The 56,829-nt window shown below is 65.7% G+C and carries 52 protein-coding genes and 1 tRNA gene (2 of these 53 cut by a window edge); 31 read left to right on the forward strand and 22 right to left on the reverse strand.

Annotated features, from left to right (window positions below; all coding sequences use genetic code 11):
- Positions 1-34 carry the 3' end of a DUF805 domain-containing protein gene (locus I6F17_RS31750; RefSeq protein ID WP_225129575.1) on the forward strand. The gene continues 326 nt to the left of window position 1, outside the view, so 34 of the gene's 360 nt are visible here — the last part of the coding sequence; its start codon lies beyond the left edge, outside the window; it ends in the stop codon at positions 32-34.
- A 58-nt stretch (positions 35-92) separates the two neighbouring features.
- Here I6F17_RS31750 and moeB read toward each other — a convergent pair whose 3' ends face one another.
- Both moeB and I6F17_RS31760 read right to left on the reverse strand, forming a co-directional pair.
- Positions 93-896 (reverse strand): molybdopterin-synthase adenylyltransferase MoeB, encoded by an 804-nt coding sequence (moeB, locus tag I6F17_RS31755; protein WP_225129573.1) that lies wholly within the window; start codon positions 894-896, stop codon positions 93-95.
- A 159-nt stretch (positions 897-1,055) separates the two neighbouring features.
- Positions 1,056-1,319 carry a hypothetical protein gene (locus I6F17_RS31760; RefSeq protein WP_225129621.1) on the reverse strand — a complete coding sequence of 88 codons (264 nt, stop codon included), beginning with the start codon at positions 1,317-1,319 and terminating at the stop codon, positions 1,056-1,058.
- On the opposite strand from I6F17_RS31760, the gene I6F17_RS31765 reads away from it, so the two are divergent.
- On the forward strand, positions 1,219-2,517 hold the full coding sequence (locus I6F17_RS31765; RefSeq protein ID WP_225129617.1) for a serine protease: 1,299 nt from the start codon (positions 1,219-1,221) through the stop codon (positions 2,515-2,517). The two genes, I6F17_RS31760 and I6F17_RS31765, sit on opposite strands and share 101 nt — an antisense overlap.
- Positions 2,518-2,882: 365 nt before the next feature.
- On the forward strand, positions 2,883-3,626 hold the full coding sequence (locus tag I6F17_RS31770) for a ParA family protein (RefSeq protein ID WP_225129571.1): 744 nt from the start codon (positions 2,883-2,885) through the stop codon (positions 3,624-3,626).
- A gap of 267 nt (positions 3,627-3,893) precedes the next feature.
- Here I6F17_RS31770 and mutM read toward each other — a convergent pair whose 3' ends face one another.
- A complete protein-coding gene (gene mutM, locus I6F17_RS31775; RefSeq protein ID WP_225129569.1) occupies positions 3,894-4,775 on the reverse strand; it encodes a bifunctional DNA-formamidopyrimidine glycosylase/DNA-(apurinic or apyrimidinic site) lyase in 882 nt (293 codons plus the stop codon).
- Between the two features lie 81 nt (positions 4,776-4,856).
- Between mutM and ubiE the strand changes: the two genes are divergently transcribed.
- From ubiE to I6F17_RS31835, 12 genes are all read left to right on the forward strand, one after another.
- The gene (gene ubiE / locus I6F17_RS31780; RefSeq protein ID WP_036009053.1) at positions 4,857-5,618 is read left to right on the forward strand and encodes a bifunctional demethylmenaquinone methyltransferase/2-methoxy-6-polyprenyl-1,4-benzoquinol methylase UbiE; all 762 of its coding nucleotides are present in this window, start codon (positions 4,857-4,859) and stop codon (positions 5,616-5,618) included.
- Positions 5,615-7,189: a 2-polyprenylphenol 6-hydroxylase gene (gene ubiB / locus I6F17_RS31785; protein ID WP_036040927.1), complete on the forward strand. Its 1,575-nt coding sequence runs from the start codon at positions 5,615-5,617 to the stop codon at positions 7,187-7,189. The genes ubiE and ubiB overlap by 4 nt, the downstream gene beginning before the upstream one ends.
- 56 nt (positions 7,190-7,245) lie before the next feature.
- Complete coding sequence (coaBC, locus tag I6F17_RS31790) at positions 7,246-8,688, forward strand: bifunctional phosphopantothenoylcysteine decarboxylase/phosphopantothenate--cysteine ligase CoaBC (protein ID WP_225129567.1); 1,443 nt, start codon at positions 7,246-7,248, stop codon at positions 8,686-8,688.
- Positions 8,685-9,143: a dUTP diphosphatase gene (gene dut / locus I6F17_RS31795; protein ID WP_225129564.1), complete on the forward strand. Its 459-nt coding sequence runs from the start codon at positions 8,685-8,687 to the stop codon at positions 9,141-9,143. The genes coaBC and dut overlap by 4 nt, the downstream gene beginning before the upstream one ends.
- A gap of 207 nt (positions 9,144-9,350) precedes the next feature.
- Positions 9,351-11,855, forward strand: a complete 2,505-nt coding sequence (locus I6F17_RS31800) for a PAS domain-containing sensor histidine kinase (RefSeq protein WP_225129562.1) — start codon at positions 9,351-9,353, stop codon at positions 11,853-11,855.
- Positions 11,852-13,369, forward strand: a complete 1,518-nt coding sequence (tsaE, locus tag I6F17_RS31805) for a tRNA (adenosine(37)-N6)-threonylcarbamoyltransferase complex ATPase subunit type 1 TsaE (RefSeq protein ID WP_225129560.1) — start codon at positions 11,852-11,854, stop codon at positions 13,367-13,369. Before I6F17_RS31800 ends, tsaE begins: the two co-directional genes overlap by 4 nt.
- Positions 13,370-13,456: 87 nt before the next feature.
- Positions 13,457-13,774, forward strand: coding sequence for a PilZ domain-containing protein (locus I6F17_RS31810; RefSeq protein ID WP_225129558.1), 318 nt, complete (start codon positions 13,457-13,459; stop codon positions 13,772-13,774).
- Between the two features lie 118 nt (positions 13,775-13,892).
- A complete protein-coding gene (locus tag I6F17_RS31815) occupies positions 13,893-14,615 on the forward strand; it encodes a nucleotidyltransferase family protein (RefSeq protein WP_225129555.1) in 723 nt (240 codons plus the stop codon).
- 198 nt (positions 14,616-14,813) lie between these two features.
- Positions 14,814-17,957, forward strand: a complete 3,144-nt coding sequence (addB, locus tag I6F17_RS31820) for a double-strand break repair protein AddB (RefSeq protein ID WP_225129553.1) — start codon at positions 14,814-14,816, stop codon at positions 17,955-17,957.
- Positions 17,951-21,460, forward strand: coding sequence for a double-strand break repair helicase AddA (gene addA, locus I6F17_RS31825; protein WP_225129551.1), 3,510 nt, complete (start codon positions 17,951-17,953; stop codon positions 21,458-21,460). The genes addB and addA overlap by 7 nt, the downstream gene beginning before the upstream one ends.
- A 68-nt stretch (positions 21,461-21,528) precedes the next feature.
- Positions 21,529-21,849 (forward strand): thioredoxin, encoded by a 321-nt coding sequence (trxA, locus tag I6F17_RS31830; protein ID WP_008540017.1) that lies wholly within the window; start codon positions 21,529-21,531, stop codon positions 21,847-21,849.
- Positions 21,850-21,993: 144 nt separating this feature from the next.
- Positions 21,994-23,001: an ATP-dependent DNA ligase gene (locus I6F17_RS31835; protein ID WP_225129615.1), complete on the forward strand. Its 1,008-nt coding sequence runs from the start codon at positions 21,994-21,996 to the stop codon at positions 22,999-23,001.
- A gap of 99 nt (positions 23,002-23,100) precedes the next feature.
- Here the strand turns inward: I6F17_RS31835 and I6F17_RS31840 are convergent, their stop codons facing one another.
- From I6F17_RS31840 to aroA, 12 genes are all read right to left on the reverse strand, one after another.
- On the reverse strand, positions 23,101-23,841 hold the full coding sequence (locus I6F17_RS31840; RefSeq protein ID WP_225129549.1) for a metallophosphoesterase family protein: 741 nt from the start codon (positions 23,839-23,841) through the stop codon (positions 23,101-23,103).
- 104 nt (positions 23,842-23,945) lie between these two features.
- Entirely contained in the window at positions 23,946-25,289 is a 1,344-nt protein-coding gene (locus I6F17_RS31845) for a folylpolyglutamate synthase/dihydrofolate synthase family protein (RefSeq protein WP_225129547.1), read from the reverse strand.
- On the reverse strand, positions 25,286-26,227 hold the full coding sequence (gene accD, locus I6F17_RS31850; protein ID WP_036009106.1) for an acetyl-CoA carboxylase, carboxyltransferase subunit beta: 942 nt from the start codon (positions 26,225-26,227) through the stop codon (positions 25,286-25,288). The genes I6F17_RS31845 and accD overlap by 4 nt, the downstream gene beginning before the upstream one ends.
- A gap of 171 nt (positions 26,228-26,398) precedes the next feature.
- The gene (trpA, locus tag I6F17_RS31855) at positions 26,399-27,235 is read right to left on the reverse strand and encodes a tryptophan synthase subunit alpha (protein WP_225129545.1); all 837 of its coding nucleotides are present in this window, start codon (positions 27,233-27,235) and stop codon (positions 26,399-26,401) included.
- Positions 27,232-28,446, reverse strand: a complete 1,215-nt coding sequence (gene trpB / locus I6F17_RS31860) for a tryptophan synthase subunit beta (RefSeq protein ID WP_057027852.1) — start codon at positions 28,444-28,446, stop codon at positions 27,232-27,234. Before trpB ends, trpA begins: the two co-directional genes overlap by 4 nt.
- A complete protein-coding gene (locus I6F17_RS31865; protein ID WP_225129543.1) occupies positions 28,443-29,114 on the reverse strand; it encodes a phosphoribosylanthranilate isomerase in 672 nt (223 codons plus the stop codon). The genes trpB and I6F17_RS31865 overlap by 4 nt, the downstream gene beginning before the upstream one ends.
- A 67-nt stretch (positions 29,115-29,181) precedes the next feature.
- Positions 29,182-29,574 carry a lipopolysaccharide assembly protein LapA domain-containing protein gene (locus I6F17_RS31870; protein ID WP_225129541.1) on the reverse strand — a complete coding sequence of 131 codons (393 nt, stop codon included), beginning with the start codon at positions 29,572-29,574 and terminating at the stop codon, positions 29,182-29,184.
- Between the two features lie 82 nt (positions 29,575-29,656).
- Complete coding sequence (locus I6F17_RS31875; RefSeq protein WP_025032949.1) at positions 29,657-29,962, reverse strand: integration host factor subunit beta; 306 nt, start codon at positions 29,960-29,962, stop codon at positions 29,657-29,659.
- 172 nt (positions 29,963-30,134) lie between these two features.
- Positions 30,135-31,115: a signal peptide peptidase SppA gene (gene sppA / locus I6F17_RS31880; RefSeq protein WP_036040963.1), complete on the reverse strand. Its 981-nt coding sequence runs from the start codon at positions 31,113-31,115 to the stop codon at positions 30,135-30,137.
- A 377-nt stretch (positions 31,116-31,492) separates the two neighbouring features.
- Positions 31,493-33,199, reverse strand: a complete 1,707-nt coding sequence (rpsA, locus tag I6F17_RS31885; RefSeq protein WP_036009120.1) for a 30S ribosomal protein S1 — start codon at positions 33,197-33,199, stop codon at positions 31,493-31,495.
- A gap of 265 nt (positions 33,200-33,464) precedes the next feature.
- A complete protein-coding gene (cmk, locus tag I6F17_RS31890; protein ID WP_036024437.1) occupies positions 33,465-34,103 on the reverse strand; it encodes a (d)CMP kinase in 639 nt (212 codons plus the stop codon).
- Positions 34,100-35,437: a 3-phosphoshikimate 1-carboxyvinyltransferase gene (gene aroA / locus I6F17_RS31895; protein ID WP_225129539.1), complete on the reverse strand. Its 1,338-nt coding sequence runs from the start codon at positions 35,435-35,437 to the stop codon at positions 34,100-34,102. The genes cmk and aroA overlap by 4 nt, the downstream gene beginning before the upstream one ends.
- A 158-nt stretch (positions 35,438-35,595) precedes the next feature.
- Here aroA and I6F17_RS31900 point away from each other — a divergent pair, with 158 nt between their 5' ends.
- The 3 genes from I6F17_RS31900 (at position 35,596) to I6F17_RS31910 (ending at position 36,555) form a co-directional block, all read left to right on the forward strand.
- Positions 35,596-36,003 carry a TIGR02300 family protein gene (locus tag I6F17_RS31900; protein WP_036009126.1) on the forward strand — a complete coding sequence of 136 codons (408 nt, stop codon included), beginning with the start codon at positions 35,596-35,598 and terminating at the stop codon, positions 36,001-36,003.
- Between the two features lie 97 nt (positions 36,004-36,100).
- Positions 36,101-36,176: transfer RNA gene (locus I6F17_RS31905), tRNA-Ala, on the forward strand.
- A 136-nt stretch (positions 36,177-36,312) separates the two neighbouring features.
- Complete coding sequence (locus I6F17_RS31910) at positions 36,313-36,555, forward strand: GIY-YIG nuclease family protein (protein WP_225129536.1); 243 nt, start codon at positions 36,313-36,315, stop codon at positions 36,553-36,555.
- A gap of 5 nt (positions 36,556-36,560) precedes the next feature.
- Here the strand turns inward: I6F17_RS31910 and I6F17_RS31915 are convergent, their stop codons facing one another.
- Positions 36,561-37,019: a MarR family transcriptional regulator gene (locus tag I6F17_RS31915; RefSeq protein ID WP_197962487.1), complete on the reverse strand. Its 459-nt coding sequence runs from the start codon at positions 37,017-37,019 to the stop codon at positions 36,561-36,563.
- A gap of 155 nt (positions 37,020-37,174) precedes the next feature.
- Between I6F17_RS31915 and I6F17_RS31920 the strand changes: the two genes are divergently transcribed.
- The 11 genes from I6F17_RS31920 to I6F17_RS31970 all read left to right on the forward strand — a co-directional run bounded on the left by I6F17_RS31920 (position 37,175) and on the right by I6F17_RS31970 (position 49,252).
- Entirely contained in the window at positions 37,175-37,600 is a 426-nt protein-coding gene (locus I6F17_RS31920) for an organic hydroperoxide resistance protein (protein WP_036009140.1), read from the forward strand.
- 180 nt (positions 37,601-37,780) lie between these two features.
- Positions 37,781-38,983, forward strand: coding sequence for a CaiB/BaiF CoA-transferase family protein (locus I6F17_RS31925; RefSeq protein WP_225129533.1), 1,203 nt, complete (start codon positions 37,781-37,783; stop codon positions 38,981-38,983).
- A gap of 283 nt (positions 38,984-39,266) precedes the next feature.
- Positions 39,267-40,583 carry a sn-glycerol-3-phosphate ABC transporter substrate-binding protein UgpB gene (ugpB, locus tag I6F17_RS31930; RefSeq protein ID WP_036009146.1) on the forward strand — a complete coding sequence of 439 codons (1,317 nt, stop codon included), beginning with the start codon at positions 39,267-39,269 and terminating at the stop codon, positions 40,581-40,583.
- A gap of 47 nt (positions 40,584-40,630) precedes the next feature.
- Complete coding sequence (gene ugpA, locus I6F17_RS31935) at positions 40,631-41,512, forward strand: sn-glycerol-3-phosphate ABC transporter permease UgpA (protein ID WP_036009149.1); 882 nt, start codon at positions 40,631-40,633, stop codon at positions 41,510-41,512.
- On the forward strand, positions 41,512-42,360 hold the full coding sequence (gene ugpE / locus I6F17_RS31940) for a sn-glycerol-3-phosphate ABC transporter permease UgpE (RefSeq protein ID WP_225129531.1): 849 nt from the start codon (positions 41,512-41,514) through the stop codon (positions 42,358-42,360). Before ugpA ends, ugpE begins: the two co-directional genes overlap by 1 nt.
- Positions 42,361-42,366: 6 nt before the next feature.
- On the forward strand, positions 42,367-43,455 hold the full coding sequence (locus tag I6F17_RS31945) for a sn-glycerol-3-phosphate import ATP-binding protein UgpC (protein ID WP_225129529.1): 1,089 nt from the start codon (positions 42,367-42,369) through the stop codon (positions 43,453-43,455).
- Positions 43,456-43,829: 374 nt separating this feature from the next.
- A complete protein-coding gene (locus tag I6F17_RS31950) occupies positions 43,830-44,255 on the forward strand; it encodes an Hsp20 family protein (protein ID WP_024338612.1) in 426 nt (141 codons plus the stop codon).
- Positions 44,256-44,305: 50 nt separating this feature from the next.
- Positions 44,306-44,578, forward strand: a complete 273-nt coding sequence (locus I6F17_RS31955; protein ID WP_011083553.1) for a DUF1150 domain-containing protein — start codon at positions 44,306-44,308, stop codon at positions 44,576-44,578.
- Positions 44,579-45,009: 431 nt separating this feature from the next.
- The gene (locus tag I6F17_RS31960) at positions 45,010-45,651 is read left to right on the forward strand and encodes a TetR/AcrR family transcriptional regulator (RefSeq protein ID WP_225129527.1); all 642 of its coding nucleotides are present in this window, start codon (positions 45,010-45,012) and stop codon (positions 45,649-45,651) included.
- Positions 45,648-48,335, forward strand: coding sequence for a molybdopterin-dependent oxidoreductase (locus tag I6F17_RS31965; RefSeq protein WP_225129525.1), 2,688 nt, complete (start codon positions 45,648-45,650; stop codon positions 48,333-48,335). Before I6F17_RS31960 ends, I6F17_RS31965 begins: the two co-directional genes overlap by 4 nt.
- Entirely contained in the window at positions 48,332-49,252 is a 921-nt protein-coding gene (locus I6F17_RS31970; protein WP_225129523.1) for an FAD binding domain-containing protein, read from the forward strand. Before I6F17_RS31965 ends, I6F17_RS31970 begins: the two co-directional genes overlap by 4 nt.
- Here I6F17_RS31970 and I6F17_RS31975 read toward each other — a convergent pair whose 3' ends face one another.
- The 3 genes from I6F17_RS31975 to I6F17_RS31985 are packed head-to-tail and all read right to left on the reverse strand — an operon-like array spanning position 49,253 to position 52,821.
- Positions 49,253-50,791: a long-chain fatty acid--CoA ligase gene (locus I6F17_RS31975; RefSeq protein WP_225129521.1), complete on the reverse strand. Its 1,539-nt coding sequence runs from the start codon at positions 50,789-50,791 to the stop codon at positions 49,253-49,255.
- Positions 50,792-50,848: 57 nt separating this feature from the next.
- Positions 50,849-51,979, reverse strand: a complete 1,131-nt coding sequence (locus I6F17_RS31980; protein WP_225129518.1) for a DUF5938 domain-containing protein — start codon at positions 51,977-51,979, stop codon at positions 50,849-50,851.
- Positions 51,980-52,017: 38 nt separating this feature from the next.
- Positions 52,018-52,821 carry an SDR family oxidoreductase gene (locus I6F17_RS31985; protein ID WP_225129516.1) on the reverse strand — a complete coding sequence of 268 codons (804 nt, stop codon included), beginning with the start codon at positions 52,819-52,821 and terminating at the stop codon, positions 52,018-52,020.
- A gap of 317 nt (positions 52,822-53,138) precedes the next feature.
- Between I6F17_RS31985 and I6F17_RS31990 the strand changes: the two genes are divergently transcribed.
- Positions 53,139-53,774 carry a TetR/AcrR family transcriptional regulator gene (locus I6F17_RS31990; RefSeq protein ID WP_225129514.1) on the forward strand — a complete coding sequence of 212 codons (636 nt, stop codon included), beginning with the start codon at positions 53,139-53,141 and terminating at the stop codon, positions 53,772-53,774.
- A 96-nt stretch (positions 53,775-53,870) separates the two neighbouring features.
- Positions 53,871-54,497, forward strand: coding sequence for a GNAT family N-acetyltransferase (locus I6F17_RS31995; protein ID WP_225129512.1), 627 nt, complete (start codon positions 53,871-53,873; stop codon positions 54,495-54,497).
- 36 nt (positions 54,498-54,533) lie between these two features.
- Here I6F17_RS31995 and I6F17_RS32000 read toward each other — a convergent pair whose 3' ends face one another.
- From I6F17_RS32000 to I6F17_RS32010, 3 genes are all read right to left on the reverse strand, one after another.
- Positions 54,534-55,373: an outer membrane beta-barrel protein gene (locus I6F17_RS32000; protein WP_063888417.1), complete on the reverse strand. Its 840-nt coding sequence runs from the start codon at positions 55,371-55,373 to the stop codon at positions 54,534-54,536.
- Between the two features lie 231 nt (positions 55,374-55,604).
- Positions 55,605-56,624 (reverse strand): cellulase family glycosylhydrolase, encoded by a 1,020-nt coding sequence (locus tag I6F17_RS32005; RefSeq protein WP_225129510.1) that lies wholly within the window; start codon positions 56,622-56,624, stop codon positions 55,605-55,607.
- A 13-nt stretch (positions 56,625-56,637) separates the two neighbouring features.
- Positions 56,638-56,829 carry the end of an O-antigen ligase family protein gene (locus I6F17_RS32010; protein WP_225129508.1) on the reverse strand. Its footprint extends 1,092 nt past the window's final position, so the window shows 192 of its 1,284 coding nt (coding positions 1,093-1,284); its start codon lies beyond the right edge, outside the window; it ends in the stop codon at positions 56,638-56,640.

The following is a 56,829-nucleotide window of genomic DNA, read 5'->3' on the forward strand; positions in this document are numbered from 1 at the left end:
CGGCCCTCCCCCGCTTTCGTTGAACTCGTTCTAAATCGTCTCTTTGTGAACCCAAGGCCGACATTCAGTCATGTCAGTTGTACACGCGCCGCTCACTCGCGGTGCACGCTCAGATCCTCGAACACGGGCCCGTCGCCGTTGAGCGGATTGGCGGGATCGCGTGAATAGCGCAGCGTCTCGAAGCGCATCGCGCGCGCATCGATCATCAGGAGGCGGCCGACGAGGCCGTCGCCGAAGCCGACGATCTCGCGGATCGCCTCCAGCGCCATCATCGAGCCGAGCACGCCCGCCAATGCGCCCATGACGCCGGCTTCCGCACAAGCCGGCACGGTGCCGGGCGGCGGCGCTTCCGGAAACAGGCAGCGATAGGTCGGGTTGAACTCGCCCTGCTCGTTCGTCTCATGCGCGCGGATGGTGGTGAGCGAGCCGTCGAAGGTGCCGAGCGCCGCCGTGATCAGCGGCCGCTTGGCGAAGAAGCAGGCGTCGGAGACGAGATAACGCGTCGAGAAATTGTCGGAGCCGTCGAGCACGAGGTCGTAATCGCCGATCAGGCTGAGCGCGTTATCCGCGTTGAGCCAGGTGGCGTGGCCGACGAAGCGGACATGCGGATTGAGCGCCGCGATCCGCTCGGCCGCGCTCTCGACCTTGTGCCGGCCGATATCGGGCGTCGTATGGATCACCTGGCGCTGCAGGTTCGACAGCGACACCACGTCGTCGTCGACCACGCCGAGCGTGCCGATGCCGGCAGCGGCCAGATACATCAGCGCGGGCGCGCCGAGCCCGCCGGCGCCGATCACCAGCACCGAGGCCCGCTTCAGCGCCGCCTGGCCGGGGCCGCCGACGTCGCGCAACACGATATGGCGGGCGTAGCGTTCGAGTTCGTCCGGGCTCAGCATCGTCGTACGCCTCTCCTACCAACCCGCCGCTCTCAACCCTCATGGTGAGGAGGCGCAAAGCGCCGTCTCGAACCATGCAGGCCCCGATTTCGCCGCGGCCATCCTTCGAGACGCGGCCTTGAGGCCGCTCCTCAGGATGAGGATCTCAGTTCGCGGCCTCTACGGCACCTGAACCACCGCTACGTTGTTCGCGACCAACGAGATGTGCTTGAATGGCACGCTTTTCAATGTTTTGGCGTTCAATGGGCTGGCTGGATTTGTCATGAGATCGATGCTTGCGGCAACCTTGATGTTTGCGGCCGCCACGGGCGCAAACGCCCAGATGACCACATCGCCAGTCGCCGGCGCCACCCCGAAAACGGTCCAGACCGTTCCGGTCAAGCCACCTGCGATGCAGACGCCGTCCGCGACGGCCGATGGCATGGCCAAAGCCGAGCGGCTGGCGCTCCAGTCCGACCTCGCCTGGGTCGGACAATATAACGGCGCCATCACCGGCGACGTCAGCGAGCGCATGGTCAACGCCATCAAGGAGTACCAGAAGGCCAAGGGCAGCAAGCCGACCGGCGTGCTCAATCCGCAGGAGCGCACCGCGCTCACTGAGGCGGCACGCAAGAAGCAGGAGAGCGTCGGCTGGAAGATCGTGACGGAGCCGACCAGCGGCGCCCGGCTCGGCATTCCCGGCAAGCTGGTGCCGCAGCAGGCAAGCGACGCCAACGGCTCGAAATGGACCTCGCCGACAGGGACGGTGCAGGTGGTTCTTAGCCGCCGCAAGGAAGTGAGCCCGACCTCGGCCAAGCTCGCCGATCTCGAGAAGGAGCCGTCCGGCCGCAAGGTCGATTACACCGTGGTGAAGCCGGATTTCTTCGTGCTGTCGGGCTTGCAGGGCCAGAAGAAGTTCTACGTCCGCGGCACCTTCAAGGGTGACGAGGTCCGCACCATGACGATCCTCTACGACCAGGCGACAGAGAATACGGTCGAGCCGGTCGTGATCGCGATGTCGAGCGCGTTCAACGCGTTTCCGTCGGGACCGCTGGCCGGGCCGCCGCTGCGCCGGAACGTTGAATACGGCACCGGCATCGTCGTCAGCGAGGACGGCGCGATCGTCACCGACCGCCTCGTCACCGACGGCTGCCTTGCGATCACGATCGCCGGCCATGGCAGCGCCGACCGTCTCGCCGAGGACAAGGAGCACGATCTCGCGCTGCTGCGCATCTACGGCGCGCGCGACCTGAGGCCGCTCAGCCTCGCCGGCGGGGCCGCGAAGACCAATGTCGATGTCGTCGGCATCGCCGATCCGCAAAGCCAGGGCGGCGCGGCCGGCGTGTCGAGCCTCAAGGCCGCGCTGGCGCCGGCGACGAGCGGCAATTCCGCGCTCTCGCCGCCGCCGGCGGTCGGTTTCTCCGGCAGCCCGGCCGTCGACGGCGACGGCAAGTTCGCCGGCATCGCGCTGCTGAAGCCGGCGGTGGTCGCGGGACCCGCGACGTCGGTGCCGGCATCACAGGCGATGATGGTCTCTGCCGAGGCGGTGCGCGGGTTTCTCAAGGCGAAGGGCATCAGCCCGAATGGCACGTCGACGGACGCCAAAGCCGCCGTCGTGCGCGTGATCTGCGTGCGGAAATAAGGCGCTGCCGGCGTCTCAATCCTCGTGTCCCGGACGCGGTGCGGCGTGAAATGCCGCTCCGCTGAGCCGGGACCCATATCTCAACAGTCGCGCTTGTGGCTTCTGGGCCCCGGCTCTGCAGCGCACCGCTATCGCGTTGCGCTTTGTCCGGGGCACGGACCGCCTCACGTACGACTACGGAGCCGGTAATGGTACGGATTCGCTGGCATTCGCGATTCCGCCATCATCGTTGCCGTTGATTCGGACCTCCGCGATCCCCTTTGGATCGGGCCGGCACGTCCTGAGCGAGAAGCGCTCAGCATCCAGAAGCGATGCACGTTCGCGTGGCGTATCCCTGACCCAGCACTCCAAAGGATTGACCTTCAATGCACACGATCGTACTGGCCACCCAAAAGGGCGGCAGCGGCAAGAGCACGCTCGCCATCGGCCTCGCCTTGGCCGCCAAGCAGGCCGGCTTCACCGTCCGCCTGATCGAGACCGACCCGCAGGGCACCCTCTCCAACTGGCAGCGCCGCCGCTCTACCGACGATCTCGTCGTCGAGCCGATCTATCACGCCGCCGATATCGCGCCGCGTCTCAAGATGCTCGCCGATAGCGGCCTCCAGCTCGCGATCGTCGACACCGCGGCCGGCCTCAGTGCCGCCACCACCGCCGCGATCCGCCATTCCGACCTCTGCCTGATCCCGGCCCGTCCCAGCGTCGCCGACATCGAGGCGACCGTCTCGACGCTCAGCGTCGCCCGCGCCTGGAAGCGGCCTTATAGCTTCGTGCTCAACCAGACGCCGATCCGCGGTCAGCGCATCGACAACGCCGCGACCGCGCTCGCCGAGGAAGCCGCGCTCGATCTTGCCGAGGTGCTCGCGCGTCCGCTGATCGTGATGCGCAACGATCACCAGGACGCGCTTGCGAGCGGCCTTGCCGTGAGTGAATTCGCGCCGAACGGCAAATCGGCGGACGAGATCCGCGGCCTCTGGCGCTGGATCGAGACCCGGCTCGAGCTCGAAGCCACCACCAATATCCTGATCGACCAGGTCATCTCGGCTGCGCACGGCATGCTGCAGATCGCAGCGGAACATGCGGCGGACGAGACCACGACACTGGCGTCCTGAGCGGGGCGATCGCTCGGACGACAGTCGGGCTCTTCGCCATTCGGTGAACGGGCCCAAGCGACGAAGCAGTCCGGCCACCAGCCCGGCCGGATTGCTTCGCCTCGCGTTCTGGCATGGTTCTATCCTCCCGTCATTGCGAGCGCAGCGAAGCAATCCAGAGTCTTTCCGCGGAGGGATTCTGGATTGCTTCGCTGCGCTCGCAATGACGGCAGGGTGAGATCGTCGCCCTCGCCGAGACTCACGGCCTCTCTGCGGCAATCCCGATGGTCACTTCTGACATTTCGGGCACCAGAACGTCGACCGGCCGTTCTGCGTGAAGCGCTTCACCGTGCCGCCGCAGCGCGGCGTCGTGCATTTTTCGCCTTCGCGGTCATAGACCCTGAACGAATGCTGGAAATAGCCGAGCTCGCCTGTGGTCTGGCGATGGTCGCGCAGGCTGGAGCCGCCGGCCTTGATCGCATCGTTCAGCACGGTGTGGATCGCGCCGACCAAGCGCTTGGCATGATCCGTCGGCTCGCCCTTCCTGGTGGATAGCGTCGCAGCAATGCGCCGCGGCGACAGATGCGAGCGGTGCAGCGCCTCGCAGACATAGATGTTGCCGAGCCCGGCCACCACGCGCTGGTCGAGCAGCGCGGCCTTCAGGCTCGTGGTCTTGCCTTGGCAGGAGCGCGCCAGCATCGCGGCATCGAATTCGTTGCCGAGCGGCTCGGGGCCGAGCCCGCGCAGCAGCGGCTCGTCTTCAAGCGCGCCACGCGCAATCACTTTCATGTATCCGAAGCGGCGCGGATCGTTGAAGACGATGTCGGCGCCCGAGGACATCCGAAACAACACGTGGTCGTGGGCGGAATCCTTGGCCTTCGGATAGTGAAACTCGCCGGGCTGAGCCTCGTTGTCCGGCTTGATGACGCGGAACGAGCCCGACATGCCCAGATGCATCAAGAGCACGTCGCCGGAGGCGAGATCGGCCATGAGATATTTTGCACGGCGCCCGAGGCCCGTGACGACTTGCCCCTTGAGCCGGGCCACGAAGTCGGGCTGGAACGGAAAGCGCAAATCCGGCCGGCGGGCCTCAGCGTCGAGGATTTTCGCGCCCTCCATCACGGGCTGAAGACCGCGGCGGACGGTCTCGACTTCGGGCAATTCAGGCATGGTCGGGCATTCACCTTATGAAAGCGGTGTGATAGCGCCATTGCGGCGGGCGGGCTATGGTCCGCCGAGTGGAGTAGAGTAATGGATCGGCCGGGCGAAACCACGCATTTTGGCTTCAGGGACGTTCCCCTCGGGGACAAGCAGACGCTGGTGAACGATGTGTTTCGCAGCGTGGCGTCGCGCTATGACCTGATGAACGACCTGATGTCCGGTGGCCTGCACCGGGTCTGGAAGGACATCATGATAACCGCGCTGGATCCGCCCAGGGGCGACCGGCCGTTCGCGCTGCTTGACGTCGCCGGCGGCACCGGCGACATCTCGTTCCGTGCCGCCAAGGCCGCCGGCCCCGGCTTCCACGCCACGGTGTGCGACATCAATGCGGACATGCTGGCCGTGGGGCGCGAACGCGCCGCCAAGCGTCATCTGGACACCCAGGTCGATTTCGTCGAAGGCAATGCCGAATCGCTCGGCTTCGCCGATCGCAGCTTCGATGCCTACACGATCGCTTTCGGCATCCGCAACGTGCCCCGGATCGACCTTGCGCTGCGCGAGGCCTATCGCGTGCTGAGGCCCGGCAGCCGCTTCCTGTGTTTGGAATTCTCCACCGTCGAGATGCCCGGCCTCGACAAGCTCTATGATCTGTTCTCGTTCAAGGTGATCCCGCCGCTCGGGCGCATGGTCACGGGCGACGCCGAATCGTACCAATATCTCGTCGAGTCCATTCGCAAATTTCCAAAGCCGGCCGCCTTCGCCGACATGATCCGCGAGGCCGGCTTTGCCCGCGTCAGCTGGCAGACACTCTCCGGCGGCATCGTCGCACTGCATTCGGGCTGGCGTTTGTGATCTCTGCCGTCACCCACCTTGCGCGCCTGATCCGCGCCGCGTTCGTCTTTGCGCACGAAGGCGTGTTCGGCGCGGTCGATCCGAGCCTGGTGCCGCCGCCGGGACAGCTCGCGCTGAAGCTGGCGCGCATCATCGAGCGCCGTGGCGCCAAGCAGGGACCGCGGATCTCGCGCGCGCTGACGCGGATGGGCCCGGCCTATCTCAAGCTCGGCCAGTTTCTGGCCACGCGCCCCGACGTGGTCGGCGTCATCATGGCGCGCGATCTCGAAAGCCTGCAGGACCGCCTGCCGCCATTTCCGCAAGAGGAAGCCGAGGCCACGATCGCGACCTCGCTGGAGCGGCCGCTGAAGGACGTCTTCGTCAGCTTCGGCCCGCCGGTCGCGGCGGCCTCGATCGCGCAGGTGCATCGCGGCGAGGTGGTGCGCGACGGCATCCGCAAGTCCGTCGCGATCAAGGTGCTGAGACCCAACGTCGCCGCGCGCTTCCGCCGCGATCTCTCCGATTTCTTCTACGTCGCGCACAAGGCCGAGGCCTACTCGGCCGAGGCGCGGCGCCTGCGCCTGATCGAGGTCATCAACACCATGTCGCGCTCGGTCGCGATGGAGATGGACCTGCGGCTCGAGGCCGCCGCGCTGTCGGAGATGGCGGAGAACACGCGCGACGATCCCGATTTCCGCGTGCCCGCCGTCGACTGGGACCGCACCACGCACAACGTGCTGACGATGGAATGGATCGACGGCATCGCGCTGAACGATCACAAGCGCCTCGCCGAGGCGCGGGTCGACCTGCCCGATCTCGGCCGCAAGGTGATCCAGAGCTTCCTGCGCCACGCGCTGCGCGACGGCTTCTTCCATGCCGACATGCATCCGGGCAATCTGTTCCTGGATGACGCCGGCCGCCTGGTCGCGGTCGATTTCGGCATCATGGGTCGGCTCGGCATGAAGGAGCGGCGCTTCCTCGCCGAGATCCTGCTCGGCTTCATCACCCGCGATTATCGCCGCGTGGCCGAGGTGCATTTCGAGGCCGGCTATGTGCCCGCGCATCATTCGGTCGAGAATTTCGCCCAAGCCATCCGCGCCATCGGCGAGCCGATCCACAACCGCACGGCGGAAGAGATCTCGATGGCGCGGCTGCTCACGCTGCTGCTCGAGGTCACCGGCCTGTTCGACATGACGACGCGGCCCGAGCTGATCCTGCTGCAGAAGACCATGGTGGTGGTCGAGGGCGTGGCGCGCGGCTTCGATCCCAAGCTCGACATCTGGCGGATCGCCGACCCCGTGGTGCGCGAATGGATCGAGCGCAACCTCGGACCGATCGGCCGCATCGAGGGCGCGCTCACAGGGACCGGGGACATCGCGCGGGTGTTGATGCGCCTGCCGGAGATCGCCGAGCGGTCGGTGAAGGTGCTCGAGCAGCTCGAGACCATGACGCGGGAGGGCATCAGGCTGTCGCCGGAGAGCATCGCGGCGATGGGACGCAGCGAGGGCCGCAAGAACCGCTGGCGCACCGTGGCGCTCTGGATCATTGCCGCGACCTTCATCGGGATTCTGATCGCCGTCCGGAATCTATGATTGCATTGCAATCACGTTGATGATAGCATTGCTATCATTTCGTGCCGGAGGGCGTCATGGCAAGCCTGACCATCCGCAAGCTCGACGACGCCGTCAAAACCTATCTGCGGCTGCGCTCGGCCAAGAACCACAGGTCGGTCGAGGAGGAGGTGCGGGTCATCCTGCGGGAGCTGATAGAGGGCCGCGAGGAGCCGCTGACGCCGTTTGCGGTGCCCTCCGCCGCCCCGACACCGCAGCGCACCGGCGCCCTACCCGAGGCCAGCGTCACCCTGATCATCGGCGGCGGGATCGCGGCCTACAAATCGCTCGACCTGATCCGCAGGCTGAAAGAGCGCCGCATCGAGGTGCGCTGCGTGCTGACCAAGGCGGCGCAGCAATTCGTGACGCCGCTGGCCGCGAGCGCCCTCTCGCATGAACGCGTCTATACCGACCTGTTCGACCCGCAGAGTGAGTTCGATGCCGGCCATATACGCCTCGCGCGCGACTGCGACCTGATCGTGGTGGCGCCGGCCACGGCCGACCTGATGGCGAAGATGGCGAACGGTCATGCCGACGATCTCGCCAGCGCCATCCTGCTCGCGACCAACCGCAAGGTGCTGCTGGCGCCGGCGATGAATCCGCTGATGTGGAGCAACGCGGCGACCCGGCGCAACGTCGCGCAGCTCCAGCGCGACGGCGTTGTGCTGATCGGCCCGAACGCGGGCGAGATGGCCGAGGCCGGCGAAGCCGGAACGGGCCGCATGTCGGAAGCCATCGAGATCGCCAATGCCGCCGAGCGCCTGCTGCGGCCGCCGACGCCGAAGCCGCTCGCGGGCACGCGCGTGCTGATCACCGCCGGTCCCACCCATGAGGCGATCGACCCGGTGCGCTATATCGCTAACCGTTCCTCCGGCAAGCAGGGCTTTGCCATTGCCGCCGCTGCACAGGCCGCGGGCGCCGAGGTTACTCTGGTGAGCGGTCCGGTCGACCTCGACGATCCCCCGGGCGTGACGGTGAAGCATGTCGAATCGGCGCGGCAGATGCTGGAGCAGGTCAAGGCCGCGCTTCCCACCGACGTCGCGATCTTCGCCGCCGCAGTCGCCGACTGGCGCGTCGCCAATGAAGGCGAGCAGAAGCTGAAGAAAACCGCGGCCGGCATGCCGCCGCTGCAATTGGTCGAGAACCCCGACATCCTCGCCACCATCTCCAAGCTCGCCGAGCAACGCCCGAGGCTCGTGATCGGCTTTGCCGCCGAGACCGAGCACCTCATCGACAATGCCAAGGCAAAATTTGCGCGCAAGGGCTGCGACTGGATCGTCGCCAACGACGTCTCGCCCGCCACCGGCGTGATGGGCGGCGACCGCAACACGGTCCACCTGCTCAGCCGCAAGACCGGTGCGCCGGACGGCGAGATTGCAGTTGATTCCTGGCCGGCGATGACCAAGGAACAGGTCGCGATCGAACTGGTCGCGCAGATCGCGAAGAGCGTGACCGGCAAATCCCTGGAGTCCGCATCTTGAGCACGAAGGTTACCGTCGAGCTGCAACGCCTCGCCCACGCTGAGGGCCTGCCGCTGCCGGCCTATCAGACCAGCGAGGCCGCCGGCCTCGATCTGATGGCCGCGGTGCCGGACAACGAGCCCATGACGCTCGCACCAAGCCAATACGCGCTGGTGCCGACGGGCCTTGCCATCGCCTTGCCGCCCGGACACGAGGCGCAGGTGCGGCCGCGTTCGGGGCTGGCGGCCAAGCACGGCGTCACCGTGCTGAATTCGCCGGGCACGATCGATGCGGACTACCGCGGCGAGATCAAGGTGATCCTGATCAACCACGGCGCCGCGCCGTTCGTGATCAAGCGCGGCGAGCGCATCGCCCAGCTGGTGATCGCGCCGGTGCTGCAGGCCGCGCTGGTTCCCGTCGCCACATTGTCGGCGACCGATCGCGGCGCCGGCGGTTTTGGTTCGACCGGGCGCTAACCCAAGACAACTCCAGCCGAATCATCCTCAGAAAATCACGCGCCTTGGAACCGCGCGGCCCGCATTTTTTTGGGGCCGCCTTTGCGTTCACGATCTGGACTCTTACCGGCGGAGTCGCGGTGAGGGTATTGTCTTTTGATTCGCGCGCGACGGGGGTCGCCGCGCGCAGATTCGTGCGGTCTTGAATTTCCGCGTCTTGGGGCAACTATGTCAGGCGTGATCGTGTCGATGCGTCGGACGCTGTTGTCGTGCACATCGCTGGCGCGCAACGGCTTGGTGGGAGGCGCTCTCGCAGCGCTGCTGCCGGCTGCGCCGGCCAAGGCCGCCGACCTCGTCGACACCCTCTCCCTCGTGATGGATCTCAACCGGCAGGAACTCGCGGTGCTCGCCACCGCGCTGGCCCTGCTCGGCTTCTCGGTGATGGCCGCGATCCTGTTGATGCGGACGCGGGTGCGCACGGCGAAGAACGAGGCGCGGCTGCGCGCGCGGATCGGGGAACTTCAGCTCCAGGCCGACCGCTTCGGCGCGCTGCTGTTCGCCGAGCCGCAGATTCTGATCTCATGGCCGGCGGGCGACAACCGCGCGCAGATTTCCGGCGACATCGCGCTGGTGCTGCCGCGCGATTCCTCGCCGCAGCGCGTGCTGGCGTTCGGAACCTGGCTGCCGCCGGAACCGGCGCTACTGATGGACCATGCGGTCGACGCACTGCGCGAGCGCGGCGACGGGTTCCAGCTGACGCTGACCACCGCGCACGGCCATATGCTGGAAGCGATCGGACGCGCCATCGGCGGCCAGGCCATCGTCCGCATTCGCGAGCTCTCGGGCCTCCGCCGCGATCTGGCCGAGACCAATCTGCGCTACAAGGCGCTCTCCGACGAGACCGAGATGCTTCGCGGCTTTGCCGCTGCCGCACCTTGGCCGATATGGGCGAAGGGGGAGAACGGCGCCCTGACCTACGCCAACCCGGCCTATGTGCGCGCCACCGAGGCGACCAGCGCCATCGATGCCCAGGAGCGCAAGCTCGAGCTGCTCGACAGCGACGACCGCAATGCGATGGAGCGGGGGCTGAAGGACGCCGCCAACTTCACCTCGCGGCTGCCGATCGTCGTCGGTGGCGAGCGGCGCATCTACGACGTGCGCGCCGTCAATGTCGGCAGCGGCAGCGTCGGCGTCGCCATCGATGCCAGCGAGGCGGATGCGCTGAGCTCGGCGCTGGTGCGCATGGCGGAGGCGCACCGCCGCACGCTCGACCAGCTCTCCTCGGGCGTTGCCGTGTTCGACGGCCAGCGGCGCCTTGCCTTCTACAACGATTCCTATCGCCGGCTGTGGGATCTCGATCGCACCTTCCTCGACGCCCATCCGGACGATTCCAGCGTGCTCGACCAGCTCCGCGCCGCGCGCAAGCTGCCGGAGCAGCCGGATTTCCGCGCCTGGAAGGCCAAGCTGCACGAGGCCTATCGCGCGGTCGAGACCGCCAAGGACACCTGGTTCCTGCCCGACGGCCGCGCGCTCTCGGTCGTCACCACGCCGAACCCGGAAGGCGGCGTCACCTACCTGTTCGACGACGTCACCGAAAGCCTCGACCTCGCCCGCCGCTTCGACGGCCTGATCCGCGTCCAGCGCGAGACGCTGGACAGCCTCGCCGAGGGCGTTGCGGTGTTCGGCAGCAACGGCAAGGCGCAGCTGTTCAATCCGGCCTTCGTGCGGATGTGGAAGCTGTCGAGCGATGCCATGCGCGACGAGCCGCATATCCAGACGGTGGAAGGCTGGTGCCATCAGCTGTTCGACGATCCGCAAGTCTGGCGCCAGATCCGCGAGGCCATCACCTCGATCGAGAACCGCGCCGACGTGCCGCTGAAGTTGGAGCGCAAGGACGGCAGCGTGCTCGACGGCATGATCCGGCCGCTGCCGGACGGCGCCACCATGCTGACGTTCCAGGACATCACGGACACCGAGAACGTCGAGCGCGCACTGCGCGAGCGCAACGAGGCGCTGGAGGCGGCCGACCAGATGAAGGTGGATTTCGTCCACCACGTCTCCTACGAGCTGCGCTCGCCGCTCACCACCATCATCGGCTTTGCGCATTTCCTCAGCGATCCCTCGACCGGGCCGCTGACGCCGAAGCAGGCCGAATATCTCGACTACGTCACCAAATCGACCAACGCGCTGCTCGCGCTCACCAACAACATCCTGGATCTCGCCACCATTGACGCCGGCGCGATGAAGCTGGAACTCGGGCAGGTCGACGTCAGCAAGGCCATCGAGCTTGCCGCCGAGGGCATCCAGGACCGGCTCGCCACCGACCGCATCCGCCTCAAGGTCGAGATCGCGCCCGACGTCGGCAGCTTCGTCGGCGACGAGAAGCGGGTGGTGCAGGTGCTCTATAACCTCCTCGCCAATGCCGTCGGGTTTTCTCCACAGGATTCCACCGTCGGCATCAGCGCGCGGCGCACCGAACGCAGCGTGGTCTTCACCGTGACAGATTCGGGCCCTGGAATACCTGCCGACATGAAGGACAAGGTGTTCAACTGGTTCGAAAGCCGCTCGCAGGGCTCGCGTCACCGCGGCGCCGGGCTCGGCCTGTCGCTGGTGCGCTCCTTTGTCGAGCTGCATGGCGGCAAGGTGCGGGTGGATTCGATCGTCGGCCGGGGCACGGTCGTGATCTGCGATTTCCCGACCGACCAGGCGGCGCATCGCGACGCCGCCGAATGACTGATGCAACCACATTCTCCGTCGCGCTTCACAACGAGACGGCCACGGCGCAATTGATGGCCGACCTCGCGCTGCTGGTCGGTCCCGGTGACGTCATCACCCTCACCGGCGATCTCGGCGCCGGCAAGACCGCGGCGGCGCGCAGCCTGATCCGCTATCTCGCCGCCGACGATGCGCTGGAGGTGCCAAGCCCGACCTTCACGCTGGTGCAGGGCTACGAGCTGCCGCCCTTCCCGGTGCTGCATGCCGATCTCTACCGCGTCGAGGACGAGAGCGAGCTCGAGGAGATCGGGCTGTCGCCGCTGCCCGATGCCACGCTGGTGCTGATCGAATGGCCGGAGCGCGCTCCGTCGGCGATGCCCGAGGACCGCATCGACATCGCGCTGACGCACCGGCCGGCGCTGGGCTCGAACGCGCGTGCCGCCGACATCACAGGCCATGGCAAGAGCGCAGCTACAGTTGCGCGGCTGAAGGCGCTGCGCGACTTCCTCGACGCATCCGGTTACATCGATGCGACGCGCAGGCGCATGCCGGGCGACGCCTCGACACGCTCCTACGCGCGGCTCGTGCGCGATGAGGAGCTCGTCATCCTCATGAACTTCCCGCAGCGGCCCGACGGCGCGGCGCTCTACAACGGAAAATCCTACAGCGCCGCGGTGCATCTGGCCGAGAACGTAAAACCCTTCGTCGCCATCGACGAAGGCCTCCGGGCGCAGGGGATCTCCGCGCCTGCGATCCATCATTTCGATCTCGACCAGGGCTTTCTGATCTCCGAGGATTTCGGCAGCGAGGGCGTGATCGAGGGCGATCCGCCGCGGCCGATTCTCGAGCGCTACGAAGCCGCGACCGACGTGCTGGCGATGCTGCACGGCAAGGCGCTGCCGGAGACGCTGCCGCTGGACGGGCAGACCTACGCGATCCCCGTCTTCGACGTCGGGGCGCTGCTGATCGAGATCGGGTTGATGCCGGAATGGTATCTGCCCGATCGCAACGCGCCGCTGAGCGAGACGACGCGCGCAGAATTCCTGGCGATGTGGCGTGAATTGCTGAAGCGGCCGCTGGCGGCGCCGAAGACGTGGATCATCCGCGACTATCACTCGCCCAATCTGATCTGGCTCGGCAACCGCAGCGGCATCGAACGCGTCGGCGTGATCGATTTCCAGGACGCCGTGCTGGGGCCGCAATCCTACGACGTGGTGTCGCTGCTCCAGGACGCCCGCATCGACGTGCCCGAGACCATCGAGCTGACGCTGCTGTCGCGCTACATCAAGGCACGGCGGGCGCAGGACACAAGCTTCGACGCCGCCGGCTTCGCCGAGCTCTACGCGATCATGTCGGCGCAGCGGAACACGCGCCTGCTCGGCACCTTCGCCCGGCTCAACCGCCGCGACGGCAAGCCGCACTATCTGCGCCACCAGCCGCGGATCTGGACCTATCTCCAGCGCTCGCTGGCGCATCCCACGCTCGCCCATCTGCGCGACTGGTATCTCGCCAACGTCCCGCCGCCGGGCTGATACAGGACCGATTTACCGGCCGTTAGCCAAGATGTCGCTATTCTGGCGCCGAGGGAGCCGGAACATTGCGGGGCTGGAGCGGGGCAGATGGCAGCGAAAGCGGATCAGCGCGGAAATAGCCGGGTTATTTTCGAGCGCGGGTTTTCGGCCCAGATGATGGGAATCGACGGCACCTGGCGGCGCGACTGCACCATGGAGGACGTCTCCGAGACCGGCGCCAAGCTGACCATCGACGGCTCGGTCGAAGGTCTGCATCTGAAGGAATTCTTTCTCCTGCTGTCCTCCACGGGGCTCGCCTACCGGCGTTGCGAGCTGGCCTGGGTCAATGGCGACCAGATCGGCGTCAATTTCCTCAAGATCGGCGACAAGAAGAAGAAGGTACGTTCCACAGCCGTTGGGGCGTGACGGCAACACCCGTCGTACAACCGTCACGGCGGGTGGTTAAGGCGGTTGAGATGCGGTGCGGCAGATCGAGCCTCGTGTTAGGATTGCTGCGAACGCGAAAGGTCTGAGAAGGGGAAGGATGTCCGTCAAGCCGACCAAAGCCATGGTGCTCGCCGCAGGGTTTGGCCTGCGCATGCGCCCCCTGACGGACAAGATGCCGAAGCCGATGGTGCCGGTCGCGGGACAGCCGCTGCTCGACCACGTGCTCGACAAGCTCGGCCAGGCCGGCGTGACCGAGGCGGTGGTCAACGTGCACTATTTGCCGGACCAGATCATCGACCACGTCGCATCACGCCAGCTGCCGCGCGTGACAATCTCCGACGAGCGCGACCAGGTGCTCGGCACCGGCGGCGGCGTCGTCAAGGCGCTGCCGCTGCTGGGCGATGCGCCGTTCTTCCACGTCAATTCCGACACGCTGTGGATCGACGGTGTGCGCTCCAACCTTTTGCGGCTCGCTGAAAACTTCGATTCCGATCGAATGGACATCCTGCTCCTGATGGCGCCGACCGCGACCAGCATCGGCTATGGCGGCCGCGGCGATTACGGCATGCTGCCCGACGGCGCCTTGCGCAAGCGCAAGGAGAAGGAGGTTGTTCCGTTCGTCTATGCGGGCGCAGCGATCATGTCGCCCGCGATCTTCGTGGACGCACCTCGGGGCGAATTCTCGCTGACGAAGATGTTCGATCGCGCGGGCGAGCAGGAACGGCTGTTCGGCCTGCGCCTCGATGGCGTCTGGATGCATGTCGGCACGCCCGATGCCGTGCACGCCGCGGAAGAGGCGTTTTTGGAGAGCGTGGCTTAGGGGCTGCCTCGAAGAGGCCGTAGCCCAGATGGAGCGTGGCGTAATCCGGGGCCTCTCGCCGCGGAGAGAGCATCCCGGATTGCGCTGCGCTCCATCCGGGCTACGAACCTCGGCGAACAGCGGGGACGACTCCTCCTCCACCCATGACCATTTGACCCCGCCTCCCTATATTGCCTGATCCTTCGAATCAGGCAGCTCATGCGCGTCTTCAGCGTTCCCATCTCAGTTCCGTTCCTGCGCACGGTCGTCACCGCCCTGCTCGATGGGCGGCTGGTCGAGGGATTCGAGGCGCGCAAGGAACCGGCGCGGCTGGCGGATGCCACGCTGTATCTGCCGACGCGGCGCGCCATGCGGATCGTGCGCGAGATCTTCCTCGACGAGATGAAGGCGGATGCCGTCGTGCTGCCGCGCATCGTCGCGCTCGGCGACATCGACGAGGACGAGCTCGCTTTCGCGGGCGAGAGCGAACAGTTTTCCGGGACCGCGCCGCTCGACGTTCCGCCGCGCCTGGGCGAGCTCGAACGGCGCCTGACGCTGGCGCAGCTCGTCGCCGCCTGGGCCAAGGGCCCGGTGCTGGCGCCGCTGGTGGTGGGCGGCCCCGCCTCGACGCTGGCGCTGGCGTCCGACCTCGCGCGCCTGATCGACGACATGGTGACGCGCGGCGTCGACTGGAGCGCCCTTGATGGGCTCGTGCCTGATAATCTCGACCGCTACTGGCAGCACTCGCTCGAATTCCTGCGCATCGCGCGCATCGCCTGGCCCAATCATCTCGCCGAGATCAACCGGATCGAGCCAGCCGCGCGACGCGACCAACTGATCGAAGCGGAAGCCAAACGGCTGATCGCGGATCCGCATGGCCCCGTCATCGCGGCCGGCTCGACCGGCTCGATGCCAGCGACCGCAAAATTCCTGCGCGCGGTCGCTTCGCTGCCGCATGGCGCCGTGGTGCTGCCCGGTCTCGACACCGATCTCGATGAGGATGCCTGGCGCAGCATCGGCGGCAGCAGGGACCTCTTGGGCATCACGGAGAATCCGGCGTCGAACCATCCGCAATATGCGATGCATGCGCTGCTGCAGCGCTTCGGCATCAAGCGTAGCGACGTCGAGATCTTGCAGCCGCCGGCGGAAGAGGGCCGTGACCTGCTCGCGTCGGAATCGATGCGGCCGTCCGCCAAGACCGAGGTCTGGCACGACCGGCTGAAGCAGCCCGATGTCGCCGCGAAGATCGCGGGCGGCATGAAAAACCTCGCGGTGGTCGAAGCGCCAAATCCGGAGATGGAAGCGCTCGCCATCGCCATCGCCATGCGCGAGGCCCGGCACCTCGACAAGACAGCGGCGCTGGTCACGCCCGACCGCGCGCTGGCGCGGCGGGTGATGGCGGCGTTGACCCGATGGGATCTCGCCTTCGATGATTCCGGCGGCGACGTCTTGATGGAAACCTCCGCCGGCACGTTTGCGCGCCTCGCGGCAGAGGCAGCGACCAAGGGCCTGGAGCCGCCGACTTTGCTGGCGATGCTGAAGCATCCGCTGTGCCGGCTCGGCCGCGCGCCGGGCGCGTGGAAGATGGCAATCGAGAGCCTGGAGCTTGCGGTACTGCGTGGCACGCGCCCGCCTGCGGGCACGGCCGGCCTCTTGCGCGAATTCAACCGCTTCCGCGAGGAGCTGGCAAAGCTGTGGCGCAGCGAGGTCTCCGCGCTGCATCGCGCCGAGCCGCGGGCGCGTCTCAAGACCGAGGATCTCGATCGCATCCAGGCTCTGATCGATGCCCTGCAAAAGGCATTGACGCCGATCGAGAGCCTGCCGCCCGCAAAGCCCTATGATTTCGCCGAACTCGCGCATCGCCATCGCGAGATCATGATCGAGCTGTCGCGCGACGAGCAGGGCATTCCGCTCGCCTTCGAGGATCGCGATGGTCTCGCGCTCGCCGGCGCCTTCGACGACCTGCTGCGCGGCGGCACGACCAGCGGATTGTTGGTGCATCTAGCGGACTACGCGGACGTCTTCCAGACCGCCTTCGGCGATCGCGCGGTGCGGCGGCGCGACAGGCCAGGCGCGCGGCTGCAAATCTACGGCCCGCTGGAATCGCGCCTGATGCAGGCCGACCGCATCATCGTCGGCGGCCTGATCGAAGGTGTCTGGCCGCCAGCGCCGCGGATCGATCCCTGGCTGAGCCGGCCGATGCGGCACGAGCTCGGGCTCGATCTACCGGAACGCCGCATTGGTCTGTCCGCCCATGACTTCGCGCAATTGCTCGGTGGCGACGAGGTCATTCTCACTCATTCCGCCAAGGCCGGCGGCGCGCCGGCGGTGGCCTCGCGCTTCCTGCATCGGTTGGAGGCGGTGGCCGGCGACGAGCTCTGGAAGGCGGCCGTTCGCGCCGGCGAGACATATGTGCAGTTCGCTGCGGCGCTTGACCAGCCCAAGGACGTCAAACCGATCAAGCAGCCGGAGCCGCGGCCGCCGCGCGCAACACGGCCGCTCAAGATGTCCGTCACCGAGATCGAGGACTGGCTGCGCGATCCCTATACGATCTACGCCAAACGTATCTTGCGGCTCGATGCGCTCGATCCCGTCGACATGCCGCTCTCGGCCGCCGACCGTGGATCGGCGATTCACGATGCCATCGGCGAATTCACGGAAAGCTATGCGGCGCGTCTGCCCGACGATCCCGCGCGAGTGCTGCGCGCGCTCGGCGAGAAGCACTTTGCACCGCTGATGGAGCGGCCCGAAGCACGGGCGCTGTGGTGGCCGCGTTTCCAGCGCATCGCGCGCTGGTTCGGCGAATGGGAGACGGCGCGGCGCGAGGCGATCGCGGCGATCAATGCTGAGACCCGTGGCGAGATCTCGATCGCGCTCGATAACAAGCGCAGCTTCCGCCTCTCCGCCCGCGCCGACCGCATCGAACGCCGCCAGGGCGGCGGCTACGCCATCCTCGACTACAAGACCGGCCAGCCGCCGACCGGCAAGCAGGTCCGCATGGGCCTGTCGCCGCAGCTGACGTTGGAAGCCGCGATCCTGCGCGAGGGCGGCTTTCCCGACATCGACGCCGGCGCCTCCGTGAGCCAGCTCGTCTATGTCCGCCTCAGCGGCAACAATCCACCCGGCGAGGAGCGCATCCTCGAGCTCAAGTACAAGCCCGGCGACGAGCCGCAGCCGCCGGACACCGCGGCCGCGGAGGCGAGGGCAAAGCTGGAAGCGCTGATCCGCGCCTTCGAGGACGAGAACCAGGCCTATACATCGCTGAACCTGCCGATGTGGGCGAATCGCTACGGCACCTATGACGACCTTGCCCGGATCAAGGAATGGTCCGCGGCCGGCGGGTTGGGGATCGAGGAATGGTGAAGGCGCCGCGTCCCATCCCTGACGAGGTGCGCGCGCGGCAGGCGCGTGCCTCTGATCCGACTGCATCGGCCTTCGTCTCGGCCAATGCCGGCTCGGGCAAGACCCATGTGCTCGTGCAGCGCGTGATCCGCCTGCTGCTATCGGGCGTGCCGCCGGAGAAGATCCTCTGCATCACCTTCACCAAGGCTGCCGCTGCCAACATGGCCGAGCGCGTGTTCACCACGCTCGGTCATTGGGTGACGCTGGACGATGACGCGCTCGACGCGGCGATCCGCGCGGTCGGCATCCCGCATCCCGGCGCAAAGCTGCGCCGCGATGCGAGAAAGCTGTTCGCCTGCGCGCTGGAGACGCCGGGCGGGCTGAAGGTGCAGACCATCCACGCGCTGTGCACCCGCCTGCTCCAGCAATTTCCGTTCGAAGCCAACGTTCCCGCGCGCTTTGCCGTGATCGACGAGCGCGACCAGACCGATATGATGGAGCGCGCCAATCTGAAGGTGCTGCTGGAAGCCGCGCGCGACCCCGACAGCGTCACCGGCCGCGCGCTGCTGACGGCGATGGCGAGCGCCGCCGATGTCACCTTCAAGGAGGTCGTGCGCGAGGCGTGCCTCAGCCGCGATCATTTCATGGCCTGGACCGACCAGGCCGGCAATGCGGAAGCCGCAGCGGCTCAGATGGCAGCGGTGCTGGGCGTTGACATCGGCGACCGTATCGAAGCCGTCGAGATGGAAATTCTCGATGGCCCGTTCCTGCCGCGCGCGCGCTGGGACGACATTGCCTTCGCGTTGGAGGACGGCAGCAAATCCGACAATGACCAGGCCGGCCGGCTGCGCGCGGCAAAGGTGTTTTCCGGCAGCGATCAGGTCGACGCCTATCTGTCCGTCTTCCTCACCGACGACAAGCTGCCGCGCAAGGCAGTGCTGACCAAGAAGTTCTGCGATCACAATCCGTCCGTGGCCCGCCTGTTCGAAGCCGAGGCGCAGCGCCTTGCAGGGCTGATCGAAAAGCGGCGCGCCGTGACGGTTCGGGACCGCACCGCGGCACTGCTGCATATCGCGACCGCGGCCGCAGCGAATTACCGCCGCGAGAAGCAGGAGCGCGGCCTGCTCGACTACGACGACCTCATCGACAAGACGCTGGCGATGCTGGACCGCATCGCCTCGGGCTGGGTGCATTACAAGCTCGACCGCGGCGTCGATCACGTGTTGATCGACGAGGCGCAGGATACCAGCCCGCGCCAATGGGACATCATCGCGCACATCATCTCCGAGTTCACCGCCGGCGAAGGCGCGCGCGAGGGGCTGAACCGCACCATCTTCGCCGTCGGCGACGAGAAGCAATCGATCTTCTCGTTCCAGGGCGCGGCTCCCCACGAGTTCGACGCGCGCCGGCGCGAGCTGCACCGCAAGTTCACCGCCGCCGGGCTGAAATTCGATCCGGTCGCCTTCACCTATTCGTTCCGCTCGGGCGCGACGATCCTGCATTCGGTCGATCACGTCTTCCGCGATCCCGCGATCTACAAGAGCATCCATTCGGTCGAGATCGGCCATCCCCTGCACAATTCGCTGAGCGATGCCGGCCCGAGCGTGATCGAGCTGTGGGACCTCGCGGAGGCCGACGATCGGCAGGACATCGAGGGCTGGCGTGCGCCGTTCGATGGCGTCGCCGTCACCAGCCCCGAGGTCAAGCTTTCCCGACGCATCCAGGCCGAGATCAAGCGGCTGGTCGAGAGCGGCACGCTGACAGGGCCCGAGGGCGAGCGCCGTCCCTTGCGCTATGGCGACATGCTGATCCTGGTGCGCCGGCGCGGCAACGCATTCGATGCCGTGATCCAGGCGCTGAAGCACGCCGGCATTCCGGTCGCCGGTGCCGACCGCCTCAAGCTCACCGAGCACATCGCCATCATCGACCTGATGAACCTGGCCGACGCGCTGCTGCTGCCACAGGACGATCTCGCGCTCGCGGTGGCGCTGAAGAGCCCGCTGTTCGGGCTCGATGACGACGATTTGTTCGCTCTTGCCTGGGACCGCAAGGGCTCGCTGCGCCGCGCGCTCGGCGAGCACGCGGCTGGCAACGAGAAATTCACGACCGTGCTGCGTCGCCTGGAAGCCTGCGAGATCCGCGCCCGCGAGGAGACGCCGTTCGCGTTCTACGCCTGGCTGCTGGGCGGCGACGGCGGGCGGGCGCGGATCCTGCGCCGGCTCGGCCATGAGGCCAATGACGCGCTCGACGAATTCCTTGAGCTGGCGCTGAACTACGAGCGCAAGGCGCCGGCCTCGCTGCAGGGCTTCATGGCCTGGCTCCGCTCGGCCGACACCGAAGTGAAGCGCGACATGGAGATCTCGCGCGACGAGGTGCGGGTGATGACCGTGCACGGCGCCAAGGGCCTGGAGGCCTCGGTCGTGTTCATGGTCGACACCACGTCCTCGCCCGCGGACTCGCAGCGGCTGCGGCTGATCCAGGTGCCGCGCGGCAATGGCGGCGAGGTCGTAGTCTGGGCCGGCCGCAAGGCCGACGATCCCAAGCCCGTGGCCGAGGCGCGCAAGGCGATGCTGGAGGAGACCGAGGACGAATATCGCCGCCTGCTCTACGTCGCGATGACGCGCGCGGCCGACCGGCTGATCGTCGGCGGCTGCATGCCCGGCAACATGAAGACGGTACGCAAGCTGAGCTGGTACGACCTCGTCGACACCGGGCTCAAAGGCTCGGGCCTCGACAAGCAGGTGATCGAGACGCCGCTCGGCAAGGTGACGCGGTTCGCCCGTCCCGAGGACGTCGCGGCGCTGGGCGCGCCGGCGGCCTCCGTGCACCAAACGATCGCGCTGCCGGACTGGCTGCGGACACCGGCCCCGCACGAGACCATGGACGACGATCCCGTGCGCCCCTCAGGCCAGTCTGCCGAGGAGGGCCGCAACGTCCGATCGGGCGAATCGGTGCAGTCGCGCGCGCTGGCGTTGCAACGCGGCACGCTGGTGCACCGGTTGCTGCAATCCCTGCCCGATATCGCCAGCGAGCGTCGGCGCGAGGCCGCGCTCGGCTTCATGGCGCGCAACGCCGCGGACTGGCCGGAGGCGGACCGCATTGCGCTGGCCGACAAGGTGCTCGCGCTGATCACGGAGCCGCGTTTCGCGCCCGTCTTTGCCGCCGGCAGCCGGGCGGAGGTCGCGATCGCCGGCCGGCTGGAGCGGCCGGGCCGCACGCCGGCCCTGGTGTCGGGGCAGATCGACCGGCTGGTCGTGCGCCCCGAGGAGGTCCTGATCGTCGACTTCAAGACCAACCAGGCAGCGCCCAAAAGCGCGGCCGAGGCGCCGGCGACCTATGTCCGCCAGCTTGCGCTGTACCGGGCGGTGCTGTCGCGGCTTTATCCCCAAAGGTCCGTCAGGGCCGTCCTGCTCTGGACCGAGACCCTTGAATATATGGAGATTTCGGCCCCCGCGCTGGACGCGGCGCTGGCATCCCTTCATCTCGGTGTGAGCGTCCTTGACCCGGCAAGGGGCCGTTCATAGGTTGACCGCATGATCCCGGGCGCGATTCCGTCGCGCCGATTCTCTTTCAACCGAGTGAGGTACTCCCAATGGCCGTTAGCAAGGTTTCCGACGCCGATTTCGAAGCCGAAGTGCTCAAGGCGAACGGCCCCGTGGTCGTCGATTTCTGGGCCGAGTGGTGCGGCCCCTGCCGCATGATCGCACCCGCTCTCGACGAGATCGCGGGCGCGATGGGCGACAAGGTCAAGATCGTGAAGCTCAATGTCGACGAGAGCCCGAAGACCGCCTCGAAGTACGGTGTGATGTCGATCCCCACCCTGATGATCTTCAAGGGCGGCGAGATGGCCTCGCGCCAGGTCGGCGCCGCGCCGAAGGCGAAGCTGCAGCAGTGGATCACCTCCGCGGTCTGATCCAGCCCGCCCAAGATTATTTTGGACAACGGCCGGCGAAAGCCGGCCGTTTTGCGTTGACAGGGCGTGTTCAGCGTATGACGAGTCCCGCCCTTGCCTGCTCCTCCCCGAAAGCGCGATCGCAAGCCCACCTCTCTCGCCGCAATGGAGGCGCGTTCGGTCGACGCGATCCCACGCGGCAGTGAATGGCAATATGAACCCAAGTGGGACGGCTTCCGCTGCCTGCTGTCGCGTAACGGCAGCGACGTCGACCTGCGCTCCAAATCCGGCGAAGACCTCGCGCGCTACTTCCCGGAAGTCGTCACTGCTGCCTTGGAGCTGAAGGCCGACCGCTTCACGCTCGACGGCGAAATCGTCGTGCCGCACGGCAAGAGCTTTTCCTTCGATGCGCTGCTGCAACGCATTCATCCGGCGGCAAGCCGCGTGAAGAAGCTCTCAGTGGAGACACCGGCGCTCTACCTCGTCTTCGATCTGCTCGCGACATCCGGGCAGAAGGGCCTGGCTGAGAAGACGCTGCGCGAAAGGCGGCCCGCGCTGGAAGCCTTCGCGAAAGCCAACCTCAAGAACAGCCTGTTCCTTCTCTCGCCGGCGACGACGAGCTACGCCACGGCCAAGAAATGGCTGGCGCAATCCGGCGGCGGCTCGGATGGCGTCATCGCCAAGCGCATCGATCTGCCCTACCAGGCGGGAAATCGCGAGGGCATGCAGAAGATCAAGAAATTCCGCAGCGCCGATTGCGTGGTCGGCGGCTTCCGCTACGCCACCAACAAGATCGCCGGCCGGAACGTCGTCGGCTCGCTGCTGCTCGGGCTCTACGACGATGACGGCCTGCTGCACCATGTCGGCTTCACCTCGGCGATCAAGGCGGAGGCGAAGCCTGATATGACCGATCGGCTCGAAGCGCTGATCGGCGAGCCCGGCTTCACCGGCAACGCGCCGGGCGGGCCGAGCCGCTGGTCGACCGAGCGTTCCGCAAAGTGGTGTCCGCTCAAGCCGAAGCTGGTGATCGAGGTCTGCTACGACCATTTCAGCGGCGAACGCTTCCGCCACGGCACCTCGATCCTGCGCTGGCGCCCGGACAAGGCGCCGCGGCAATGCACGTTCGAGCAGCTGAAGCAGAAGGCAGCCGATCCGATGAAGCTGTTGAAGTAGCGCGTAGCCCGGATGGAGCGCAGCGTAATCCGGGAATCATGCCCCAAGTAACGATGGCCCCGGATTGCGCTCCGCTCCATCCGGGCTACGCAGCAACACCTACTTGATCCACCCCGTCGCCAGCGCGTTCGCCAGCTCCGGCTGACCGTTGCGCCGCGCCAGCGCGGCCATGGCTTCGTGATCGTATCCGACCTGGCGGAACGTCACCTGCCAGGCAGCATCGACGCGTTCGAGGATCGCATAGCGCGCGTGCGGCGTGCCGGCTTCGACGACATGCGGGTACGGATGCTTGTCGCGAAAACCGGGGCTGCCGACGCTGCCGGGATTGACGATCAGCCGGCCGTCGCGCAGGCGCACCGCGCGAGCGAGATGGGTGTGGGCGCACAGGATCAGCGATTGCGTGATGCGTTGGGCGAGTGGCTCGATGTGGTCGAGCGCGGACAGCGCCACCGTGCCGTCGGGATGCACGCTGTCGAGCCAGTATACCTCGTCATTGTCTGGCGTCGCGTGGCACAGGAACACCTGCTCACGGAAGACACGCGTCATCGGCTGCGTGCGCAGCCAGTCGAGTTGCGCGGCGTCGAGCTGTTCGTAGGCAGGACGATCCCACGAGCCCATCTTCTCCGGCGAACGGTCGAGCAAGTAGCGATCGTGATTGCCGAGCACGTGCACGGCGTCGAGCGGCATCAGGATCTCGATGGTGCGACGCGCATCGAGCGGGCCACTCAGCATGTCGCCGAGATTGACGATGTCGGCAATACCGAGCGCGCGGATGTCGGCGAGCACGGCCTCCAGCGCGAGATAGTTTCCGTGGATGTCGGCAATCGCGGCGAAGCGCATTGGCATTTCCTGTAGCCCGGATGGAGCGCAGCGTAATCCGGGACCTTCCTTGCTTGTGGCACGATCCCGGATTGCGCTTGGCTCCATCCGGGCTACGGCAACCTCTATGCAGGCGGCGTGCCGTTGATGGCCAGCACGTGGCCGGCGAGATACAGCGAGCCGGTGATCAGGATGCGCGGCGGCAACTCGTAGGCGAGCTGGGACAGCGCGCGCAGGGCGGCTTCGACGCCGGGGGCGGGCTCGACGCGCATGCCGAGGCTGCGCGCGGCATCGGCGAGACGGTCGACCGGCATCGCGTTCTCCGTGTCGGGAATCGGCACTGCGATGATGTGGCGGGTGAGGCCGGCGAAATTGGCGAGGAAGGCGTGCGCATCCTTGTTGGCCATCATGCCGGCGATGATCACCAGCGGCCGCGACACGCGCTCTTCGAGATCGCCGAGCGCGGCCGCCGCAACGCGCCCCCCCTCGGCATTGTGGCCGCCGTCGAGCCAGATCTCCGAGCCCTGCGGACCCCAGGACAGCAACTCGCCCGAGGTGAGGCGCTGCATCCGCGCCGGCCATTCGGCACCGAGGATTCCGGCCTCGAAGGCGGCGTGGTTGACCTTGATGGTCGGCAGCGCGCGCAGCGTCGCGATCGCAAGTCCGGCATTGGCGAACTGGTGGCGGCCGAACAGACGCGGCGCCGGCAGGTCCATCAAGCCGCGATCGTCGGAATAGACCAGACGCCCGCGCTCGACATTGACGTGCCAGCTCTCGTTTGCGGCGAACAGCGGCGCGCGCATGCGCCGCGCTTGCGCTTCGATCACGGCCATCGCCTCCGGCATCTGCTCAGCGCAAATCACGGGCACGCCGCGCTTGATGATCGCGGCCTTCTCGCTGGCAATCGACGCCAGCGTATCGCCGAGGAAATCCATGTGATCCATGCTGACGGGCGTGATCACAGAGGCCGCCGGCTGATCGACCACGTTGGTCGAATCGAGCCGGCCGCCGAGGCCGACTTCGAGCAGCACGATGTCGGCCGGGTTCTGCGCGAACAGCAGGAAGGCAGCCGCGGTCTTCAGTTCGAACAATGTCGCGGCCTCGCCGGCATTGACGCGCTCGACCTCTTCCAACGCCGCGCGCAGTTCGTCGTCGCCCACGAGCACGCCGCCACTGAGGCGGCCAAGCCGGAAGCATTCGTTGATGCGGACGAGATAGGGCGAGGTGTAGGCGTGGACGCGAAGACCTGAAGCCTCCAGCGTCGCGCGCAGGTAAGCGAGGGTCGAGCCCTTGCCGTTGGTGCCGGCAATGTGGATCACCGGCGGAAGCTTGCGCTCGGGGTGACCGAGCCGTTCGAGCAGACGGTGCATCCGCTCCAGCCCGAGATCGATGCGCTTCTGATGCAGGGCCGACAGCCGCCCGATCACTTCGTCGAGCGGCGTCTTTGCACTGTCAGGGGAGACGTTCACGCGTGCGGCGCTGCCGGCGCCGTCTCGGCGGCGGATACGATCTGCGCCGGGCTGGCGACCGGCTGCACGGACTTCGATGCGCCTTCTTGCGCCGGCGCCTTGGTCAAGAGGCGGCAGAGCCGCGCCAGGGTCGGGCGCAGCTCGTGGCGATGCACGACCATGTCGACCATGCCGTGCTCCTTGAGGTACTCGGCGCGCTGGAAACCTTCAGGCAGCTTCTCGCGGATGGTCTGCTCGATCACGCGCGCACCGGCAAAGCCGATCAGCGCGCCGGGCTCGGCGATCTGGACGTCGCCGAGCATCGCATAGGACGCGGTGACGCCGCCGGTGGTCGGATTGGTCAGCACGACGATGTAGGGCAGCTTTGCCTCGCGCAGCATCTGCACGGCTACGGTGGTGCGCGGCATCTGCATCAGGGACAAAATGCCTTCCTGCATGCGGGCGCCGCCGCTGGCCGCGAACACGATGAACGGCGACTTCTTCTCGACCGCGAGCTCCATCCCGCGCACGATGGCTTCGCCCGCGGCCATGCCGAGCGAGCCGCCCATGAAGTCGAAATCCTGCACGGCGACGACGACTGCGGAGCCTTCGAGCTTGCCGTAGCCGACCTTAACCGCATCATTCAGATTGGTCCGCGCCCGCGCATCCTTGACGCGGTCGACATATTTCTTCTCGTCGCGGAACTTGAGCGGGTCAGGGGTGACCTCGGGCAGCGCCACGTCGAACCAGGTCTCGTTGTCGAAGATCGACTTGAGCCGCGCGACCGCGCCCATGCGCATGTGATAGTTCGAGCCGGGAATGACGAACTGGTTGGCCTCGACGTCCTTGTAGAACACGAGCTGTCCGGAATCCGGGCACTTGATCCACAGGTTCTCCGGCGTCTCCCGCCGCAGCATGTTGCGGATCTTCGGCCGGACCACGTTGGTAAGCCAGTTCATGGTTTGCTCCGATGTGCGATCCCGCCGGGAATCGCCTGAAGGATATATGGCGGCCGGACATCTGCCCGGCAAGCCGCCGTGTCGCCCGCGTTAGAGCATGATCCGGAAAAGTGTGAAGCGGTTTTCCGACCAGATCATGCTCAAACTAAAGAGCTACAGCGGAATTATGGCCTATTCCGCCGCCTGCTGCGCACCCTTGACGCCGTGGGCCAGAGCGGCCGTCAATTCGGCGACGGCGTTAACGGTCTTGGCGGTCGCCCGTCCCTCGGCATCGAGGCTGTTCTTGAGGGCGTCCACCAGCGCGGTGCCGACCACCGACCCATCGGCCTTCTCGGCAATGGCGCGCGCCGCCTCGGGCGTGCGGATGCCGAAACCGACGCAGATCGGCAAGCTGGTATGCCGCTTGATGCGCGCGACAGCTTCGCCGACGGCATTGGCGTCCGCCGCCGCCGCACCGGTGATGCCGGCGATCGAGACGTAATAGACAAAGCCTGATGTGTTCGCGAGCACCGCAGGCAGGCGCTTGTCGTCGGTGGTCGGCGTCGCCAGGCGGATGAAGTTGAGCCCCGCCTTCAGCGCGGGAATGCAGAGCTCGTCGTCTTCCTCCGGCGGCAAATCGACGATGATCAGGCCGTCGACGCCGGCCGTCTTGGCATCAGCCAAGAACTTGTCGACGCCGTAGATGTAGATCGGATTGTAATAGCCCATCAGCACCAGCGGAGTGACATTGTCGTCCTTGCGGAAGTCGCGCACCAGCTCCAACGTCTTCGTCAAGGTCATGCCTACCTTGAGCGCACGCAGGCCCGCAGCCTGGATCGAAGGACCGTCCGCCATCGGATCGGTAAAGGGAATGCCGAGTTCGATGACGTCGGCGCCGGACTTCGGCAGCGCCTTGACGATCTCGAGCGAGGTCGCGGGATCGGGATCGCCGGCCATCACATAGGTGACAAAGGCCGCGCGGCCTTGGCTTTTCAGCTCGGCAAAACGGGTATCGATACGCGTGGTCACTTCTTGCCCCTCAGGATATCGCCGACCTGCGGGACGTCCTTGTCGCCGCGGCCGGAGAGATTGACGACCATCAGGTGGTCCCTCGGCCGCTTCGGCGCGAGCTCCATCACCTTGGCGATGGCATGCGCGGGCTCGAGCGCGGGAATGATGCCTTCGAGCTTTGACAGCAGCTGGAACGCGGCGAGCGCCTCGTCATCGGTTGCTGAGAGATAATTGACGCGGCCGACCTCGTGCAGCCAGGAATGCTCGGGGCCGATGCCGGGATAATCGAGACCGGCCGAGATCGAATGCGCGTCCTGGATCTGGCCGTCGGCATCCATCAAGAGATAGGTGCGGTTGCCGTGGAGAACGCCGGGACGGCCGCCCGCGATCGAGGCCGCATGCAGCTGCGTCAGGCCATGGCCGGCGGCTTCGACGCCGAAGATCTCGACGGAGGAATCATCGAGGAACGGATGGAACAGGCCCATCGCGTTGGAGCCGCCGCCGATGCAGGCCACCAGCGAATCCGGCAGGCGCCCCTCGATCTCCTGCATCTGCGCCTTGGTCTCGTCGCCGATGACCGACTGGAAATCGCGCACCAAGGTCGGATAGGGATGCGGACCCGCCACCGTGCCGATGCAATAGAACGTGTTGTGCACGTTGGTGACCCAGTCGCGTAGCGCCTCGTTCATGGCGTCCTTCAGCGTGCGCGTGCCCGACTGCACCGGCATCACCTTGGCGCCCAGCATCTCCATGCGGATGACGTTGGGCTGCTGCCGCTCGACGTCGACGGCGCCCATATAGACCACGCATTCGAGGCCAAAGCGCGCGCACAGCGTCGCCGTGGCAACGCCGTGCTGGCCCGCGCCGGTCTCGGCGATGATGCGCTTCTTGCCCATGCGCCGTGCCAGCATGATCTGGCCGAGCACGTTGTTCACCTTGTGCGAGCCGGTGTGGTTGAGCTCTTCACGCTTGAGGTAGATCTTGGCGCCGCGGAGATGTTCGGTCAGGCGCTCGGCGAAATAGAGCGGCGAGGGCCGGCCGACATAGTTCTTGAGATAGCCGTTCATCTCGGCCTGAAACGCCGGATCGGCCTTGGCTGCGGTGTAGGCCTTCTCCAGGTCGAGGATCAGCGGCATCAAGGTTTCGGCGACGAAGCGTCCGCCGAAAATGCCGAAATGGCCGCGATCGTCGGGTCCGCTGCGATAGGAGTTTGGCTTGGCGATGTTCATCTGACGCTCAACTCTTGACTGGCATCTTTGCTTGCGCGCGCGGCGCGGACGAAGGCCTTGATCATCTCTGGGTCTTTCACGCCGGGAGCGCTCTCGACACCCGAGGACACGTCGACGCCGCTGGCGCGGGTGATGCGAAGGGCCTCAGTGAGATTCTCGGCGTGCAGCCCCCCCGAAACCATATAGGGCAGTTTCAGATCGAGCTTTTCGAGCAGGTGCCAGTCGAACGGCGCGCCTAACCCCCCGGGCCGCGTCGCATCCTTCGGCGCGCGCGCATCGAACAGGATGCGGTCGGCGACCGCGGCGTAGCCGGGCAGCACCGCGAGATCGGCCGCTGTCGCGACCGGGACCGCCTTCATCACGGGGCGGCCGAAGCGTTGCTTGATGTCGCGCAGCCGCGCCACGCTCTCCCCGCCGTGGAGCTGGAAGATGTCCGGCGACAGCGAGTCCATGATGTTGTCGAGCGTCGCGTTATCGGCATCGACCGTGAGCGCCACCTTGAGCGCGCGCCGCTTGACCTGACGGCCGAGGTCACGGCCGAGCTCCAGGGACAGGTGCCGGGGCGACGGCGGGAAGAACACGAACCCGACCATGTCGGCGCCCGCCTCGAGCGCCGTTTCGAGCGTCTCGGGCGTGGACAGGCCGCAGATCTTGACGAGCAGGGACATGGTCTCAAAGCGGGTAGAGGCCGCGGGTCCGCGGCCGGAAAACGGGGCTTTTCGGTCGGGGCCGCTTCTACAACGTCGCGCGCTGCTTGTCTCGCCCGACGGGCCCGTACAGGCCCATCCCGGAGGGAACGGGAAGGCGCTGGGACTCCGCCTTCGCTGCCGTCGCCTGGGCCCGCAGATCGGCCAGTTCGGCCCTGACGGCCCGGGCCTCCGCGTCATTCCGGCGCGCCGCGCGCCGCCAGCGCCGCTGGCCGAACCAGACGGCGGAGCCGCCCGCGACAACGCCCAGGGTCGCCACCAGGATCAGCAGCAGGAACAGCGGCAGGGTGATCGACAGCGAGGGGTCGTCGGCAATGAAGGGGTCGAAGGAGACCGTGACGAAATGCCTGTTGGCGACGGCAAACGCCGCCAGGATCAGGCCCAGCGGAAGTACGATCAGCGCGGTCAGGAACTTTCGCATCTGGCTTCGCTCGCCTTGAATCAAGCTTGCGGCCGCATCCTGTGCGACCGCGAAAAACCCCAAAGCGCGCTCACATCGCGCTTCAGTCTACGCCGCCGGGATCCGGATGGTCGCGGTTCAGCCGCTCGCGCATTTCCTTGCCGGTCTTGAAGAACGGAACGCTCTTCTGATCGACGGGCACATGGGCGCCGGTGCGTGGATTGCGCCCTGCGCGCGCAGGGCGATGCTTGACCGAGAAGGCACCGAAGCCGCGCAGCTCGACGCGGTCACCGCGTGCAAGCGCCGCTACGATCTCTTCGAGAATCGCATTCACAATGTTCTCGACATCCCGCTGGTACAGATGCGGGTTGTGCTCGGCGATACGCTGAACAAGTTCGGATTTGATCATCGAGAGATAGGACCCGGGAGCGTGCGGATGACCATTTCCGTGAAAATACCGTGATCTGTCAAGACGCTAAATCAAGGATGGGCGTCGTGAAAATGCGTGACAAATGCCGAAAAAGCAGGCTCCACCAGCACGCGCCAGACGGGAAAAAGCTCTGGAACTCGCCTGCCTGCGGTCAGTTGGACACAGCCGGCTGCCACAAGGCCAGCATTCCATCCATTCCGAGCCGATCCACCGCCTGCGCGACGCCGGTTTGCCCGATCTGGTGCGCGATCGAGCCCAAACCGAGCGCTTCCAGCGTCAATGCGGCCGCCGTCTTCAGGAACGGCAGGTCGCCGAAGCGCGGCTGGAGCTTGTAGTCGCGCACCGGTAGCCCCTTCTTGACGCCCTTCTGCTCGACCAGCCAGGTCACGGCCGTCTTCTCGTCGCCGATCTGGTCGATCAGCTTGAGATCGATCGCCTGGCGCCCGGTGAAGACGCGGCCGTCGGCGACTTTTTCGAGCTGCGTGTCATCCATGCCACGCCGCTCCTTCACCATCCCCTTGAACCAGGCATAGGAATCCTTCACCAGCGCATCGAGCGCGGCGCGCGCCTCGGGACTGGTCGGCTCAAAACCGTTGGGCGCCGCCTTCAGCGGCGAGGACTTCACCTCCTCGACCTTGACGCCGATGGTCTTCATGAGCTCGGAGAGGTTGGGGTACTGGAACAGCACGCCGATGGAGCCGACCAGGGAGCTTTGCTGGGCGACGATGTGGTCGCTCGCAATCGCGGTGATGTAGCCCCCGGAGGCGGCCAGCCCCTCCACCACCACCACCAGCGGCTTTTTCGCCTTGAGACGGACCAGCGAGTCATAGAGCTGCTCGGAGCCGGCGGTGGTGCCGCCGGGCGAGTTGATGTGAACGATGACGGCGGCGGCCTGCGAATTCTCGAGCCGCTCCAGCGCCTGCGTGCGGTCGGAATCGCTGCGGATCAATCCCTCGATCTGGACGCGCGCGATCGAGCCGGCGGATGCGAGGGTGCCGCGTGCACCGGGCGTCGCAATCAGCGCGAAGCTTGCAATCGCCGCGATCGCGATCAGTGCCGCCATCACACGCCAGAACGTCAGCTTGCGGCGGATCCTGCGGCGATCGACGATGATGTCCGAATCGAGCGACATCGGAATATCTCCAAATGAAAGATCAGGCGCGTTGTGCCGTCACGGCGTGACCATTGGCCTATCTCGATACATCAATTGCGGGCCAATTTGAAGAAAACAAGGCCTCGTGTGGGGCAAGCAAGTCGCCGCAGACTCAGTCGTCATCCCCGCCTAGTGCGCAATTGCGCACGGGGGCGGGGATCCATAACCCCAAGGAGGAGTCGTCGAGCGAGCTGGCAACTCCGAGTCTTCGTCAAACTCCTCCCTGGGGTTATGGGTCCCGGATCGGCGCTCCGCTTCGCGTCGCTTGTCCGGGACGACAGCGGAGTTCGTGGAGACAGCAACAAAAAAGCCCCGGCTCGCGCCGGGGCCTTGATGTCGCAAAACGGACGTTTCGCTTACTTGCTGTCGCGGTTCTTCAGCGCGGTGCCGAGGATGTCGCCCAGCGTCGCACCCGAATCCGAGGAGCCGTACTGCGCGATGGCTTCCTTCTCTTCGGCGACTTCGAGCGCCTTGATCGACACCTGGACCTTGCGGGCCTTCTTGTCGAACTGGATGACGCGGGCATCGACCTTCTCGCCGACGGCGAAGCGTTCGGCGCGCTGGTCGTTGCGGTCACGGGCGAGCTCGGAGCGCTTGATGAAGGTGGTGAAGTCGGTACCGGCGATCTTCACCTCGATACCGCTTTCCTTCACTTCGAGCACTTCGCAGGTCACAACCGCGCCCTTCTTGACATCGCCCGGCTCGGCGAAGGGGTCGCCTTCGAGCTGCTTGATGCCGAGCGAGATGCGCTCCTTCTCGACGTCCACATCGAGCACCACGGCCTTCACCATGTCGCCCTTCTTGTAGTTGTCGATCACCTGCTCGCCCGGAAGCTTCCAGTCGAGATCGGACAGGTGGACCATGCCGTCGACGTCGCCCTCGAGGCCCAAGAACAGACCGAACTCGGTCTTGTTCTTGACCTCGCCCTCGACCACCGAACCGGTCGGGTGCTTCTCGACGAAGACCTCCCAGGGGTTGCGCATGGTCTGCTTGAGGCCGAGCGAGATGCGGCGCTTGACGGAATCCACTTCCAGCACCTGCACGTCGACTTCCTGCGAGGTCGACACGATCTTGCCGGGGTGCATGTTCTTCTTGGTCCACGACATCTCGGAGACGTGGATCAGGCCTTCGATGCCCGGCTCGAGCTCGACGAACGCACCGTAGTCGGTGATGTTGGTGACGCGGCCGGTGAAGCGGGCACCCAGCGGGTACTTGGCTTCGATGCCCTGCCACGGATCGTCCAGCAGCTGCTTCATGCCCAGCGAGATGCGGTGCGTCTCGTGGTTGATCTTGATGATCTTGACCTTCACGGTCTGGCCGATCGAGAGCACCTCGGTCGGGTGGTTGACGCGGCGCCACGCGATGTCGGTGACGTGCAGGAGGCCGTCGATGCCGCCGAGGTCGACGAACGCACCGTAATCGGTGATGTTCTTGACCACGCCGTCGATGACCTGACCCTCTTCGAGGTTCTGCACCAGCTCCTGGCGCTGCTCGGCCCGGGTCTCTTCGAGCACCGTGCGGCGGGACACGACGATGTTGCCGCGGCGGCGGTCCATCTTCAGGATCTGGAACGGCTGCGAGTTGTTCATCAGCGGCGCAACGTCGCGGATCGGACGGATGTCGACCTGCGAGCGCGGCAGGAAGGCCACGGCACCGTCGAGGTCGACGGTGAAGCCGCCCTTGACCTGGTTGAAAATGACGCCGTTGACCTTCTCGTTGTTCTGGAACGCCTTCTCCAGCTTGCCCCAGCTCTCTTCGCGGCGCGCCTTGTCGCGCGACAGCACGGCTTCGCCGAGGGCGTTTTCGATGCGATCGAGGAACACTTCCACCTCGTCGCCGACCTTGAGGTCGCTCTCACGGCCGGGGCCGGAAAATTCGCGCAGCGCGACGCGGCCCTCGGTCTTCAGGCCGACGTCGATGACGGCCATGTCCTTTTCAATTGCAACCACCTTGCCCTTGACGACGGAGCTTTCCTGCAGGTTGCCACCTGCGAAGGACTCGTCGAGCATCGCGGCGAAATCGTCGCGCGACGGGCTATAGGTATCAGCAGAAGTCGAAGCCATTTGTTCTCCAGTTGCGGATGTCTGCCGGCCGTTGGGTTCATGGGCGCATCGCGCGCGCAGTGTCGGAAGGTCCGCAAGACCTTCGAGCGACCGCTCGTTGCCCCGATCTAGCGACCAGAACAGCGGAAGCGGGCCGGCTGAGGCCCGCGCGTTCGATACGTTGAAAGCTTGTCCGGAACCTGGATCGCGCCGGTCCCGAAACCGGGACGAAGCGTATCGACCTCAAAGAGCGGGAGCGGGCACTTCCTCCAATGACGGCGGCGGCTTAACCCCGCGACCGGCCCGCTCGGACAGCCTCGATAATGTCGATGGCGGCCCGGACGCCGCCTTCTATATCCAGTTGGGAGTTATCTAGCAAGTAAGCATCCGGGGCCGGTTTCAAAGGTGCAATCGGCCGATTCTTGTCGCGTTCGTCGCGCTGGAGGATGTCGGCGAGCACGGCCGCCTCGTCCGCCTCCTCGCCCCGCGCTTTGGCCTCCATGGTGCGGCGCCGGGCGCGGACCTTGGGGTCGGCGACCACGAAGATCTTCACATCGGCATGGGGGCAGATCACGGTTCCAATATCGCGGCCGTCGAGCACGGCGCCGGGCGGATCGGCCGCGAACTGGCGCTGGAAATTGACCAGGACCTCGCGAACCCGAGGGATTGCCGATACGATCGAGGCACCCTCGCCGGCCTTCTGGGTCTTCAGCGCTGGATTGCCGAACTTTTCGGGATCGAGCTCCAGCGCGGCCTGCACCGCAGCCGCCTCGTCGTTGAGATCGTGCCCCGACTGCATCAAGGCGTAGGCGACCGCGCGATAGATCACGCCGGTATCGAGATGACGATAGCCGTAATGGTGGGCGAGACGCTTGCCGAGCGTCCCCTTGCCCGAAGCCGCGGGCCCGTCGATGGCGATGATCATGAAAACTCGGCCCCTAGCGAACGCATCATCGGAATGAAATCCGGAAAGCTGGTGGCGATGAAGGCGGTGTCGTCGACGGTCACGGGCTGATCGGAGGCGCAGCCCATCACCAGCGCGGACATCGCGATGCGATGGTCCATATGGGTGGCGACCGTGCCGCCGCCCGGGACGTGGCCGTGGCCCTCGACGATCAGATCATCGCCGGAGACCTCGACCTTGACGCCGTTGACGCGCAGCATGGCGGCGGTGGCTTCAAGCCGGTCGGATTCCTTGACGCGCAGCTCCTGCAGGCCGCGCATGATCGTGGTGCCTTCGGCGAACGACGCCGCCACCGCCAGCACCAGATATTCGTCGATCATCGACGGCGCGCGCTCCGGCGGCACCTCGATGCCGCGCAGCTTCGACGCACGCACGCGCAAGCGCGCCATCGGCTCGCCGGCATCGCCGCGCACTTCGCTCTCCTCGATGGAGGCGCCCATTTCGCGCAGCGTGGTGAACAGCCCGGTGCGCAGCGGATTGGTCATGACGTCGGACAGCACGACATCGGAGCCCTCCACGATCAGCGCCGCGACGATCGGGAAGGCGGCCGAAGAGGGATCGGCGGGCACCACGACATTGGCACCATGCAGCTCGGGCTGGCCCACCAGCGTGATGCGGCGGCCGTGCCGGCCTTCCTGGACCGAGGTGATGTCGGCGCCGAAATGCTTCAGCATCAGCTCGGTGTGGTCGCGGCTGGCCTCGGTCTCGATGACCGTGGTGGTGCCGGGAGCGGCGAGGCCCGCCAGCAGCACGGCCGATTTGATCTGGGCCGAGGCGACAGGGGTCTTGTAGACGATCGGCAGGGGGTCGCGCGCGCCCTGGAGGGTCAGCGGCAGGCGCCCGCCCTCGCAGCCGGCGGTGACCCTGGCACCCATCTTTTCCAGGGGATCGAGGATCCGGCGCATCGGACGGCTGCGCAGCGAGGCGTCGCCGTCGAACACCGCCGAAATCGGGCAGCCGGCGACGGCGCCCATGACCAGCCGGCAGCCGGTGCCGGAATTGCCGAAATCCAGTGCTGCCTTGGGCTGGGCGAAGCCTCCGACCCCGACGCCGTTGACGGTCCAGGCGAAATCGCCGGTGCGCTCGACCCTGGCGCCCAGCGCCTGCATCGATTTGGCGGTGTTGAGGACGTCCTCGCCCTCGAGCAGGCCCGAAATCCTGGTCTCGCCGACCGCGAGCGCGCCCAGGATGAGGGCGCGGTGGGAGATCGACTTGTCGCCGGGCACCCGTACCTTCCCGGTCAGGGGACCGCTGGCGCGAGACTGGAGCGGCCTCGGTTGATCGGAATGGGTCAAGATTGTGTCCTTGAATAGGCCCGGTGGGCTGGCGCGCAGGTACCACATGGTCCGCGCCCCGTCACGGGTGTGTCGTTCTCCCGTAATGCGCTATTGACAGCGAGCCGCCAACTAGCCAAGTGAAGCACCGCTTTTCAGACATTCCCAGGATTCCTGCCGTGGCCAAGTCCGAACTCGGAACCAAACGTATTTGCCCGACCACGGGCAAGAAGTTCTATGACCTCAACAAGAATCCGGTGATCTCGCCCTATACCGGCGAAGTGGTGCCGATCGCCCCGGTCGCTCCTGCGCGCGGCCCCCGTGCGGCCGAGGCCCGCAACATGGCCCAGGACAACGCGCCGGAGCCGGCGGAGACCGAGGAGTTGGTCTCGCTCGAGGAGGCCGATGCCGAGGAGAACACCGGCAAGGTCAAGGCGGTCGTGCCCGAATCGGAGGACGATATCGAGGTCGACGAGACCCTCGACGACGATGATGACGACGATTCGACCTTCATTGCCGACGAGGAAGAGGGCGATGAGGACGTGACCGACATCATTGGTGATGTCGGCGGTGATGAAGAGACTTGAGATCAGCCCTGATCTGTGAAAAAGGGTGCACCGCGCGAGTCGCCTAGAGCGCTCGGCGGCCGGGACGGGTCCCCCAGGATCCTCCCATTTGGACTAAGGGGCCATAGCTCAGCTGGGAGAGCGCTTGCATGGCATGCAAGAGGTCGGCGGTTCGATCCCGCCTGGCTCCACCACGCTTCGCCCTTCGGGCTACGCGTGGCGCAGCCACGACGGAGCCTGAAGGGCGAAGCGTGGTGTCCGGCGAAGCCCGCAGGGCGAAGACGGACTGGTGAGACCTCCACCGAACGACTACCCGGGCGATAGCCGTCAATGTGGTACGTCTACATCCTCCAAAGCATCGAATTCCCGGACCAGGAATACATTGGCGCAACCGAGGATCTGAAACGACGCGTCCCGGAGCACAATGCCGGCAAGTCCGCTCACACCGCCAAGTTCAAGCCGTGGAAGCTGGTCTGGTACTGCGCCTTCCCGGATAAGCTGAAAGCCTTGGCATTCGAGAAGTATCTGAAGTCGCACTCGGGCCGCGCATTCTCGAAAAATCGGCTCTGTTAGCCCCCCTACTCCCCGATCACCGCATTCAGCCGATCCCTTAGCGCCACGATCTCGTCTTTCATCGCGAGCAGCTCCGACACCGAGCAGTCCGACGCCGCCAGGATCGATTGCGGCACGCTGCGGGCCTTTTCCTTCAGCGCATGGCCCTGCGGCGTCAGGGCGATCAGCACCTGGCGCTCGTCCTCACGCGAGCGGGTGCGCCTGACAAGATGCGCGGCCTCGAGCCGCTTCAGCAGCGGCGTTAGCGTGCCCGAATCCAGGAACAGCTTCTCGCCGATCTCCTTGACCGGCACGTCGTCGCGCTCCCACAGCACCAGCATGACCAGGTATTGCGGATAGGTCAGGCCGAGCCGATCGAGCAGCGGCTTGTAGACGCGGTTGAAGGCGTGCGTGGCGGAATAGACCGCAAAGCAGATCTGGTTGTCGAGACGAAGCGGGTCTACCGCCGTTGATTTCCTGGCCATGAAGAATCCTGCGCGTTTCTCCCATTCTGGGCCCGGCCGTCGCCACATTCAATTGCGAACAATTAAATGTGAGGCGCAACGAATTAGATTGCGCACAATCTAATTGTCTGCGATAAAGCTCGCACCCCAACCCGGAAAGACCCGAGGAGACGACGATGTCTGTGAACGTCCTCTACAAGACCAGCGCCAAGGCCACCGGCGGCCGCGACGGCCATGCTGCGACCCTCGACGGCGCGCTCGACGTCAAGCTCACCACGCCGAAGGAGCTCGGCGGTGGCGGCGGCGCCGGCAACAATCCCGAGCAGCTGTTCGCGGCCGGCTATGCCGCCTGCTTCATCGGCGCGATGAAGTTCGTGGCCTCGCAGGGCGGCCCGAAGGTGCCTGCCGACGCCTCGGTCACCTCGACCGTCGGCATCGGCCCGCGCTCCGAGGGCGGCTTCGGCCTCGATATCGACCTCGCGGTCTCGCTGCCGGGCCTTGCCCGCGCAGACGCCGAGGCGCTGGTGGCGAAGGCGCACCAGGTGTGCCCGTACTCCAATGCCACGCGCGGCAATGTCGACGTTCGCCTGACGGTGGTCTGATCGGCAGCGCGGATTGGCTGGCCCGGGGATCCCCCCTGGGGCCGGCCGCATCCGACTGAATTTGCCATGCTGCGGCATGGCTGCTCGGCGGCGCATACGGCTCCACGCTCGGCGCCATTGCTGGCGCAAACAAACCTCGCTAGGCCTGTGATCCAATGATCGACACAGGGAAGCGAAGGCATGACTGAAGCAGCAACGGGCGCCATGAGCGGATTGCGCGTCATCGATCTCACGCGCGTGCTCGGCGGTCCCTACTGCACCCAGATCCTCGCCGACCACGGCGCCGACGTGATCAAGGTCGAGCCGCCCGCGGGCGACGAGGTGCGCGAATGGGGCCCTCCGTTCCACGAGGAGGATGCGGCCTATTTCGTCGGTATCAACCGCAACAAGCGCTCGATCGGCCTCGACCTCGCCTCCGAGGGCGGCCGCGCCGTGCTGCTCAAGATGCTCGAGACCGCCGACGTCCTGATCGAGAATTTCAAGCCGGGCACGCTGGAGAAATGGGGCATCGGCAACGACGTCCTCAGCAAGAAATATCCCCGCCTCGTGCATTGCCGGATCTGCGGCTTCGGCGCCGACGGCCCGCGCGGCGGCAATCCCGGCTACGACGCCATCATCCAGGCCATGACCGGCATGATCGCGGCGACCGGCTCGCCCGAGAGCGGGCCGATGCGGATCGGCGTGCCGCTGGTCGACATCACCACCGGACTTTATGCGGCGATCGGCATCCTGATGGCGCTGTCGGAGCGGCAGCGGTCGGGCAAGGGCCAGTTCCTGGAGACGACGCTGTACGAGACCGGCCTCGCCATCATGCATCCGCACACCGCGAATTATTTCATGCACGGCAAGCCGCCTGGTCTCACCGGCAACGAGCATCCGAACCTCGTGCCTTACGCGATCTTCCCGACCAAGACCGACAACATCTTCATCGGCGTCGGCAATGACGGCACCTTCCGCAAGCTGGCGAAGGAGATCGGCAAGCCCGAGCTCGGCACCGATCCGCGCTTTGCCCGCAACAAGGACCGCATCGCCAATCGCGAGGCACTGCGCGCCGAGCTTGCCGCCGTGTTCAGCCAGCACGAGGCCGAGCCGCTGTGCAACCGCCTGCTCGCGGCCGGCCTGCCCGCAGGGCCGGTGCAGAAGATCGACCAGGCGTTGACCAACCCGCACACGATCGCGCGTGGCGATATTATCGAGAAGGACTGGTACAAGGGCGTGGCCTCGCCGATCCGGCTCGACCGCAGCAAGCCGAGCCTGCGCCGCGTGCCGCCGAAATTCAGCCAGCACGCGGCCGAGGTGCTGGGCGAGTTCGGCTACTCCAAGGCCGAGATCGACGCGATGGTCGAAAAAGGCACGGTCTGCGGTCCCGAGCGGAAACGCTGAGCTAAGGCGAGCGTCAACGGTGGTGCGCTCCCTCTCCCGCTTGCAAGTGGGAGAGGTTCGGAGCCCGCGGCACGATAGTGCCTCATCTCATGCCGCACTGCGGCGCGCGCACGCATGTGCAGCGCGAACGGAGTTGGCTGACCGCTCCGGTCTTGGCCTATTTGACGACTTCCCATTTGGCCGCGCTTGCTGCTTTCGTTTCTCCCGCTTACACAGTCATGTGAACGTCATATGGCGCTGCTAGCGCAAGCGCTTCTTTAGTGACGGGCAAGGGAGGTTCTTGATGGCTCTTCGACATTTTGGCACGGCGGCGGCCGTCGCACTCACAATTGGTCTCGGCGCGTCGCCGGCGCTTGCCGTGACCGAAATCCAGTGGTGGCACGCGATGACCGGCGCCAACAACGACGTCATCGTCAGGCTCGCCAACGATTTCAACACCACGCAGAGCGACTACAAGGTGATCCCGACCTACAAGGGCAACTACGCCGACACGATGAACGCCGGCATCGCCGCGTTCCGCGCCGGCAACGCGCCGCACATCATGCAGGTGTTCGAGGTCGGCACCGCCACCATGATGGCAGCGACCGGCGCCGTGAAGCCGGTCTACAAGCTGATGGCCGAGACCGGCGAGAAGTTCGATCCGAAGGCCTATCTGCCTGCGATCACCGGCTATTACTCGACCTCGAAGGGCGAGATGCTGTCCTTCCCGTTCAACTCGTCCTCGACCGTGATGTGGGTCAACCTCGACGCACTGAAGAAAGCGAATGTCGAGGTGCCGAAGACCTGGCCCGAAGTGTTCGACGCCGCCAAGAAGCTGAAGGCGGCCGGCCACGCCACCTGCGGCTTCTCCAACTCCTGGGTCACCTGGGTCAATCTCGAGCAGCTCTCCGCTTGGCACAACGTGCCGCTCGCCAGCAAGGCCAACGGCCTCGACGGTTTCGACACCGTGCTGTCCTTCAACGGTCCGCTCCAGGTCAAGCATCTCGAAAATCTGGTCGAGCTCCAGAAGGACAAGACCTACGACTATGCCGGCCGCACCAACACCGGCGAAGGCCGCTTCACGTCGGGCGAATGTCCGCTCTACCTGACCTCGTCCGCGTTCTTCGGCAACGTCAAGGCGCAGGCCAAGTTCGCCTTCACCGCGGTGCCGATGCCCTATTACCCGGACGCCAAGGGCGCGCCGCAGAACTCGATCATCGGCGGTGCCTCGCTCTGGGTAATGGGCGGCAAACCGGCGGACGATTACAAGGGCGTCGCCAAATTCTTCTCCTTCCTCTCGGACACCGATCGCCAAGTCTACATCCACAAGGCCTCGGGCTATCTGCCGATCACCAAGGCAGCCTATGAGAAGGCCAAGGCGGATGGCTTCTACAAGGATCAGCCCTATCTGGAGACGCCGCTGCTCGAGCTGACCAACAAGGAGCCGACCGAGAATTCGCGCGGCCTGCGCCTCGGCAACATGGTGCAGCTCCGTGACGTCTGGGCGGAGGAGATCGAGCAGGCGCTGGCCGGCAAGAAGACCGCCAAGCAGGCGCTGGACGCGGCCGTCGAGCGCGGCAACACCATGCTGCGCCAGTTCGAAAAGACCGCCGTGAAGTAGGGCGACAAGCGGCAGGCCGGTCGCCCGGCCTGCCGCGCTGGGGCATCATGCAAAAGCAAGCCATTTTCCAATCGAAGCTGTTGCCCTATGCGCTGGTTGCGCCGCAACTCGCGATCGTCCTGATTTTCTTCTACTGGCCGGCCTTGCAGGCGATGATCCAGTCGTTCCTGCTGCAGGACGCCTTCGGCCTGTCGACCAGCTTCGTCTGGTTCGAGAACTACATCGAGCTGTTCAAGGAGCCCGCCTATTTCGAGGCGATCCTGCGCACCTTCTTCTTCTCATTCGCGATCGCGGTGTCGTCGCTGTCGTTCGCGCTGCTGCTGGCCGTGATGGCGGACAAGCCGCTGCGCGGCTCGATGCTCTACCGCACGCTGCTGATCTGGCCCTATGCGGTGGCGCCGCCGGTCGTCGGCGTGCTCTGGATCTTCATGCTGCATCCCTCGCTCGGCGTGCTCTCGCGCTACCTGCGGGCGCTGGGCATCGACTGGAATCCACTGCTCGACGGCGACCAGGCCGCAGCGCTGATCATCCTGGCCGCCGCCTGGAAGCAGATCTCCTACAACTTCCTGTTCTTCCTCGCCGGCCTGCAGAGCATCCCCAGAAGCGTGATCGAGGCGGCTGCGATCGACGGCGCCCGCCCGATGCGCAGGTTCTGGACCGTGATCTTCCCGCTGCTGTCGCCGACCATCTTCTTCCTCCTGGTCGTCAACATCGTCTACGCCTTCTTCGACACGTTCGGCATCATCGACACCATGACCCGCGGCGGTCCGGGCAAGTCGACGGAAACGCTGGTCTACAAGGTCTATACCGACGGCCTGCTCGGCGGAAACCTCGGCAGCTCCGCGGCGCAATCGGTGATCCTGATGATCATGGTGATCGTGCTGACGGGCATCCAGTTCCGCTTCGTCGAACGCAAGGTGACCTACTGATGGTCGAGGAAGAAGGCTTTCGGCGCTACATTGCCCATTTCATCCTCTGGATCGGGATCGCGATCGTCGCCTTCCCGGTCTATCTCGCTTTCGTGGCCTCAACCCAGGACAACGCGGTGATCGCCAACGGGCAGATGTCGCTGCTGCCCGGCGGTCATTTCTTCGAGACCTACTACCAGACCATCTTCGTCGGCACGAGCGGCTCGACCCGCGAGCCGGTCGGCAACATGATGCTGAACTCACTGGTGATGGCGCTCCTGATCGCGCTGGGCAAGATCGCGGTCTCGATCATCTCGGCCTATGCGATCGTGTATTTCCGCTTCCCGTTCCGGATGGCGCTGTTCTGGCTGATCTTCATCACGCTGATGCTGCCGGTCGAAGTCCGCATCTATCCGACCTACAAGATCGTCGCCGACCTGCACATGCTCGACAGCTATGCCGGCCTGTCGCTGCCGCTGATCGCATCGGCCACCGCGACGCTGCTGTTCCGCCAGTTCTTCATGACCGTGCCGGACGAGCTGCTGGAGGCCTCGCGCATCGACGGCGCCGGCCCCTTCCGCTTCTTCTGGGATACGCTCTTGCCGCTGTCGCGCACCAACATGGCGGCGCTGTTCGTGATCCTGTTCATCCTCGGTTGGAATCAATATCTCTGGCCGCTCCTGATCACCACGCGCGACGACATGCAGACCATCCAGATCGGCATCCGCAAGATGATCACCACCACCGACGCGCTGACCGAATGGCCGATCGTGATGGCAACCGCCGTGCTGGCCATGCTGCCGCCGGTGTTCGTTGTCGTCGCCATGCAGAAATTGTTCGTGCGCGGCCTGGTCGAGACGGAGAAGTAGAGACTTATGGCTAACGTCACCCTGCGCAGCGTCCGCAAGACCTATCCCGGCGGCTTCGAGGCCATCAAGGGCGTCGACGTCGATGTCGGCGACGGACAGTTCTGCGTGCTGGTCGGCCCCTCCGGCTGCGGCAAGTCCACGCTGCTGCGCATGGTCGCGGGGCTGGAGACGGTCACCGGCGGCGAGATCGACATCGGCGGCCGCGTCGTCAACGGAGTAGAGCCCGCCGATCGCGACATCGCGATGGTGTTCCAGAACTACGCGCTCTATCCGCATATGAGCGTCTACAACAACATGGCCTATGGCCTGCGCAACCGCGGCATGGCCGAGGCCGAGATCAAGACCCGCGTCGAGGAAGCCGCGCGCGTGCTTGAGCTCTCCGCCATGCTAGAGCGCAAGCCGCGCCAGCTCTCCGGCGGCCAGCGCCAGCGCGTCGCCATGGGCCGCGCCATCGTGCGCCAGCCGAAAGTGTTCCTGTTCGACGAGCCGCTCTCCAACCTCGACGCCAAGCTGCGCATCGCGATGCGGGTCGAGATCCGCAAATTGCAGCGCCGGCTCAACACGACGTCGATCTACGTCACCCATGACCAGCTCGAGGCGATGACGCTCGCCGACATTCTCGTGGTGATGAACGGCGGCCAGGTCGAGCAAATCGGCAATCCGCTTGATATCTACGAGAAGCCGGCCACGACCTTCGTCGCCTCCTTCATCGGCGCACCGCCGATGAACCTGGTGTCGACACGGCCCGAGGAAATCCGGCTGCAGCTCGCCGGCAGCAATGCTGCCGACGCCGGCATCCTCGGCATCCGCCCGGAGGATTTCGTCATCACCGACGAGACGCCGGATGGCGGCATCGCCTTGGCGCTTACCGTGGAAGCGATCGAGCGCGTCGGCGCCGAGACCTTCGTCTACGGCTCGCGGGAGCAAGAGGACCAGCGCGTCGCCGCCACGCCCGGCGAGCTGCCGCCCGGAGAGGTCATCGTCCGCATTCCCGGAACCCAAGCGCCCGCCATCGGCGCGAGAATCCGTGTCGCGGCGGTGCGGGCCAAGCTGCATCTGTTCAGCGGCGACGGGCGGAAGCGAATCGAGGCTTGAGGGGCCTTCCGAAGAACCAAGCAACGAAAGTGCGAAAACAACCCCATGCACAGTAGAAGGGGGGCTTGTTTTCATTAGAGAATATTCAGCGAGAGATTCGTCATGCCCGGGCTTGTCCCGCCTGCGCGGCCGAAGCCGCTTCGGCGAGGCGAAGGCCCGGGCATCCACGTTCTCAGTGCCGCGAGCAAGGTCGTGGATGGCCGGGACGAGCCCGGCCATGACGATCCGCGAGCATCTAGGGCCCCAATGCCCCGTCCACAGCCTCCCCCGCTACCTGCTTGAATCCTCAGGGGAACATGCCCATATTGCTGATCAAGGGGCGCCGCTCGCGGGCCCTGATGCACCAAAGTCGCTTCGAGAGGACTTTGTAAACTATGTCTCGTGTTCCAACGCTCTCCAGTCCCTTCCTGCTGGGCTTTGACGAGATCGAGCGCGTGCTCGATCGGGTCGTCAAAGGCGCCGACGGTTATCCTCCCTACAATATCGAGAGGTGCGACCGCACGGACGGCCAGCCCGAGCGTTTGCGCATCACGCTGGCGGTCGCCGGATTTACGCGCGACCAACTCGATGTAACCATTGAGGAAAACCAGCTCGTGATCCGCGGGCGGCAGCAGGACGACAAGACCCGGCAATACATCCATCGCGGCATCGCCGCGCGCCACTTCCAGCGCACCTTCGTGCTGGCGGAGGGGATGCTGGTGCTGGGTGCGGATCTGAAGAATGGGTTGTTGTCGATCGATCTGGCCCGGCCTGAACCGGAGCGGATCGTTAAGACAATCGCTATCAATGAGCACGAATAATGGAACGAGTAGCGGACTCGACCGCTTAGTGTTCCAGAGGAGTCGAGACCATGAGTGAAGGTCACGTTGCGTTCGAATACGAAGCCAAGAACGTCTCTCCGGAGACACTGGCAACCCTGGGCGAAGGCCATATCGCCTATGTGAAGCAGATCCGCTCCGAGGACGTGCCGGGCCTGTTCCCCGAGGCGCCCAAGATCGCGCCGGGCCTCAAGCTTTTCGCGCTCCACGCCGCCGACGGCACGCCGATCATGCTGACCGACAGCCGCGAAGCCGCAGTCGCCAACGCCTGGAGCAACGAGCTGCAAGCGGTGAGCGTGCACTAAGCACGCGCGTCGCACGAATAGGGTTTTCAAACGGGCATGCCTTCGCAAGAAGGCGTGCCCGTTTTCATTTGGGCGGCGAGGTATTCGCGTCGCCATCGCCAGCCGACGGGAATTCGGTGACGTCCCCGCCCGCGTGCGGCGGGGCAATCGCATGTGACTTGTGGCGGCGGTCTGCGCGCACGCCTCGTCCTTCGAGACGGCGCTGACGCGCCTCCTCAGGATGAGGCTAATCAGCGTCAGGTCCCGTTGCTGCCGCGCACTCCGACCTCATCCTGAGGAGCCCGCCTCAAGCGGGCGTCTCGAAGGATGGCCGCAGGAAAAGCTCTCAAACGCGATATCCCTGGCGTGCGGGCGGCCTTGGCTCTTGCGCGCACGAGACCGTCATCAATCCGTGATTTGACATTTCGTTCGCGTTTGTCAAATCTGACAAAATGCAGGCCAAGGCCCCTCCCCAGGACCGGATCCTCGACGCCGCCTTGCGCGTGTTCCGGCGCCACGGCTTCCGCCGCTCCTCGATCGAGCTGGCGGCGGAGGAAGCCGGACTGACGCGGCAGGCGCTCTATCATCACTTCGCCTCCAAGGAGGCGCTGTTCCGCGCCGTGCTCGAGCGGATCTACGCGCAGGGGCTCGCTGCGGAAATCGCGGCCGCGAAGGCGGCGGAAGAAGCGGGCCTCGAGCTTGCCGACATCCTGGTCACCGAGATCGGCGCGCGAATGCAGTCGCTGCTCGCTTCGCTCAAGGACTCGCCCCATACCGAGGAGCTGTTTTCCGAGCACCTCGCACAGGCGCGCGACCTCTACCAGAGCTATTCCAACCGTTTCGCCGACGAGATCGCAACCACGATCGCGCGGGTGTGCCGCAAGCGAAAGCTTAACCTCGAAAGCGGCGTCAGCGTGCGCGAGCTCGCGCGCTGCGTCGAGATGGCGATCCACGGCACCAAATCCGCTTTCCCTTCCATGCAGCCGGTCGACGCGTTCCTGAAACAGCTCGAGACCATGCTGCGCATGCTGATCGCCGGCGCGATGGCGCCGTCCGCAAAGAAGTCCCACCGCAAAACGGGAGTTCGAAAATGACCAGCACGACCATCAATGGACGGCCTCTGGTGCTGCCCGACGATCCGGATGCGCTCTTGATCGACGTGATCCGCGATGGCGGCCTCACCGGCACCAAACTCGTCTGCGGCTCCGGCGTCTGCGGTGCCTGCACCGTGCTGCTCGACGGCACGCCCGTCGTGAGCTGCCTGTTGCCGGCGCAGGCAGCCGCCGACAAATCGCTGACGACCGTCGAGGGCGTCGGAGCCACCGGATTGCATCCGGTGCAGAAGGCGTTCATGGCGCACGATGCCCTGCAATGCGGCTTCTGCACACCCGGCTTCGTCGTCGAAGCCGCCGCCTTCCATGACGGCTGGCGCGCGACCAAGGGCGCGGCGACACCCTCGCGCGAGGAGATCGCCGCCGCGCTATCGGGACATCTCTGCCGCTGCGGCGCCTATGAAGGCATCTATCGCGCCGTCGCCGAAGCATGCTCGGGCCGCTTCGACGGCAACGAGCCCATCGCGCCGCGGCTGGAAGCCCGCGACAAGGTGACGGGACTGGCCCGCTACACGGTCGACATTCACCATGACGGCCAGCTCGAAGGCGTCATCCTGCGCGCGCACGTCGCGCATGCGAGGATCACCGGGCTCGATCTGGCGCCGGCGCGCGCCATTGCAGGTGTTGCCGCGGTCGTTCCGCTGCTCGACGATGACAACATGGTCCGCTTCGTCGGCGCGCCGATTGCAGCCGTCGCGGCCAAGGATCGCCGCACCGCACTGCAGGCCATCGCCGCGATCAGCTTCAAGCCCGAGCCTTTGCCCGCTGTGATCGGGCTCGATGCAGCGCGACGCGACGATGCACCGGTCGTGTTCGAAAAGAAGGACCGCAAGCGTGCCGGCAACGTGTCCGAGGGCGCAGGCGGCGCTCCGGTGTCGTGGAAGGGCAATGTGCGCGGGCCTTCGGCGCCGTTCTCGCAGAAAGCCAAGCGCGCCAAGAGCTGGCTTGACGAGGCGCGCCAGCAACGCAATCCGCTGCTGGTCGAGGAGACCTTCCGCGTCTCGACGCAACAGCACGCAAGCCTCGAACCACATGCCGCCGTGGCCAGGTTCGATGGCGATCAGCTCATTGTGCACATCTCGACCCAGGCCATCCACGAGAGCATGGAGAAGATCGCCAAGCGTTATGGTCTTCCGCACGACAAGGTGCGCGTGATCGCCGATCATGTCGGCGGCGGGTTCGGCTCCAAGGGCAGCGTTGGGCTGGAGACCATCGCCGCGATCGAGCTTGCGCGCGCCGCGAAAGCGCCGGTGCGCGTCGCCTTCGATCGTGAAGAGGAGCTTTCCGTCACCGGCTATCGTCCGGCCGCCGAGCTGAAGCTGTCCTTGCTGCCTTCTGCGGAAGGCCGCCTCAAGGCGCTGTCGCTCACTGCCCATGCAGACACCGGCGCCGCCGTGAACTCGCTGATCGCGGGCCTGGCGCGGCTGATCTATCCGGCCGAAGCAAAGGAGCTTGTCGACTTCGACGTGCTCAGCAATTTGCCGCCCGGCGCGCCGTTCCGCGGCCCCGGCGGTCCGCCGATGTCGTTTGCGCTGGAGCAGGCGGTCGACGAAGCGGCGCTGCGCATGAAGATGGATCCGATTCAGCTGCGCAAGCTCTGGGACCCCGATCCCAACCGCCAGCGACTGTACGACTGGGCTGCCGGCCTCGACGTCTGGAAGAACCGCAAGCAGGCCGCCGCGCAGACCGGCCGCTACCGGCGCGGCGTCGGCGTCGCCACCGGCTACTGGCTCTATCTCTGGCAGACCGGCTCCTCGGTTGAACTCGCGATCAAGGGCGGCCGCATCGTCGCGAGCTGCGCGGTGCAGGATATCGGCACGGGCACGCGCAGCGTGATCGCGAACACCGTCGCGAAGGCGTTCGATCTCGAGCCGCAGGATGTGGACGTTCGCATCGGCCGCTCCAGCCTGCCCCGCGGACCGGGCTCCGGCGGCAGCCGCGTCACCGCCTCGGTGGTGCCGCCGACCTTGCTCGCCATCGACAAGCTGAAAGCGGAAATCAGGCGCACCGCCTCTCGCACACCTGCTCCGGGCTCGAACGCGCCGTGGCGCGAGATGATCGCGGCTTCCCCTGATATCGCTGTATCGGCGAGACGCCAGGAGGACGGCAAGCCGCCGCCCGGCGTCAGGCCCGCGCTGCACGAGGCGGGCATCATGGGCCGGGTGTTCGGTTGGGTGCTGCGCCTGATGAACCACATGGTGGTCGGCGCCGGCGTGCCGAGCTCGGTGCAGGTGATGGAAGTCGAGGTCGATACCTGGCTCGGCCATGTGCGCGTGCTCAACGCCTGTACGGGCCTCGCGGTCGGCAAGCTCGCCGCGCCGGCATTGGCACGAAGCCAAGCCGCGGGCGCGGTGATCCAGGGCATCGGCTACGCACTCTATGAGTCGCGGGAGACCGATCCTTCGAGCGGCCACATCCTGAGCGGCAGCATGGAGGATTACCGCATTCCGGGCATTGCCGACATGCCGAAAATGGGCGTGCATTTCGACGAGGCCGGTTTCGAGCATGTGCCGGGCGGCAGCGTCGGCATCGGCGAAGTCGCCACCGTGCCGACCTCGCCCGCGATCGCCAACGCCATTCGCGATGCGATCGGCGTGAGACTGACCGAAATTCCGTTCCGGCCCGATCGTCTTGTGGCCGCGCTGAAAGGGAGGGATGCAGCATGAGTGTCGCCGTCATCACCGCCAATCCCACGCCTGAATTCCGCGCCGGAGGCACCGACTTCAGCGAACGCCGCCGCAGCGGCGTGTCGCAGGGAATGCTGATCGATATCTCGGTCGCCGGCGACAAGACAATCACCTGGGGCGCCGACGGAGCAGCCCAGATCGGCGCGCTCACCACCATCGCCACGATCGCGACCGACGCGCGCATCGCCGCCGCCTATCCCGGTATTGCGGCGAGCGCGCAAGGGCTCGCCACGCCACAGGTGCGCCAGGTTGCAACGCTCGGCGGCAATCTCGCCCAGCGTTCGCGCTGCTGGTATTTCCGCCGGGCCGACATCGACTGCCTGAAGAAAGGCGGCAGCACCTGCCCTGCCCGTTCCGGCAATCATCTCTATGGCGTTGCCTTCGATCTCGGCCCATGCGTCGCGCCGCATCCCTCGACCATGGCAGCAGCCCTGCTCGCCTATGATGCGACCATCACCACGGACCGGCGCAGCGGGCTCTCGATCGCTGATCTGCTCGGCGACGGCTCGATCTCGCACGCCGATCACGCACTCACAGCAGGCGAGATGATCAAGAGCATTGCGCTTCCTGCTCCGCTTCAAGGAGAGCGCGCGTCCTACAAGCGGGCGATCAGCCGGACCCATGCGGAATGGCCGCTGGTGGAACTCTGCGCCCGGGTCGTGATCGCCGGCGGCAAGTTCCAGCTCGTGCGTCTCGCTGCCGGCGGCGTCGCGCCCGTGCCGCTTCGCCTCAGGGCCGTGGAAGTCGCGCTCAGCGGCAAGCTTGCCAATGCGGCATCGATCGCAGAAGCGGCGAAAGCGGCGAGCTCGGGTGCCAAACCATTGCCGATGACGGCCTACAAGCTCGATCTTCTGCAAGGGTTGGTGCGCGACGTGCTGGAGCGGCTTTCGGACTAACTAACCGCCTGAGCGGCCGGCCAGCCGCGCACGGATATCCGGCTTCAGCACCTTGCCGACCTTGGAGCGCGGCAGATCGTCCCAGACTTCGATCTGCTTCGGTGTCTTGACGCTGCCGATCCGCTGCTTGACGAAGGCCGCCAGCGCCGTCGCATCGACGCTCTGGCCGGCACGGGGCTGCACCACGGCGACGATACGCTCACCCCATTTCTCGTCGGCGAGGCCGATCACGGCGCAATCCTGTACCGCCTCATGCGCCCGCAGCGCGTTCTCGACCTCGATCGAGTAGACGTTGAACCCGCCGGTGATGATCATGTCCTTGGCGCGATCGACGATGTAGAGGTAGCCATCGTCGTCGATGTAGCCGATGTCGCCGGTGTGGTGCCAGCCATGCGCGGAAGCCTCCGCCGTGGCTTCAGGGTTTTTGTAATAGCCGTCCATCACCAGCGAGCCGCGAACCACGATCTCGCCGCGTGAACCGGTCGGCAGCAAATTGCCGTCGCCATCCATGATGCCGGCCTGCACCAACGGGCTGATCCGCCCCGCCGAGGCGAGGCGCTCCATCGCGATCGTGCCATCGGCATTGTAATGCTCATCCGGTGCCATCATCGAAATCATCATCGGCGCTTCAGTCTGACCGAACAACTGCGCCATGGGCCCGATGCGCCGGAGCGCCTCCGCAAGCCGTGCGGCCGAGATCGGTGCCGCGCCGTACCAGAAGCATTGCAGAGACCCGAGCTTCGCGGTGTCGAGCTTGGGATGATCGAGCAGCATGTAGATCAATGTCGGCGGCAGGAAGGTGTGCGTGACATGGTAGCGCTCGATCAAATCGAGGAATTCGGCGATGTCGGGGCGATGCATGATCACGATGCGACCGCCGAGCGCCATGATCGGGAAACACAGCACGCCGGCCGCATGGGTCAACGGCGCGAGCGCGAGATAGACCGGACGACCCTTGAAGGGATAGCCCATCAGCGTCAGTGCCGTCATGGCCTCGATGTTGCGGCCCGACAGCATGACCCCCTTCGGCTTTCCGGTGGTGCCGCCGGTGCCCGGAAGCATCGCGAGATCGTCGATCGTCTCGCGTTGATATTGGTCGGTGGCAAGGCCAGCGAGCCAGCCGTCGAACGAGGGCGCGAAGGGCAACTCGGCATCGAGGCAGACGAGGATGCGCAACTTCGGCAGCTCTCCACGCACCGCCTCGACCATCGGCGCGAAGCTCGAGTGAAACAGCAGCAGGCTGCAATCGAATTGGTCGAGGATGAGCCGGTTTTCGGCCGCCTCGTTGCGCGGATTGATCGGGCACCAAACCGAGCCCGCGCGGGAAATGCCGAACACGCATGCAAACGCGACCGGATCGTTGCCGGAAAGGATTGCGACCTTCTCGCCGGCAGCAATACCCGATCGCGCGAGCCCGCGCGCGACGCGATAGCTCAGCAACTGCACCTCGCGGTAGCTGAGATCGCGCCCGTCCATGGTCAGGCACGGCGCATCGGGGCCGAGCGAGGCACCTTTGTCGAGGTAATCGATGAAGCGCATGATCAATCCCGGAAGCAGCTGGCGGGTGGCGCGCGGCCGCGCCACCCGTGATCTTGCTCAGTCGTGCACGGTGAGGATCGGCCTGCTGACCAGCCCGAAGCTGCGCAGCTGGCCGAGCAGCTCGTGATGGCCGAACGCCTGGCAGCCGGAGGCGAAGCCCACGCGCTTGGGCGGCTGCTGCAGCAGATGCGCCGCGGCATAGGCCTGCAACAAGCCGGTCTGCTTGTAATTGCTGTTGCCGTTGATGACGCAGTGCGCGCGCCCGAGCGGGCCGGAGGCATGCACCGAATCCAGCGACTTGTTGACGCGCGGGTTCTCGCGCGGCGGCATGGTGTTCATCACGCCGGCGGCGGTCTGCGCCAAAGCAGCGTAGCGGTCGTCGGGGTTCATGTTCTTGGTCGCGTCCAGCGCGGCGGCGACGATCTGCGGCACGCCCAGCATCAGCGCGCGGTTGAACACGCCGCCCAGCACCTTCACGTTGGCCACGCGCGGATCGCGCTTGAACCACACCGGGTGCGAGGTGCCGCCCCAGGGCAGCGCCAGTGCGAGCTCATGCTGGCCGGGGATGGCGAGGTTGTAGAGACCGGCATCCACCTGATGCTCGACATACTTGTTCTGCTCCAGATAATAGGCCTTGGCCATCGCGGCGTTGACCAGGATGGTCTGCGTCGAGGCGATGGTCGGGCTGCCGCCCCAGAACACGGCGATATCGAGCGTGTCGAGGCCGGGCGTCTCCAGGCACAGCTGGGCGGCGATCTCGCCGGTGGTGTACATCTGCGCGATGCCCGGCGCGAGCAGCAGGCCGGCATTGGCGAACTTCGTGCCCCATTCCTGCTCGAGCGTGATCAGCCAGTCCTGCTCGCCGGTGGTGTCGGTGTAGTGGCATCGGGACGCCCAGCAGGCCTGCACCACCTCGGCGCCGAACCTGGCGAAGGGGCCCACGGTGTTGAGCACCACCGAGGCGCCGTTGAACAACTCCGTCAGTGCGCTCACGGTGTGCGGCACTTCCACCACCTCGTAGTCGGCGGTCTCGATGCCGGCCACATTCGCTTTCATGGCGGCGTTGAGCTTCTCCGCGCTGCGCCCGGCGGCGATGAAGGGGATGTTGTACTCGCGTAAGTATTCGCAGACCAGCCGGCCGGTGTAGCCGGACGCGCCATAGACGATGACGGGCTTCTTCGCGCTCATTGTCGTTCCTCCGAAATGTTCGTTGTCGGGTTTGCAGCTCACATTCCCATGCCGCCATCGACCGGCAGTCCGATGCCGGTGATGAAGCGGGCTTCGTTCGAGCACAGGAACACCGCAGCATTGGCGATGTCGCCGACCTCCGCGAGCTTGCCGAGAGGCGTCTGCTCCACCACCGAGCCGACCGCGGCGTTGACGTCGGGCGCGAGACCGATCTTGACGATGTCGTTGGCCAGCTGCAGGCCCATGTCGGTCGGGATCAAGCCGGGATAGATGCAGTTGACGCGGACGCCATAGCCGAGCTTGCCGGCCTCCATCGCAGCGACCCGTGTCATGCGATCGACCGCGGATTTGGTGCCGGAATAGACCGCGATGCTCGGGAAGGCGATCGTCGCCGCGACAGACGCGATGTTGACGACCGCGCCGCCTTTGCCCGCCGGTCCACCCGGCCGCATCGCGCGGAAGGCGTGCTTCATGCCGAGCACGGTGCCGACGATGTTGACGTCGCACATCCGCCGGGCATCCTCGGCCCTGATCTCGCTGACCAGCGACGTGATCTCGATGCCGGCATTGTTGACGAGGATGTCGTAGCCGCCGAGGGTGGCCACCGTCGCAGCAGTCGCTTTCTCCCACTGCACATCGTCGGCGACATCGAGATGCACGAAGCCGGTCTTCACTCCGAGCCTGGCGATCTGGCCGGCGCTATCCTTGCCGACGTCATCGAGAATGTCGCCGATCATGACCGCCGCACCGGAGCGCGCCAGTGCTTCTGCAATAGCCGCTCCTATCCCGCGGGCTCCGCCGGTGACCAGGGCTTTGCGGCCATCAAGACTCTTCTCACTCATCGCACGTCCTCCCTTTGCTTGGACTGATCTTTTGGACTGATCTGTTCGCTGATGATCGGTGCGCGCTGCGATTGGCAGCACGGTGCCGGCGCGGTTGCGCAACGGCATGCGAGTCCGCTCCGGCGGCGCGGCGCCGGCGGGTGCATTTCCTCCATTTGCTGACGTCTTGACGACTGTCCAAATTTCTTAGCGCGCACACTCCTCCCGGAATTTGACAGTTGTCAAGGAAAAAATTTGACAGTTGTCAAAGAGGATGGTCTGTAGACGATGACCGACGACGTGATCGTGGTGACCAAGAGACGGGAGACAGCGCGACGATGGCGCGGCAAGCGACAGGAGCGGCGAAGCGACAGGCCGTGGCGGAGATCGTGCGGGACGACAAGTTCAACGCGCGACGCATCGAGCTTGCCGAGGCCGCGCTCGAAACGCTTGGAGAGCTCGGCTTCGCCCGGACCAGCCTGCGGGAGATCGCGCAGAACTCGGCGTTCACGCACGGCGTGTTCCACTATTATTTCAGCGACAAGCTCGACCTGATCTGCTGCTGCGTTCGCCACTACAAGGCCAAGTGCGTGACGCGCTATGACGAGGTCGTCGCGACAGCGACGAGCCGCGACGAATTGACGGAGGGCTTCCTCGCCAAGCTCGCAGCAACGCTGCAGAACGAAGCCCGCATGCACCGGCTTTGGTACGATTTGCGCTCGCAGGCGATGTTCGAGGCGGCGTTTCGCAAGGATGTCCTCGAGATCGACAAGAGCCTGGAAGCGATGATCTGGCGCATTGCCTCGCGCTATGCCGAGCTCGGCGGCAAGCGGCCGGCGTCGTCGCCAGGCGCGCTCTACGCGCTGTTCGACGGTCTGTTCCAGAGCGCGCTGCTCAAGCACCTCGCGGGTGACAAGAGGGCGGTTCCCGAACTGCTCGACGAAGTCCGGCGCCTGCTGCCGACGGTCTGCTGATGCGCGGAAGCGGCGCCCACGAAGGCATCGCCGCTCGAGGCCTGCACGTTGCGCCATCCAAATTGATCGTCCGACTCGAAACTGCTTAGATGCGGCATGCCGCCGAAAGTCGAACGTCTGCCCAAGCAGCAATTGTGGTTTCCGGCCGGGCGCTATTTTCTGCGCACCATCAAGCGCGATGACGCCTCGCAGCGCTGGGCGGACTGGTTGTCCGACCCCTGGACGGTGCATGTCCTCAACACGTCACCGCGCGCGATGACCAAGGCGGAGATCGCCGACTACATCAAATCCTTCGATCAGCGCGAACGGCTCCTGCTCGGGATCTTCGAGCGTGGCAGCCGCATCCATGTCGGCTTCATCCGCCTCGACATCAACGCGGCGGCGAGCGAGGCGCTCGTCAGCGCCGTGATCGGAGAAAAGGAGCACCGCAATGCCGGAGCGACGGTGAACACCTTCATTCCGCTGCTCAGGTTCGTGTTCGACGATCTCAAGCTGAGCCGCATCCGCGCGTTCGTGCTGGGGCGCAATCAGACGACCATTCAATATCTGTCGAAGCTCGGATGGACGCTCGAGCCCGAACCCGAAAAACCGGTGCGATCGCACACGGATGGATCGCTTCTGGTATTGCGTCGGATGATCTGGGACCGGCCCGGTTTCCAGGCCTGGTTGAAGAGCCCGATCGGGCAGCGGATCGTGAATCGCATGGAAGCGGCGCGAGGTTGAGCCCCGGCCGCTCCCTTTGTCTGCTTAAGCGATCAATCAGTACTTCGCGACGACGGGTGACCCGCCGAACCGATAGTTGATGCCTACCTTCACGATATCGATGTCCTGACGAATATCGATCAAGGCAGTGGTGGCGGCGGCTGGATTGGCGAATCCCACGCGCTTGCTGTCGAAGCCGTAGTGAGTGTACTCGACCAAGGCCGACCAGTTCGGGGCGAAGGCCCACTCGACACCGGCACCTGCCACCCAGCCGACACGATCGGTGCTGGCGCTTGAATTGCAGGGCTCAAAAACGAGGAATCCCACACCGGGACAAAAGAAGCCGCCAATCGACGAGAAATTGTTCAGATTGTATCGGTCATGCGCAAACCCGACGCCGCCCTTGCCATAAACGAGCAAGCGATCCCATGTGTAGCCGACCCGACCCGTGACGCTGGCGACCCAGTCGGTGCGGCTCGATAGAGTGGCGGGCGCGCCGGTCTTTCCGGCGAAGAAGGGATCGTTGGCGGTGCCGTGAAGATCGGTGGCCGTGAAATCGCCGGCAATCCCGAGCACCCAGTTGCTGGCAAATTGGTAGTCGCAACCTACCTGAACGCCTCCTACAATTCCGACGTCTCCGTTCACCCCAATGCGATCACCAGGCACATTGCCTATGGTCATTGCAGGCGAGATGACCGCCCCCGTTCCGATGCCGGGATCCGTGAAGCCCGTTCGGCTCGCACCGCCGCCGACATGACCCCCGACATAGCAGCCGGTCCAACTGAAAGGCACGGCCGCCGCAACCGGCGCTTTCGTGTAGGGACGAGCTCCCAGATCGGCACCTTGAGCAGAGCCTGCGACAATCAGAGCCGACGTCGCCAGCAGCAGTCGTTTCATTCGTCACCCCCGAAGCAATCAGCGATAGAAATCTCCGGTAAGGTACATCGGCCGGCCTCCGCGCGCTGTATTCGAGGAGCAACACTCCGATACATTTGGTACTTTGATACTGTTTGATCACAACGCGCCGCAACACGGCGCCTTAAGCCTGATGACGGCGCTCCAGGCTGAACTATCCGATCGTTGGATTGCTTCACGCCGGCGCGGCTGAGTTCAGGTCGCGCTCCCGCCTCAGCGCTCGGCCGGAATCAGCGCCCGCAGGATCTCCGGCTTCCAGCTTTGACGCGCGCTGTCGAAGGCTGCGAAATCATGATCGAATTGCCAATAGGCCCAGGCCCAGCCGAGCCGCTCCGCGCTTCGCGCCACGAACGACAGATATCTCGTCCGTGCTTCGGCTGGCGCGGCCTCGTACACGCCGAACTCACCAAGATAGATCGGACGCTTTTCCCGTTCGGACCAGGACCGGATCTTGTCGAAATCGGCGCGCGCCTTCTGCTCGTCCTCCGGCGTGCCCCAATCGAGCGGGCCTATTTGCGAGAACGTCGGCGACCACGGTGCGCCCTGATGGGTGAAGCGGATCGGCGCGTAATAGTGAAACGTGACGATGATATTTCGGTCATCCGGCGGCAGGACCAGGTCCTCGACGGGCATCTCGTCGACGTTGAGAACCGCGGCGATCACCGGCCGCCGGGGGTTGGTGGCGCGGATGATGCCGAGACATTCGTTCAGAAGGGCGTTCCAGGCGGCGGACGTCATCTGCCCGCCCGGCTCATTGAGCACCTCGAAGACGAGCCTCGGATATTTTCCGGCATAGCGCGCGGCGATTTGCGTCCAGAACGCTTTCAGCTTCCCGGCGCACTCGGAGACGTCGCGCTGACAGATATGGGTATCGTGCTCGTCCAGGATTGGGATGAGATTTCGGGCGAGCACCTCCTCGATCACGGCATCGAGCCGCCTCAAGACGATCTCATCCAGCGCATTCTCCGGGTCCATGAACTTGAAGCCGAAGAAATTGATCCGGACGTGCGAGAACCCGGCGCGCCTGATCGCGGTGAGGTTGTCCAGACGAAATGGCGCGTTCCGGCCTCCCTCCCAAATGCCGTCATAGCCGAGGATGTTGATGCCGCGCCCCAGTTTTGGGGGCGCGGACGCGGCCTGTCCGGCGGCCTCTGCCGGGGAGCAGATAGCAAGCACGGATAGCGTCAATGCGAGACCGAAAGTCACAGCCCAGCGGACGCAGATGGCATTCATCCTGGCTGCCCCATCATTGCTGCAGGCCGTGCTGCGGCACCGGCCTGCACACGGCGAAGAAGAATGCGACGAGCAGCACCGAGGTGAACATCGTCGAGCGCAGGAACATCGTCTCCGTGAAATTCGATTGAAAGCTGAGAACGACGAATCCGATGATGAGAGCGCAGTGGCGACGGTCGATCGACCGCGTGGCGATCAGGTACAG

The organism is Bradyrhizobium sp. NBAIM18 (assembly GCF_020193825.1).
In the GTDB taxonomy this organism is placed as follows: domain Bacteria; phylum Pseudomonadota; class Alphaproteobacteria; order Rhizobiales; family Xanthobacteraceae; genus Bradyrhizobium; species Bradyrhizobium yuanmingense.

Excerpts from the sequence above, each read along its gene's own strand:
- moeB (WP_225129573.1), bottom strand. The coding sequence starts at position 896 with ATGCTGAGCCCGGACGAACTCGAACGCTACGCCCGCCATATCGTGTTG.
- I6F17_RS31765 (WP_225129617.1), top strand. The coding sequence starts at position 1,219 with ATGACCACATCGCCAGTCGCCGGCGCCACCCCGAAAACGGTCCAGACC.
- I6F17_RS31760 (WP_225129621.1), bottom strand. The coding sequence starts at position 1,319 with ATGCCATCGGCCGTCGCGGACGGCGTCTGCATCGCAGGTGGCTTGACC.
- I6F17_RS31770 (WP_225129571.1), top strand. The coding sequence starts at position 2,883 with ATGCACACGATCGTACTGGCCACCCAAAAGGGCGGCAGCGGCAAGAGC.
- mutM (WP_225129569.1), bottom strand. The coding sequence starts at position 4,775 with ATGCCTGAATTGCCCGAAGTCGAGACCGTCCGCCGCGGTCTTCAGCCC.
- ubiE (WP_036009053.1), top strand. The coding sequence starts at position 4,857 with ATGGATCGGCCGGGCGAAACCACGCATTTTGGCTTCAGGGACGTTCCC.
- coaBC (WP_225129567.1), top strand. The coding sequence starts at position 7,246 with ATGGCAAGCCTGACCATCCGCAAGCTCGACGACGCCGTCAAAACCTAT.
- I6F17_RS31800 (WP_225129562.1), top strand. The coding sequence starts at position 9,351 with ATGTCAGGCGTGATCGTGTCGATGCGTCGGACGCTGTTGTCGTGCACA.
- tsaE (WP_225129560.1), top strand. The coding sequence starts at position 11,852 with ATGACTGATGCAACCACATTCTCCGTCGCGCTTCACAACGAGACGGCC.
- I6F17_RS31810 (WP_225129558.1), top strand. The coding sequence starts at position 13,457 with ATGGCAGCGAAAGCGGATCAGCGCGGAAATAGCCGGGTTATTTTCGAG.
- I6F17_RS31815 (WP_225129555.1), top strand. The coding sequence starts at position 13,893 with ATGTCCGTCAAGCCGACCAAAGCCATGGTGCTCGCCGCAGGGTTTGGC.
- addB (WP_225129553.1), top strand. The coding sequence starts at position 14,814 with ATGCGCGTCTTCAGCGTTCCCATCTCAGTTCCGTTCCTGCGCACGGTC.
- addA (WP_225129551.1), top strand. The coding sequence starts at position 17,951 with ATGGTGAAGGCGCCGCGTCCCATCCCTGACGAGGTGCGCGCGCGGCAG.
- trxA (WP_008540017.1), top strand. The coding sequence starts at position 21,529 with ATGGCCGTTAGCAAGGTTTCCGACGCCGATTTCGAAGCCGAAGTGCTC.
- I6F17_RS31835 (WP_225129615.1), top strand. The coding sequence starts at position 21,994 with ATGGAGGCGCGTTCGGTCGACGCGATCCCACGCGGCAGTGAATGGCAA.
- I6F17_RS31840 (WP_225129549.1), bottom strand. The coding sequence starts at position 23,841 with ATGCGCTTCGCCGCGATTGCCGACATCCACGGAAACTATCTCGCGCTG.
- accD (WP_036009106.1), bottom strand. The coding sequence starts at position 26,227 with ATGAACTGGCTTACCAACGTGGTCCGGCCGAAGATCCGCAACATGCTG.
- trpB (WP_057027852.1), bottom strand. The coding sequence starts at position 28,446 with ATGAACATCGCCAAGCCAAACTCCTATCGCAGCGGACCCGACGATCGC.
- I6F17_RS31865 (WP_225129543.1), bottom strand. The coding sequence starts at position 29,114 with ATGTCCCTGCTCGTCAAGATCTGCGGCCTGTCCACGCCCGAGACGCTC.
- I6F17_RS31870 (WP_225129541.1), bottom strand. The coding sequence starts at position 29,574 with ATGCGAAAGTTCCTGACCGCGCTGATCGTACTTCCGCTGGGCCTGATC.
- I6F17_RS31875 (WP_025032949.1), bottom strand. The coding sequence starts at position 29,962 with ATGATCAAATCCGAACTTGTTCAGCGTATCGCCGAGCACAACCCGCAT.
- sppA (WP_036040963.1), bottom strand. The coding sequence starts at position 31,115 with ATGTCGCTCGATTCGGACATCATCGTCGATCGCCGCAGGATCCGCCGC.
- rpsA (WP_036009120.1), bottom strand. The coding sequence starts at position 33,199 with ATGGCTTCGACTTCTGCTGATACCTATAGCCCGTCGCGCGACGATTTC.
- cmk (WP_036024437.1), bottom strand. The coding sequence starts at position 34,103 with ATGATCATCGCCATCGACGGGCCCGCGGCTTCGGGCAAGGGGACGCTC.
- I6F17_RS31910 (WP_225129536.1), top strand. The coding sequence starts at position 36,313 with ATGTGGTACGTCTACATCCTCCAAAGCATCGAATTCCCGGACCAGGAA.
- I6F17_RS31915 (WP_197962487.1), bottom strand. The coding sequence starts at position 37,019 with ATGGCCAGGAAATCAACGGCGGTAGACCCGCTTCGTCTCGACAACCAG.
- I6F17_RS31920 (WP_036009140.1), top strand. The coding sequence starts at position 37,175 with ATGTCTGTGAACGTCCTCTACAAGACCAGCGCCAAGGCCACCGGCGGC.
- I6F17_RS31925 (WP_225129533.1), top strand. The coding sequence starts at position 37,781 with ATGACTGAAGCAGCAACGGGCGCCATGAGCGGATTGCGCGTCATCGAT.
- ugpB (WP_036009146.1), top strand. The coding sequence starts at position 39,267 with ATGGCTCTTCGACATTTTGGCACGGCGGCGGCCGTCGCACTCACAATT.
- ugpA (WP_036009149.1), top strand. The coding sequence starts at position 40,631 with ATGCAAAAGCAAGCCATTTTCCAATCGAAGCTGTTGCCCTATGCGCTG.
- ugpE (WP_225129531.1), top strand. The coding sequence starts at position 41,512 with ATGGTCGAGGAAGAAGGCTTTCGGCGCTACATTGCCCATTTCATCCTC.
- I6F17_RS31945 (WP_225129529.1), top strand. The coding sequence starts at position 42,367 with ATGGCTAACGTCACCCTGCGCAGCGTCCGCAAGACCTATCCCGGCGGC.
- I6F17_RS31950 (WP_024338612.1), top strand. The coding sequence starts at position 43,830 with ATGTCTCGTGTTCCAACGCTCTCCAGTCCCTTCCTGCTGGGCTTTGAC.
- I6F17_RS31955 (WP_011083553.1), top strand. The coding sequence starts at position 44,306 with ATGAGTGAAGGTCACGTTGCGTTCGAATACGAAGCCAAGAACGTCTCT.
- I6F17_RS31960 (WP_225129527.1), top strand. The coding sequence starts at position 45,010 with ATGCAGGCCAAGGCCCCTCCCCAGGACCGGATCCTCGACGCCGCCTTG.
- I6F17_RS31965 (WP_225129525.1), top strand. The coding sequence starts at position 45,648 with ATGACCAGCACGACCATCAATGGACGGCCTCTGGTGCTGCCCGACGAT.
- I6F17_RS31970 (WP_225129523.1), top strand. The coding sequence starts at position 48,332 with ATGAGTGTCGCCGTCATCACCGCCAATCCCACGCCTGAATTCCGCGCC.
- I6F17_RS31975 (WP_225129521.1), bottom strand. The coding sequence starts at position 50,791 with ATGCGCTTCATCGATTACCTCGACAAAGGTGCCTCGCTCGGCCCCGAT.
- I6F17_RS31980 (WP_225129518.1), bottom strand. The coding sequence starts at position 51,979 with ATGAGCGCGAAGAAGCCCGTCATCGTCTATGGCGCGTCCGGCTACACC.
- I6F17_RS31985 (WP_225129516.1), bottom strand. The coding sequence starts at position 52,821 with ATGAGTGAGAAGAGTCTTGATGGCCGCAAAGCCCTGGTCACCGGCGGA.
- I6F17_RS31990 (WP_225129514.1), top strand. The coding sequence starts at position 53,139 with ATGGCGCGGCAAGCGACAGGAGCGGCGAAGCGACAGGCCGTGGCGGAG.
- I6F17_RS31995 (WP_225129512.1), top strand. The coding sequence starts at position 53,871 with ATGCCGCCGAAAGTCGAACGTCTGCCCAAGCAGCAATTGTGGTTTCCG.
- I6F17_RS32000 (WP_063888417.1), bottom strand. The coding sequence starts at position 55,373 with ATGAAACGACTGCTGCTGGCGACGTCGGCTCTGATTGTCGCAGGCTCT.
- I6F17_RS32005 (WP_225129510.1), bottom strand. The coding sequence starts at position 56,624 with ATGAATGCCATCTGCGTCCGCTGGGCTGTGACTTTCGGTCTCGCATTG.